At 63.3% G+C, this 55233-nt stretch carries 53 protein-coding genes, 1 tRNA gene and 1 pseudogene (1 of these 55 only partly in view); 24 read left to right on the forward strand and 31 right to left on the reverse strand.

All coding sequences use genetic code 11. From position 1 onward, the window contains the following. Nucleotides 1-288: 288 nt before the first annotated feature. Nucleotides 289-1452 (reverse strand): efflux RND transporter periplasmic adaptor subunit, encoded by a 1164-nt coding sequence (locus tag E4Q23_RS01095; protein WP_169064924.1) that lies wholly within the window; start codon nucleotides 1450-1452, stop codon nucleotides 289-291. A 524-nt stretch (nucleotides 1453-1976) separates the two neighbouring features. On the opposite strand from E4Q23_RS01095, the gene E4Q23_RS01100 reads away from it, so the two are divergent. Then, complete coding sequence (locus E4Q23_RS01100; RefSeq protein WP_169064925.1) at nucleotides 1977-4049, forward strand: UvrD-helicase domain-containing protein; 2073 nt, start codon at nucleotides 1977-1979, stop codon at nucleotides 4047-4049. Nucleotides 4050-4240: 191 nt separating this feature from the next. After that, nucleotides 4241-4645 carry a hypothetical protein gene (locus E4Q23_RS01105; RefSeq protein ID WP_169064926.1) on the forward strand — a complete coding sequence of 135 codons (405 nt, stop codon included), beginning with the start codon at nucleotides 4241-4243 and terminating at the stop codon, nucleotides 4643-4645. A gap of 94 nt (nucleotides 4646-4739) precedes the next feature. Here the strand turns inward: E4Q23_RS01105 and E4Q23_RS01110 are convergent, their stop codons facing one another. After that, complete coding sequence (locus tag E4Q23_RS01110) at nucleotides 4740-5195, reverse strand: c-type cytochrome (RefSeq protein WP_169064927.1); 456 nt, start codon at nucleotides 5193-5195, stop codon at nucleotides 4740-4742. Between the two features lie 115 nt (nucleotides 5196-5310). Here E4Q23_RS01110 and E4Q23_RS01115 point away from each other — a divergent pair. Both E4Q23_RS01115 and E4Q23_RS01120 read left to right on the forward strand, forming a co-directional pair. Further along, nucleotides 5311-5387, forward strand: a tRNA-Arg gene (locus tag E4Q23_RS01115). Between the two features lie 169 nt (nucleotides 5388-5556). Then, nucleotides 5557-6672: pseudogene (locus E4Q23_RS01120) on the forward strand (Fic family protein). A gap of 58 nt (nucleotides 6673-6730) precedes the next feature. On the opposite strand, the gene E4Q23_RS01125 reads toward E4Q23_RS01120, so the two are convergent. The 3 genes from E4Q23_RS01125 to E4Q23_RS01135 are packed head-to-tail and all read right to left on the reverse strand — an operon-like array spanning nucleotide 6731 to nucleotide 9248. Further along, nucleotides 6731-7303, reverse strand: a complete 573-nt coding sequence (locus tag E4Q23_RS01125; RefSeq protein WP_169064928.1) for a hypothetical protein — start codon at nucleotides 7301-7303, stop codon at nucleotides 6731-6733. A 1-nt stretch (nucleotide 7304) separates the two neighbouring features. Continuing rightward, nucleotides 7305-8483 carry a M48 family metalloprotease gene (locus tag E4Q23_RS01130; RefSeq protein WP_169064929.1) on the reverse strand — a complete coding sequence of 393 codons (1179 nt, stop codon included), beginning with the start codon at nucleotides 8481-8483 and terminating at the stop codon, nucleotides 7305-7307. 6 nt (nucleotides 8484-8489) lie between these two features. Continuing rightward, nucleotides 8490-9248: a hypothetical protein gene (locus E4Q23_RS01135; RefSeq protein ID WP_169064930.1), complete on the reverse strand. Its 759-nt coding sequence runs from the start codon at nucleotides 9246-9248 to the stop codon at nucleotides 8490-8492. 142 nt (nucleotides 9249-9390) lie between these two features. Between E4Q23_RS01135 and E4Q23_RS23420 the strand changes: the two genes are divergently transcribed. Then, complete coding sequence (locus tag E4Q23_RS23420) at nucleotides 9391-9582, forward strand: hypothetical protein (RefSeq protein WP_248595171.1); 192 nt, start codon at nucleotides 9391-9393, stop codon at nucleotides 9580-9582. A gap of 12 nt (nucleotides 9583-9594) precedes the next feature. Beyond that, on the forward strand, nucleotides 9595-10236 hold the full coding sequence (locus tag E4Q23_RS01140) for a penicillin-insensitive murein endopeptidase (RefSeq protein ID WP_336511582.1): 642 nt from the start codon (nucleotides 9595-9597) through the stop codon (nucleotides 10234-10236). 350 nt (nucleotides 10237-10586) lie between these two features. On the opposite strand, the gene E4Q23_RS01145 is transcribed toward E4Q23_RS01140, so the two are convergent. Then, entirely contained in the window at nucleotides 10587-10943 is a 357-nt protein-coding gene (locus E4Q23_RS01145; protein WP_169064931.1) for a ParB-like protein, read from the reverse strand. Beyond that, nucleotides 10895-11317, reverse strand: coding sequence for a ParB/Srx family N-terminal domain-containing protein (locus tag E4Q23_RS01150; RefSeq protein ID WP_169064932.1), 423 nt, complete (start codon nucleotides 11315-11317; stop codon nucleotides 10895-10897). The genes E4Q23_RS01145 and E4Q23_RS01150 overlap by 49 nt, the downstream gene beginning before the upstream one ends. Before the next feature lie 271 nt (nucleotides 11318-11588). Between E4Q23_RS01150 and E4Q23_RS01155 the strand changes: the two genes are divergently transcribed. Continuing rightward, the gene (locus E4Q23_RS01155; protein ID WP_169064975.1) at nucleotides 11589-12272 is read left to right on the forward strand and encodes a 3'-5' exonuclease domain-containing protein 2; all 684 of its coding nucleotides are present in this window, start codon (nucleotides 11589-11591) and stop codon (nucleotides 12270-12272) included. 19 nt (nucleotides 12273-12291) lie between these two features. Here E4Q23_RS01155 and E4Q23_RS01160 read toward each other — a convergent pair whose 3' ends face one another. The 5 genes from E4Q23_RS01160 to E4Q23_RS01180 form a co-directional block, all read right to left on the reverse strand. Next, nucleotides 12292-12882: a 1-acyl-sn-glycerol-3-phosphate acyltransferase gene (locus E4Q23_RS01160; RefSeq protein ID WP_169064933.1), complete on the reverse strand. Its 591-nt coding sequence runs from the start codon at nucleotides 12880-12882 to the stop codon at nucleotides 12292-12294. Nucleotides 12883-13053: 171 nt separating this feature from the next. Further along, complete coding sequence (locus E4Q23_RS01165) at nucleotides 13054-13374, reverse strand: DMT family transporter (protein WP_169064934.1); 321 nt, start codon at nucleotides 13372-13374, stop codon at nucleotides 13054-13056. A gap of 11 nt (nucleotides 13375-13385) precedes the next feature. After that, the gene (locus tag E4Q23_RS01170) at nucleotides 13386-13709 is read right to left on the reverse strand and encodes a DMT family transporter (protein ID WP_169064935.1); all 324 of its coding nucleotides are present in this window, start codon (nucleotides 13707-13709) and stop codon (nucleotides 13386-13388) included. Nucleotides 13710-13722: 13 nt separating this feature from the next. Continuing rightward, complete coding sequence (locus E4Q23_RS01175) at nucleotides 13723-15240, reverse strand: DUF3482 domain-containing protein (RefSeq protein WP_169064936.1); 1518 nt, start codon at nucleotides 15238-15240, stop codon at nucleotides 13723-13725. Continuing rightward, nucleotides 15237-16697 carry a DUF2868 domain-containing protein gene (locus E4Q23_RS01180; protein WP_169064937.1) on the reverse strand — a complete coding sequence of 487 codons (1461 nt, stop codon included), beginning with the start codon at nucleotides 16695-16697 and terminating at the stop codon, nucleotides 15237-15239. The genes E4Q23_RS01175 and E4Q23_RS01180 overlap by 4 nt, the downstream gene beginning before the upstream one ends. A 256-nt stretch (nucleotides 16698-16953) precedes the next feature. Here E4Q23_RS01180 and E4Q23_RS01185 point away from each other — a divergent pair, with 256 nt between their 5' ends. After that, nucleotides 16954-17349: a hypothetical protein gene (locus tag E4Q23_RS01185; protein WP_169064938.1), complete on the forward strand. Its 396-nt coding sequence runs from the start codon at nucleotides 16954-16956 to the stop codon at nucleotides 17347-17349. Between the two features lie 123 nt (nucleotides 17350-17472). Here E4Q23_RS01185 and E4Q23_RS01190 read toward each other — a convergent pair whose 3' ends face one another. The 8 genes from E4Q23_RS01190 to E4Q23_RS01225 all read right to left on the reverse strand — a co-directional run bounded on the left by E4Q23_RS01190 (nucleotide 17473) and on the right by E4Q23_RS01225 (nucleotide 24104). After that, entirely contained in the window at nucleotides 17473-18408 is a 936-nt protein-coding gene (locus tag E4Q23_RS01190; protein ID WP_169064939.1) for a carbohydrate kinase family protein, read from the reverse strand. Nucleotides 18409-18481: 73 nt separating this feature from the next. Next, nucleotides 18482-19660: a DUF3426 domain-containing protein gene (locus tag E4Q23_RS01195; protein WP_169064976.1), complete on the reverse strand. Its 1179-nt coding sequence runs from the start codon at nucleotides 19658-19660 to the stop codon at nucleotides 18482-18484. Between the two features lie 3 nt (nucleotides 19661-19663). Continuing rightward, a complete protein-coding gene (prmA, locus tag E4Q23_RS01200; protein WP_169064940.1) occupies nucleotides 19664-20554 on the reverse strand; it encodes a 50S ribosomal protein L11 methyltransferase in 891 nt (296 codons plus the stop codon). A 16-nt stretch (nucleotides 20555-20570) separates the two neighbouring features. Continuing rightward, on the reverse strand, nucleotides 20571-21935 hold the full coding sequence (gene accC, locus E4Q23_RS01205) for an acetyl-CoA carboxylase biotin carboxylase subunit (RefSeq protein ID WP_169064941.1): 1365 nt from the start codon (nucleotides 21933-21935) through the stop codon (nucleotides 20571-20573). A gap of 15 nt (nucleotides 21936-21950) precedes the next feature. After that, nucleotides 21951-22406 (reverse strand): acetyl-CoA carboxylase biotin carboxyl carrier protein, encoded by a 456-nt coding sequence (accB, locus tag E4Q23_RS01210; protein WP_169064942.1) that lies wholly within the window; start codon nucleotides 22404-22406, stop codon nucleotides 21951-21953. 73 nt (nucleotides 22407-22479) lie between these two features. After that, nucleotides 22480-22971, reverse strand: a complete 492-nt coding sequence (gene aroQ / locus E4Q23_RS01215) for a type II 3-dehydroquinate dehydratase (RefSeq protein WP_169064943.1) — start codon at nucleotides 22969-22971, stop codon at nucleotides 22480-22482. Between the two features lie 48 nt (nucleotides 22972-23019). Then, complete coding sequence (locus E4Q23_RS01220) at nucleotides 23020-23571, reverse strand: TlpA family protein disulfide reductase (protein ID WP_169064944.1); 552 nt, start codon at nucleotides 23569-23571, stop codon at nucleotides 23020-23022. Continuing rightward, a complete protein-coding gene (locus E4Q23_RS01225) occupies nucleotides 23568-24104 on the reverse strand; it encodes a hypothetical protein (RefSeq protein WP_248595172.1) in 537 nt (178 codons plus the stop codon). The genes E4Q23_RS01220 and E4Q23_RS01225 overlap by 4 nt, the downstream gene beginning before the upstream one ends. 249 nt (nucleotides 24105-24353) lie before the next feature. On the opposite strand from E4Q23_RS01225, the gene mpl reads away from it, so the two are divergent. Then, a complete protein-coding gene (gene mpl / locus E4Q23_RS01230; RefSeq protein ID WP_169064945.1) occupies nucleotides 24354-25712 on the forward strand; it encodes a UDP-N-acetylmuramate:L-alanyl-gamma-D-glutamyl-meso-diaminopimelate ligase in 1359 nt (452 codons plus the stop codon). 4 nt (nucleotides 25713-25716) lie between these two features. Here mpl and cyoE read toward each other — a convergent pair whose 3' ends face one another. The 3 genes from cyoE to E4Q23_RS01245 all read right to left on the reverse strand — a co-directional run bounded on the left by cyoE (nucleotide 25717) and on the right by E4Q23_RS01245 (nucleotide 27743). Next, nucleotides 25717-26613 carry a heme o synthase gene (gene cyoE, locus E4Q23_RS01235; RefSeq protein WP_169064946.1) on the reverse strand — a complete coding sequence of 299 codons (897 nt, stop codon included), beginning with the start codon at nucleotides 26611-26613 and terminating at the stop codon, nucleotides 25717-25719. Between the two features lie 272 nt (nucleotides 26614-26885). Continuing rightward, nucleotides 26886-27236 (reverse strand): cytochrome c oxidase subunit II transmembrane domain-containing protein, encoded by a 351-nt coding sequence (locus E4Q23_RS01240; protein WP_248595174.1) that lies wholly within the window; start codon nucleotides 27234-27236, stop codon nucleotides 26886-26888. Nucleotides 27237-27254: 18 nt separating this feature from the next. Next, nucleotides 27255-27743 (reverse strand): DUF2244 domain-containing protein, encoded by a 489-nt coding sequence (locus E4Q23_RS01245; protein WP_169064948.1) that lies wholly within the window; start codon nucleotides 27741-27743, stop codon nucleotides 27255-27257. Nucleotides 27744-28187: 444 nt separating this feature from the next. On the opposite strand from E4Q23_RS01245, the gene coxB reads away from it, so the two are divergent. From coxB to E4Q23_RS01270, 6 genes are read left to right on the forward strand one after another with little or no spacing between them, the layout of a single operon-like run. Further along, nucleotides 28188-29357 (forward strand): cytochrome c oxidase subunit II, encoded by a 1170-nt coding sequence (gene coxB / locus E4Q23_RS01250; protein ID WP_169064949.1) that lies wholly within the window; start codon nucleotides 28188-28190, stop codon nucleotides 29355-29357. A 31-nt stretch (nucleotides 29358-29388) separates the two neighbouring features. After that, entirely contained in the window at nucleotides 29389-30999 is a 1611-nt protein-coding gene (ctaD, locus tag E4Q23_RS01255) for a cytochrome c oxidase subunit I (protein ID WP_169064950.1), read from the forward strand. Beyond that, complete coding sequence (locus E4Q23_RS23230) at nucleotides 30996-31112, forward strand: cytochrome oxidase small assembly protein (RefSeq protein WP_211203579.1); 117 nt, start codon at nucleotides 30996-30998, stop codon at nucleotides 31110-31112. The genes ctaD and E4Q23_RS23230 overlap by 4 nt, the downstream gene beginning before the upstream one ends. Next, the gene (locus tag E4Q23_RS01260; protein WP_291998358.1) at nucleotides 31109-31678 is read left to right on the forward strand and encodes a cytochrome c oxidase assembly protein; all 570 of its coding nucleotides are present in this window, start codon (nucleotides 31109-31111) and stop codon (nucleotides 31676-31678) included. Before E4Q23_RS23230 ends, E4Q23_RS01260 begins: the two co-directional genes overlap by 4 nt. Before the next feature lie 3 nt (nucleotides 31679-31681). After that, nucleotides 31682-31894, forward strand: a complete 213-nt coding sequence (locus E4Q23_RS01265) for a DUF2970 domain-containing protein (protein WP_169064951.1) — start codon at nucleotides 31682-31684, stop codon at nucleotides 31892-31894. 59 nt (nucleotides 31895-31953) lie between these two features. Further along, entirely contained in the window at nucleotides 31954-32808 is an 855-nt protein-coding gene (locus tag E4Q23_RS01270; protein WP_169064952.1) for a cytochrome c oxidase subunit 3, read from the forward strand. A 76-nt stretch (nucleotides 32809-32884) separates the two neighbouring features. On the opposite strand, the gene E4Q23_RS01275 is transcribed toward E4Q23_RS01270, so the two are convergent. Then, on the reverse strand, nucleotides 32885-33076 hold the full coding sequence (locus E4Q23_RS01275; RefSeq protein WP_169064953.1) for a twin transmembrane helix small protein: 192 nt from the start codon (nucleotides 33074-33076) through the stop codon (nucleotides 32885-32887). 77 nt (nucleotides 33077-33153) lie between these two features. Between E4Q23_RS01275 and E4Q23_RS01280 the strand changes: the two genes are divergently transcribed. Continuing rightward, a complete protein-coding gene (locus tag E4Q23_RS01280; RefSeq protein WP_169064954.1) occupies nucleotides 33154-33852 on the forward strand; it encodes an SURF1 family protein in 699 nt (232 codons plus the stop codon). After that, the gene (locus E4Q23_RS01285; protein ID WP_169064955.1) at nucleotides 33849-34478 is read left to right on the forward strand and encodes a hypothetical protein; all 630 of its coding nucleotides are present in this window, start codon (nucleotides 33849-33851) and stop codon (nucleotides 34476-34478) included. Before E4Q23_RS01280 ends, E4Q23_RS01285 begins: the two co-directional genes overlap by 4 nt. Here E4Q23_RS01285 and E4Q23_RS01290 read toward each other — a convergent pair. Both E4Q23_RS01290 and E4Q23_RS01295 read right to left on the reverse strand, forming a co-directional pair. Next, nucleotides 34468-35751 (reverse strand): DUF1615 family protein, encoded by a 1284-nt coding sequence (locus tag E4Q23_RS01290; protein ID WP_336511580.1) that lies wholly within the window; start codon nucleotides 35749-35751, stop codon nucleotides 34468-34470. The two genes, E4Q23_RS01285 and E4Q23_RS01290, sit on opposite strands and share 11 nt — an antisense overlap. 1 nt (nucleotide 35752) lies before the next feature. Next, nucleotides 35753-37537: a gamma-glutamyltransferase family protein gene (locus E4Q23_RS01295; RefSeq protein ID WP_169064956.1), complete on the reverse strand. Its 1785-nt coding sequence runs from the start codon at nucleotides 37535-37537 to the stop codon at nucleotides 35753-35755. 136 nt (nucleotides 37538-37673) lie between these two features. Here E4Q23_RS01295 and E4Q23_RS01300 point away from each other — a divergent pair, with 136 nt between their 5' ends. The 3 genes from E4Q23_RS01300 to E4Q23_RS01310 are packed head-to-tail and all read left to right on the forward strand — an operon-like array spanning nucleotide 37674 to nucleotide 42185. Further along, entirely contained in the window at nucleotides 37674-38705 is a 1032-nt protein-coding gene (locus E4Q23_RS01300; protein ID WP_169064957.1) for an efflux RND transporter periplasmic adaptor subunit, read from the forward strand. 4 nt (nucleotides 38706-38709) lie between these two features. Then, nucleotides 38710-41943: an efflux RND transporter permease subunit gene (locus tag E4Q23_RS01305; protein ID WP_169064958.1), complete on the forward strand. Its 3234-nt coding sequence runs from the start codon at nucleotides 38710-38712 to the stop codon at nucleotides 41941-41943. After that, nucleotides 41940-42185: a YgaP family membrane protein gene (locus tag E4Q23_RS01310; protein ID WP_169064959.1), complete on the forward strand. Its 246-nt coding sequence runs from the start codon at nucleotides 41940-41942 to the stop codon at nucleotides 42183-42185. Before E4Q23_RS01305 ends, E4Q23_RS01310 begins: the two co-directional genes overlap by 4 nt. A 725-nt stretch (nucleotides 42186-42910) precedes the next feature. Here E4Q23_RS01310 and E4Q23_RS01315 read toward each other — a convergent pair. The 3 genes from E4Q23_RS01315 to E4Q23_RS01325 form a co-directional block, all read right to left on the reverse strand. Beyond that, entirely contained in the window at nucleotides 42911-43513 is a 603-nt protein-coding gene (locus E4Q23_RS01315) for an AAA family ATPase (protein ID WP_169064960.1), read from the reverse strand. A gap of 343 nt (nucleotides 43514-43856) precedes the next feature. Then, complete coding sequence (locus E4Q23_RS01320) at nucleotides 43857-44840, reverse strand: MDR family oxidoreductase (RefSeq protein ID WP_169064961.1); 984 nt, start codon at nucleotides 44838-44840, stop codon at nucleotides 43857-43859. 142 nt (nucleotides 44841-44982) lie between these two features. Further along, complete coding sequence (locus tag E4Q23_RS01325; RefSeq protein WP_169064962.1) at nucleotides 44983-45639, reverse strand: TetR/AcrR family transcriptional regulator; 657 nt, start codon at nucleotides 45637-45639, stop codon at nucleotides 44983-44985. Between the two features lie 236 nt (nucleotides 45640-45875). Between E4Q23_RS01325 and E4Q23_RS24730 the strand changes: the two genes are divergently transcribed. Next, nucleotides 45876-47258 carry an HDOD domain-containing protein gene (locus E4Q23_RS24730; protein ID WP_169064963.1) on the forward strand — a complete coding sequence of 461 codons (1383 nt, stop codon included), beginning with the start codon at nucleotides 45876-45878 and terminating at the stop codon, nucleotides 47256-47258. 49 nt (nucleotides 47259-47307) lie between these two features. On the opposite strand, the gene E4Q23_RS01335 is transcribed toward E4Q23_RS24730, so the two are convergent. After that, nucleotides 47308-47673 (reverse strand): translation initiation factor Sui1, encoded by a 366-nt coding sequence (locus tag E4Q23_RS01335; RefSeq protein WP_169064978.1) that lies wholly within the window; start codon nucleotides 47671-47673, stop codon nucleotides 47308-47310. Nucleotides 47674-47699: 26 nt separating this feature from the next. Further along, complete coding sequence (glnE, locus tag E4Q23_RS01340; protein WP_169064964.1) at nucleotides 47700-50471, reverse strand: bifunctional [glutamate--ammonia ligase]-adenylyl-L-tyrosine phosphorylase/[glutamate--ammonia-ligase] adenylyltransferase; 2772 nt, start codon at nucleotides 50469-50471, stop codon at nucleotides 47700-47702. 14 nt (nucleotides 50472-50485) lie between these two features. Between glnE and E4Q23_RS01345 the strand changes: the two genes are divergently transcribed. The 3 genes in view from E4Q23_RS01345 to E4Q23_RS01355 are tightly spaced (at most 37 nt apart) and all read left to right on the forward strand, a layout consistent with a single transcriptional unit that may run on beyond the window. Next, on the forward strand, nucleotides 50486-50797 hold the full coding sequence (locus tag E4Q23_RS01345) for a hypothetical protein (protein ID WP_169064965.1): 312 nt from the start codon (nucleotides 50486-50488) through the stop codon (nucleotides 50795-50797). Further along, nucleotides 50797-54786 carry a YhdP family protein gene (locus E4Q23_RS01350; RefSeq protein ID WP_169064966.1) on the forward strand — a complete coding sequence of 1330 codons (3990 nt, stop codon included), beginning with the start codon at nucleotides 50797-50799 and terminating at the stop codon, nucleotides 54784-54786. Before E4Q23_RS01345 ends, E4Q23_RS01350 begins: the two co-directional genes overlap by 1 nt. A 37-nt stretch (nucleotides 54787-54823) precedes the next feature. After that, nucleotides 54824-55233 carry the beginning of a carbon-nitrogen hydrolase family protein gene (locus tag E4Q23_RS01355; RefSeq protein WP_169064967.1) on the forward strand. Its footprint extends 436 nt past the window's final position, so 410 of the gene's 846 nt are visible here — the first part of the coding sequence; its start codon is at nucleotides 54824-54826; its stop codon lies beyond the right edge, outside the window.

Below are 55233 nucleotides of genomic sequence, written 5' to 3' on the forward strand. Positions count from 1 at the left end.
CCCTTCTCCTTGCGGGAGAAGGGGCAGGGGAAGAGGGAAACGGTCATGACTTTCATGATTTGGGGTGTCTCCACGTGTCATGACCGTTAATGTGAAAGTCGCGCAAGCGACTCACGAAACTCCCTTCTCCCCTCGCGGGAGAAGGGCCGGGGGTAAGACGGGGAATTCTGGGCGCATGCGCCCAGCCCGTCGAACGATTCCGGCGTGCAAGCCGGAATGCGCACTGCAAGTGAGAGGGGAAACGGTCATGACCTTCACGATCCGGGGTATTTCGACAGGTCATGACCGTCAGCGGCCGCTTGCCGTCGCCTGGGCATCAAGCGCGTAATGTGCACCGGCCTTGACGCCGGCGCGTTCGAGCGAGGTCACGACACGATCGCCCGGCGCCAGTCCTGCGAGCACTTCGGCAAACTCCCAGTTGGCGAGGCCGGTCTGCACCTGCCGCTCTTCGAGCTTGCCCTCGGCACCGGCGACCAGCACGCGCCCGCCTTCGAGCAGCGCCGAGGTCGGCACCCGAACGACGTCCGCACGCACATCGAGGATCACTTCGATGTCCGCGCTGTAGCCGACGAGCAGCTTGCCGGGTGCCGTCGGGTCGTCGAAAGTGGCTTCGATATCAACGGTGCGTGCCTGCTTCTCGACCGCCGAAACGTAAGGCGCCACGCGCCTGACCTTGCCCGGGAAGGACTGCCTGGGCAGCGCGTCGAGGCTGATGCGCACCGTCTGCCCGGCCGCAACGCGCGGCGCATCGACTTCGTCCATCGGTGCCTTGACGTACAGGCAGGAGTCGTCGATGAGATCGATCGCCGGCGGTGTCGGCACGCCGGGCGGCGACGGTGTCGAGTACTCGCCGACCTCGCCGACGATCTTGGCGATGGTGCCGGCAAATGGCGCGTAGAGCACCGTCCGGCCTTCCTCGACGCGGGTCAGGTAGACGCGCGCTTCGGCCTGCAGGACGTCGGCTTTGGCGGCAGCGCAGCCAGCGCCCCTGGCCAGTGACTCGCTGCGTGCGCTGTCTTCCTTGGCCTGCGAAACAAAGCCCTTGGCGCGCAGGCTTGCCTGCCGCTCGGCCTCGCGTTCGGCGTTGGCGGCGACGGTGCAGGCTTCATTGACACGCTGGCGCGCAGTGGCCACCTGCGCTCTGTACCATGCTTTCTGCGCCTGCTGGTCGTCATTCCACAACTTCATCAGCAGCTGGCCCTTCTCGACCCGGTCACCTTCCTTGACCGCCAGCACTTCGATGCGACCGCCAGTGATCGTCGACAGCCTGGTCCGCTGGCAGGCTTCGATAGTCCCCGCGCGGGTGTTGGCGATCGTCGATTCGACCAGCCCACGCTCGATTTCCCTGAACACCACCGCCACGGGTTCCGGTCGCGTCGCCCACCACACCCCTCCGGCGATCAGTAGGACGACAAGCACAGCCAACAACAGACGGCGGATCAGTGGAGACATGGCGACATGGCGGTGGGGCTCAGGGTTGGCAAGGAGCAATAAAAAGTGTCGGCTACCTACTCCCCTCCCCCTCGCGGGGGAGGGGCCGGGGGAGAGGGGGAATCTGCGCTACGTCGCGCCCATCGAGGTATTCAGGATGGCTGCGGCTTGGTTCTTGTTCTGCGGCGGGGATTTCAAGTGCCGCCCCTCTCCCCAACCCCTCTCCCACAAGGGGCGAGGGGCTATCCGGGGGGGCCACGGCGTTGGCCTCGAAAAAGTGAGCCGCTTGGCAGGGGTGAGGCCAGATCAGGGACGGCAAACACTTCGACGGGAGCTTTCTTCACTGGCACAGGGGATGGCGAGGCGGCTTGATGGCAACGCCTGCCATGTTCCGACGAAACCGCGTCAGTGGCAAGGACAGAAAGCGTTGCCACCTCTGCCTGGCCCCGGGCGTTTGCAGCTCAATCCCGGCGAAATCCCGGCTGTCGCGCAGATAGCCGCGCCAATGACAGCAGCCGGGGCGAGCACAGCGGCCCCCAGCCAGCATGCTAGAATCGCGCCCCGCTTTCGCCTCTTCCGCTCCTTCCGTCTGCTTCTTTCGTCCATTCCCGCCCCGCTCTTGGTTACTCGCCCGATGCTCTCGCTCAACCCCCCCGCAACGCGAAGCGATCCGCTACCTCGACGGCCCGCTGCTGGTTCTCGCCGGTGCCGGTTCGGGCAAGACGCGCGTGATCACCGAGAAGATTGCCTATCTGATCGAGTCCTGCGGCTTCAGCCCGAGCAACATCGCCGCCATCACCTTCACCAACAAGGCGGCGAAGGAAATGCAGGAGCGGGTGAGCAAGCTGCTCGCCGACAAGCCGTCGAAGGGCCTGACCATCTCGACTTTCCACGCGCTCGGCGTGCGCATCCTGCGCGAGGAAGCGCGCACCCTGGGCTACAAGCCGAACTTCTCGATCCTCGATGCCACCGACTGTTTCGGCATTGTTTCCGAGCTGGCAGCCAGCGTCGACAAGGCGGTCATCCGCAAGCTGCAGACGCTGATCTCGAACTGGAAAAGTACGCTGCTTTCGCCCGACCAGGCCCGCAAGGACGCGCAGAACGACACCGAACTGCTCGCCGCGAATGCCTTCGCCAGCTATTCGGCCACTCTGCAGGCCTACCAGGCGGTCGATTTTGATGATCTGATCGCGCTGCCGGTGGCACTCTTCGAGAAACATCCGGAAGTGCGCGAGAAGTGGCAGAACCGCCTGCGCTATCTGCTCATTGACGAGTATCAGGACACCAACACCAGCCAGTACCAGCTGCTCAAGCTGCTCGCCGGGCCGCGCGCCGCGTTTACTGCGGTCGGCGACGACGATCAGGCGATCTATGGCTGGCGCGGCGCCGACATCGAGAATCTGCGCGGGCTGCCGCGCGACTATCCAAAGCTCAAGCTGATCAAGCTCGAACAGAACTATCGCTCGACGGTGCGCATCCTCAAGGCGGCCAATGCGTTGATCGCGCACAACGAAAAACTCTTCGACAAGAAGCTGTGGTCCGACCTCGGCCATGGCGATCCGATCACCGTCAGCGTCTGCCAGGACAACGAAAAAGAAGCCGAAGCGGTGGTCATGAAGCTGCAGGCGCATCGCTTCGAACATCGTGGCGCGTTCAAGGATTACGCCATCCTCTACCGCGGCAACTTCCAGGCGCGGGCGCTCGAACAGTTCCTGCGCAACCAGCGCATTCCCTACCTGCTTTCCGGCGGTCAGTCCTTCTTCGACAAGAGCGAGATCAAGGATCTGGTTGCCTACCTGCGGCTGCTGGCCAACGAGGACGATGATCCGGCGTTCATCCGCGCGGTGAGCACGCCGCGGCGTGGTGTCGGCACCAGCACACTGCAGGTGCTCGGTGGCTACGCCGGCGAACGCCACCTGTCCTTGTTCGCGGCAGCTTTCGAAGAAGGCTTCGCGCAGCGCGTGCAGCCACGCCAGCTTGCGCCGTTGCTCGGATTCTGCGAATTCATCAATCGCCTGCAGGCGCGCGCTGGCAGCGATCCGGCGGCGCAGTTGCTGAGCGAGTTGCTCAACGCCATCGCTTACGAAGACTGGCTCACCGAGCACGACGAGAAGCGTGCGGCGCAAACAAAGTGGGGCAACGTGCAGGAGTTCTGCGCCTGGTTGGGCAAGAAGGGCCAGGAAGAAGGGAAGACCTTGATCGACCTCACCCAGACCATCGCCCTGATCAACCTGCTCGACAAGAATGAAGGAGACGTCGATGCCGTCCAGCTATCGACCCTGCACGCGGCCAAGGGCCTGGAGTTCAAGCACGTCTTTCTGATCGGTATCGAAGAGGGCATTCTGCCGCACCGCGAAGCGCAGGCCGACGGCCGCATCGAGGAGGAGCGCCGCTTGATGTACGTAGGAATCACGCGCGCGCAGCGCTCGCTGCACCTGAGCTACTGCGAGCGACGCAAGCAGGGCCGCGAAAGCATCCCTTGCGAGCCTTCGCGTTTCGTCGCCGAGATGGGCGATGACCTGCGCGTTTCCGGTGGCAAGAGCGCGGCGCCGCCGGACAAGGCCGCCAGCTCCGATCGCCTGGCGGCGATGAAAGCGATGCTCGGCAAGGCCAAGTAAGCTCTGCTGAGTTCTGAAAAGGCCCGCTGCACCGAGCGGTGGTTACGCCGTGTTACGCGACGTTACGCATGACCTGACATCGCCTTGGCAAGCGCTCGCGTTACTGTTGGCAAGGCCGAGACAACAGAAACAGCAAAGCGGCCGAGCGAGCAAGAACCAATCAACCTCAGAACCAAGCTCAGGAGATCCACATGTTCAAGAACATCATCGCCGTTGCCATCGCCGCTGCTTTCAGCACCGCCGCCTTCGCACAAACACCTTCTGCCGCTGACGCCACCAAGGCCGTCGAGGCGGCGAAGCCAGCCGCAGCAGCGGCCGTAACACCAGCTGTCGCGACGCCGGCCGTGGCGGCCCCTGCGCTGACCCCGGCCGTTGCCGCCACCGCAGCTGCAACCGCTCCTGCCGTTGGCAGCGCCGTCGCCAAGCCCGAGATGAAGGCTGCAAGCAAGACGCCCGTCGCCATGCCGAAAGCCAGCACCCCGACCGCAGCAGCCAAGGACATGGCGAGCGGTAAAGTGGAAGCCGCCGGTGGCAGCGCCGTTCCCGCTACCGTACCTGCCGCCGCCGCGGCCGCCGTTCCGGCCGTGACCAAGTAAGCTTCGGACACATCCCGAGTTTGCGGAGCAGCTTTCCGCAGCAAAAAAAGGAGACCGCGAGGTCTCCTTTTTTTGTACCACCGAATCGAAGGTTTTACTGCGCCAGGCCGACGAGGTGCTCGACCGCAGCCTTGATCTCCTCCTCGGTCAGGTCGGCGCCACCGCCTTTTGGCGGCATCGCGCCCTTGCCGTTGGTGACACTGACGATCAGGGCATCGCTACCAGTAGCGATACGCGGCCCCCAGGCGGCCTTGTCGCCCGCTTTCGGTGCGCCGGCGACGCCAGTTCCGTGGCAAGCCATGCAGACCGACTTGTACACCGTTGCGCCGTCACGCGGCTGGCCGTCGGCCGCGGCTGCCGGCGCTTTCGCCAGCTCCAGCTTGGCCACCGGCAGAATGCGGACATAGACCTCATCGGCGTAAGTGTCGCTGCGCGTTTCGCTGCTGCCCTTGCCGATCATTGAAAGCGGCCAGATGACCACGATCAGAAGAACGGCAATGACGATGGTGATCACCAGGATCGTTCGTGAAGAGAATTTTGTTTGCGCCATGCCGGATCCTTGTTTGTCTGCGGGTTAGATGACGAATTGTAACGCCGTTTGCCGCCGCCCAGAAGTGCCGCGCTGGACTGCCCGGGGCAAACCGGTTAAGCTTCGCACCCTGCACGCGCCCGTAGCTCAGCTGGATAGAGTACTGCCCTCCGAAGGCAGGGGTCGGACGTTCGAATCGTCTCGGGCGTGCCAAGAGCAAACACGAGTGGGCACCTATAGGTGCCCATTTTGGCGTCTACGCCCGGCTTCGGCGCACTCTTGCGTTGCTGGCAATCAGCGTCGGGAAGACACGGACGATGCGACCTCGGGGACGTCGAGCTCTGCCGTAAGCGTCGCATGATTTGCGCTGTTTGCTTGGCGTTTGTGCGGAGATTATCGATACATCTGGCAAACCGACGGCTGGCCCAGCTGGCGCTACGATCTGTCGACCCTTGCTGGCGCGCTGGCCGAGGTCAGCCGGGCGCCGGGAGTGCTGATGGAGCGTCTTGCCGACGTCGGCATGTCGCTGCAGAGCGAGGCCAGCCTGACCGCCCTCACCGAGGACGTGCTGCGCATCAGCGAAATCGAAGGGGAAAAGCTCGACGCTGAATCGGTTCGCTCGTCGACTGCCCGGCGCCTCGGCGTGGATATCGGGGCCTTGGCAGCGCTTGACCAACATGTCGAGGGTGTCGTCGGAATGGTGCTCGACGCGACGTCGAATTGTTACGCCGAGATCTCTTGCGACCGCTTGTATTCATGGCAGGCAGCGCTTTTTCCAACCGGCTACTTGGGCATGGCCCGGATTCGCGTTGGCAGCCGGCGCGATGATGCCGACGGACCGATGCAGGTGGTGTCAGGTCCTGTCGGCCGACAGCGCGTGCATTTTCAGGCGCCACCTGGCGAGCGTCTTGAGGAGGAGATGCGCCAGCTGTTCGAGTGGGCCAATGGCGACCCTGCGGACCTGCCGCTGGTCCGTGCAGGATTGGCCCATCTGTGGTTTGTCACTCTCCATCCATTTGATGACGGCAACGGTCGCGTCGCGCGCGCCCTTGGGGATCTGTTCCTGGCGAGGGCCGACGGCAGCACGCAACGTTTCTGTGGCCTCTCGGCGCAGATCCTGCGGCAACGCAAAGCCTATTACGAGATCCTCGAAAGGACCAAGAAAGGGGGCATGGATTTGACCGAGTGGCTGGCCTGGTTCCTGACAGCCCTGAACGACGCAGTGGCCTAGGCGCAACTCTCGCTCGATACCGTGTTGGCCAGGGCACGCTTTTGGCAGCGCCTTGCCGGCATGCCCTTGAATGCGCGCCAGACCAAATTGCTCAATCGCTTGCTCGATGGATTCGCAGGCAACCTGACGACCACGAAGTGGGTAGCGATCGCCAAATGCTCGGCCGATACGGCACTGCGCGAATTCAGCGATTTGGTGTTGCTTCGCGTGCTGCGAAAGTGCGACGCGGGCGGCCGCAGCACGAGCTACGAGTTGGTCGAACGCTGAAATGGCCGGGGGAGCTTGCCTGCCAGGACCACGGGGCCTCCCGTGGTCCGTCACCCGCTCACCTGCCGATACGCACCGATCTTGCCACCGCCTCGGCGCGAGCAAGGTGTTTGCCGTAGTAATGAGTACGCGCGGCCTCGAAGACGAGCATGTACAGCTTACCGCCGCGCACCGCAGCATAAGCGACGCCACGCATATCGAGTTCGTCGCCCTTGCGCACGCGGGCGAACTCGAAGCGGAAACCCTCGCTGCTGGCGAACTGCGCCGGGGCCAGCTTCCCGCGCTGAAATGTGCTGCCGTCGTAGCTGGCAAAGACCTCGTACATCTCGACGATCTCGTGCGCCGGCATGGCCGCGCGGAACTTCGGAATCTGGCGATCGGAGCGCTCTCGCAGGGGGGCAAGCGGCTCGCCGTCGGCGATACCTACGTAGAACACCAGCCGATCAAGCGGCAAACCGTCGGAGGTCCAGACCTCGGTGTTCTTCGGCGTCCCTATTGCCAGACGATTCCAGGCACTGTCGGGAGTTGCCGTCATCGCTTCGCCAAGTTTTACTTCACCGGGCTCGATCTTCGCCATCGCGGCACACCCCGACAGGAACAACACCAGTAGCAGCAGTAGTGAACGTGACACCTCAACTCCCTTCCCGGAGATAGCCCCGAATCATCTCGACATCGTCGCCGTCAGGACGTAACGACAGGTAGCGCTGAAACGATTCGCGCGCGGCTTTCTCATCGCCCGCCTGGCGCTGCAACATGGCCCGCGATCGATACAGTTCGGGGGGGAATCCCGCGCGCGCCTCCGCTTCCCCGTAGGCGGCCAGAGCACGTTCGCTATCGCCCGCCGCAGCCCGCAGCCGATAAGTCTCGGCAAGGAAAAAGCGTAGCTCGCCGTTGTCCGACTGCGCCAACAACCTCTGCAGCAGCGCGATTGTCTCGCCCGATTTGCGTCGTCTCAATTCGTCCTCGAGCCATTCGCGGCGATGACCACGCAGCTGCTGGGCCAGCGCTTCGCTACCGGTATCGGCGTTGCTCCCGCCCATCGTCGCCGCGTTTTGAGCCATGGCCAGACTGCGTTCCTCAGGGTCGGGGTGGCTGGCAAAGAGGATGCTGCGCGTGCCTGCATCGCCCGCCCAGTCCTCCTCGGCCTTTAGTTCAGCGAACAGTTGCCCCCACACCGTCGACGCTTCGAGCGGCGGGTAGCCGGCGGCGAGCATCAACTCCTGCCCGATACGATCCGCTTCGCGCTCGTGTTCGCGCGAGTAAGCGAAACTGCCGCCGAGCAGCGCCAGTTGCGCGAGAGAACCGGCGGCACCGACGCCGGCCGCACCGAAGGCCATGCCGAGAAACTGCCCAAAGGCACTGCGGGCCTTGGCATCGCGCAGCTGCTCGACGCCGTGGCGCGCCAGGTAGTGGCCAAGCTCGTGACCCAGGACCGCGGCCAGCTGCGCCTCATTGGCCATGCGCAGCAACAAACCGGTCCACACCTGCATCATTCCGTTCGGTGCCATCGATGCGTTGAAAAACGGCGATCGGACCAGATAGACGCGGGTGTCCGGGCAATGGTCCCCCGCCAGCCGGCAGGCAACGCCTGAAACGTAGTGATTGAGCGGCCCGTCGCGCAGCAGGAAGCGACTGCGTTTGAGTCGTGCCTCCTCGCGATCGAGAAAGGCCCACAGGCCGCCCTCGTCGCTGGCGGGGTCTGGCCGTTGCAGTCGTGGCGGATTCTGCCAGCCCTCGGCGGCCACCAGCGACCCAGCGACACCGATCAGGCCACAATAGGCACCACAACGAAGGAAGCCTCGGCGCTGCATGGCCTTTTACTCGGGGAACTTTGCCAGCAGTGCATCCGCCGACTCACGCGCCTTGTCGAGCTCGCGCAGGTCACCGCGGGCGCGCAGCAGGCGGTTGAACCAGACGATCCTGCCGGTGGACAATTCGACCAGCGAGGCATAACCGACTTGCATACCTCCCTGCAGGCCGACACCGAGCAGCGCGCCGAGGACCATCATTGCCGCACGCTCACTACTCGCATAGCTGTCACGGACGTAGGAAAACAGTGCGTAGTCGGCTCCGGTCTGGTTGCGGATGGCGATCGCCTCGTCGCCGAGAGACCAATCGAGCCTGCCCTCTTTGGTCGGCAGATCAAAGCCACTGATGGCCAGCCCGACCGCGCCGTGCAAACGATTGAGGCGCTGGATGACCTCGTCGGCATCGTCGGGTAGCGGCTTGAAGTTGACCTCAAGAGCACTCTGGCGGGTCAAAAAGGCTTCCCAGAGATTGGCGTGTGCCTTGGCCGTCCATTCGGCCTGTGGCTCGACAACGCCGCCGGCACTGATCGAGTACAGCTCGATGTCCAGCGGCATCAATGTCACTAGCGCCCCTTGCGGTAAACGCGAAAATCCTTCGGCGAGCCTGGCCTGAGCCGCGGCAGCGATCGGCAAGCAAAGGAAGAAAGCCATCAGCCAGAAACGGCAGACAAGACCTGTACGCGAACGCTTCACGAGTTTCCCCAACGCCTCTTCCCGGTAGCCGGTGCCCGGCTCAGCATGCAAGACCACGTCACAGCGAAATACCATACCGGTGTCGATAGTATTCTGTCAATACGTCGCGGTCAGCCGCCTCAACGGTCGTCCATCCGCGCTGCGCTGTTGCGACTAGCGAGCCGATGTCGCGGTGCTAGACTTAAGCCGTTCTCTCCCCTCACTCGGGCTTTCCACCATGAACCGATGCCGCTTGATGGCCACCTTCGCCCCCCCCCTGTTGCTCGCCACCTGGCTCACTGCAGGCGTCACCGGCCCTGCCCTGGCCAGCCCCTGGGCGCAGGTCATAATCCCCAGCGATGAAACCACGAAAGTCATCGGAGGCGTTTCCAACGGCTGTATTGCTGGTGCCCAAGCGCGCGCCGCCTAAGGCGAGCGCTACATCAACATCCGCCGCGGCCGCAACCCCTTCTACGGGCATGCCGCGCTCGTGCACTTCGTCTCGGACCTCGGCCAGAGCCATGCCAGCCGCGGCGAGGGGCTGGTGATGGTCGGCGATCTGAGCCAGCCCAGGGGCGGGCTAATGTCCAACTCGCGCCGCATCCATCAGAACGGCCTGGATGCGGACATCTGGTTCCAATTTGCCGTGTCCGCCGCCGCCATCCGCGACACCGAAAACCAGCCCGACCCGCCAAGCATGCTCGCCGCGAACGGTGAGGAGCTTGGCCCTCTCTGGGGCGACGACCAGAAAGCCCTGCTCAAGGCCGCAGCCGACGACCCCAGGGTGGACCGCATTTTCGTCAACCCGGCCATCAAGCGCGGCCTGTGTTCGAGCGAACCGGACCCGGCCTGGCTGCGCAAGCTCCGCCCCTGGTTCGGCCACGACGCCCCCTTTCACGTCCGCTTGCGCTGCCCGCACGACAGCACCGCGTGCGAGCAGCAGGCATCGATCCCGGCTGGCGATGGCTGCGCGGAGCTCGACTGGTGGTTCAGCGTCGAGGCCCGCACGCCGGCCAAACGCTCAGCTCCCCGCGCGGAGCCCGTCATGCCAGCGGCCTGCCGACCACTGCTCTTGATCAACTGAGCGCTGTGCAGAGGCCGGCGCTCACTTTCTTACAATTGCATGCGTAGGGTGAGCTCTTGGCTCTTGCCCTAGCAGCTGCAGCGGAAAAAACCAGGAACACGCCTCTGCTACCGCTCGGTTATTGGCCCACAGGGAGCTTTTCCGGTGTCCGAAAGGGCCGGACCACTACAGACCGACAGCGAGTTCCGCCGGCGTCTGAAACCGCCTGACCAGTACACGCCAAAAGCGCGTAAGAATGGGCACCTCAAAGGGTGCCCATCCAGCCGCCGCTGATGATTCTCGCTACCGCCGCGTCACGCTGCTTCGATCGAACTCGACAAGCAGCCGATCCCGGCTGCTTGCTTGCTGCCTTACCCCGAGCGACCGACGAAACCCGGCAGCCCGGCCGCCTCGGGAGAGCTTGCCAGGTAGCGTGCCCAGCCGAGCTTCTCGGCGTAGTCGTCGGGGTCGGCTTTGCGGATGTCTTCCAGGGTCATCTCCATGCAGTTCTTCTTGCACGTCAGCTGTTCGTCGAAGATCACGCGGGTGCGGAAAAAGCTGCCCCATTTGAACTCGGCGAAAATGGCGTTGTTCGGGTCCTTGACGTAGCCATCGGCTTCGCGCACCAGCCAGGAGAGGCTGCGGTAGAGGTCGTTGTCGAGGTCTTTGACGTGCTGTTTCAGGTGTTGGGATTGTTTGGGCCGGCTCCCATGGCGTCGAAGGGGCAAACCCAGTTATTGGCAGCCATCGTCTTCCAGAAGTGTTTTCCTTCGATGGAACTCCAGTTGCGGGTGACCATGGCCGGGATGTCCATGTCGCCTTTGGCGCGCCAGAGCGAGATGCTCAGATGGTGGTGGTCGATCAGGTAGTACTGAGCGTCGTTGCCGATGATCACCGGGACGGCGCGCGGCAGGAGATGGTCTTCCAGCGCGCTGTCGCTCTTTTCCTTGATGTTCGCTACCTTGGCGTTCCCTTCGTCCATGCCGACGGCGTTCTGCGTGGGCTTGAGATCACTGAGCTTGAGACGCCCCAGCGTACCTTGCGGGCTCTGTGCGGTGATTCTTGGGAGAAATCCGCATACCCCGTCATTCTTCTTGGCCATTGATCACTCCTGCTGTGGTGGACGTCGTTGGTCGTTTGGGTAGGCTGCGTGCTGCCCGTTTCGGACTGCTCCCGGCGCGTGTGGAGACGGAGATGGCTGCGGATCCTTTCGCCGGGGTTGGATCTCTCGGGATGTTATGCCGATAGAGACCGGAGATTCACCCCTCCACCAAGCAGCGCTTTCGACGATAATCCGTGCCTTGATGCTTGCGCTTTTCGCGCAGGCGTAAGCAGGTAACGAGCTAGTTCTCTCCAGCGAAGTGATGCAGCAAATGACAGATGCGACGGGTCCGCAGCGGCCGACCAGAGAAGAAATTGCGCAGCTCCCGCCTTTTGCCGGCCTGACCCTTGATCGTATTCATCTGCTCAAGACGCCAGCGCAGTTCGAGGCCGCGCGAGGCGCGATCCTGGGTGCCGGTTTTATTGGCTTCGATACCGAGAGCAAGCCGACCTTCGCCAAGGGTGAACCGGCCAGCGGGCCGCACGTCGTCCAGTTCGCGCTGCGCGAGCAGGCTTTCATCGTTCGCGTTGACGGCGAAGCGGCGTGTGAATTCATCAAGAGCATCGTCGAATCAGAGGCGGTCGTGAAGATCGGCTTCGGGCTCAAGTCGGATCGGGTGGTGCTGCTGAGCAAGCTTGGTGCCCGCATTCGAGCCATGGTCGATCTGGCCGACGCCTTGCGCAGGAAGGGAATTCGCCAGACGCTTGGCGCGAAAGCGGCGGTGGCCATGGTCCTCGGACAGCGCCTGCAGAAATCGCGTTCGGTCACGACGTCCAACTGGGCGCGTCAGACTCTGTTGCCAAACCAGTTGCTTTACGCGGCGAATGACGCCTACGCGGCTTTGGCGGTGTTTTACGCTCTCGACCTGCACCTTGCGCCGGTTCCCGCGGCTGAAACTCTAGAGCCCGCCGAGGCCGCCACGCCTGTCGAGTCAGTTCCGCCGCCTGCGGCTTGACGCACGGTGCGCCGTGGCATCAGTCGGCGTGGTACTGGCTGGCGTTCTTGCCTTTGAACGGTGCATAGAAAGCCTTGATGGCGGCGATGTCGGCCTCGACGTCGCCGGTCGGCACGAAGATTTCTCCGAGGCCACTGACCTTCCTCTCGTAGTCCATGTAGGCCAGGACGATCGGTACCTGTGCAGTGACGGCGATGTGGTAGAAGCCGGTCTTCCATTCCCGCGTCTTGCTGCGCGTTCCCTCGGGCGGGACTATCAGTTGCACCGGGCCATCGGCAGCGCCGATCGCCGCCGCCGAGGCAGCGACCAGATTGTTGGTCGTCTCGCGCGCCACGGGGATGCCGCCGAGCCAGCTCATCAGACCGCGAAATGGTGGTCGAAAAATCTGCGCCTTGCCCATCCAGTAGATATTGAGCCGCAGGGCGAAGGCGACCATCAGCGTGTAGGGCAGGTCCCAGTTGCTGGTATGCGGTGCGGCGATCAGCACGCTCTTGCTGGCGGAAGCCGGCAAACTGCCCTCGATTTTCCAGCCCGTGATCTTCAGGAAGCTCACCGAGAAGGCGCGCAGCAGGGTGTTGACGATCGGGGTGGTGAAGATTGTGCGGTGCATGGGTCTGCCTGTTGGTTACGGCGCAAAGCAGCTTGTCGGAGGGCAGACCAGCGCGTTGAAAACACCTGCTGCATTATCGCCTGTCGGGGCGCTGCATGCGTGCAATAAATCCGTTCGCCGTGATCGCGAAAGCGGGCGTCCGCCTGATTGCGTGCGCGCGCCTGCGCCGCGCTAGGCGACCAGCTTCAGACCAAGAATGCCGGCGACGATCAGTCCGATGCAGAAGAAACGAGCCAGCGTTGCAGCGTCCTTGAACACCACGATGCCGAGCGCGAAGGTGCCGACAGCGCCGATGCCGGTCCACACGGCGTAGGCGGTGCCCATCGGGATGCTCAGCTGCGCGTAGAGCAGCAGTGCGCCGCTAGTGGCCATGCAGACGCCAGCGAAGGCGATCCATCCCCGGTGCGTGCCGCGCTCGCTCTGCCCGAGTTTGAGCCCCAGCGGCCAGCCGCACTCGAAAATGCCGGCGGCGAGCAGTGCGATCCAGTCCATGGTCTGTGCGCCTATTTCGAAGCGAGCTTGAGGCCGACGATGCCGGCGACAATCAGGCCAACGCAGAAAAAGCGCTCGACTGTTGCCGCCTCGCCCAAAAGGAGGATGCCGAGGAAAAAAGTGCCGGCGGCGCCGATGCCGGTCCATACGGCGTAGGCGGTGCCCATCGGAATCCGCCGTTGCGCGATGAGCAGCAAGGCGCCACTGGCGGCCATGCTCACCGCCGCGAAGGCCAGCCAGCCCCACAGGGCGCCGCTCTCCGACCAGCCGAGCTTCAGCCCGACCGGCCAGCCCCATTCAAAAACGCCGGCGAACAGCAGGGCGATCCACTCCATGGCTTTTCCTCCGTCAGCCCGGCTGGCCGGGGTAAAGCTCGGCGAGCAGCTGGCGGGTGAGCTCGGTGAGCAGCGGCCTGGCCGCCGTGGCGACGGTGCTCGTGTCCGGGCCGCCTGGAGCGACGCCACCGCTGGCGGCACCATTTACGCGCCTGCCCTCGCGGCCCGACCAGGTGGCGACCAGGGCTGCCTTGGCAGTGGTGACGGCCCGGCTCACCAGTGGCGGCCAGAACGCCGGGTACTCGGTCTCTCGCCACTGGCCGCGTCCGCGGCCGTAATGGGCGACGGCCAGGTAGCGCAATAGCGAGCTGACGACCAGTTCGCAGAGGAAGCTGTCGTCCCAGCGCAGGGTCGTGCCGCGTCGGCCGCGCGCCATATTCACGCCGCGTGCTATCCCGGCGCCGCCGAGAGCGCCGACGACGGCGCCGGTAATCACGCCCGCGCCGAGTGTCAGCCCGGCGTGCGCGATGTCGACCCCGAGACCGGTCAGCGCACCGGACACCGCGCCGCTCATCAGCGCCGCCTTGCGTTCGTTCACCGGCGCTTCGACACTCACCGTCAGCGCGATGCGCCGCAGCAGTTCGTCGCTGGCGTGGCCTTCGAGTTCGTGAATGGCGATCAAGCGGTCGAGGCCGGCCTGCAGATCGGCGTCGATCCGCGCACCAAGCGCCTGCACGGCGTGTGCTTTGTCGTCCTTGGCGGCGGCGTCGCCGGCATGGGCATCGCGGCCGACACCCAGTGCTCGCTTGAGGTCGCGCAGCGTTCCCGTGAGGCGCGTTTCCGGCAGTGTCTCGAGATCCAGAGCGGCGCGCGCCAGTGTTTCGGCCAACACCGCCATCGCGGCTTCGAACTGCCGCTCGCGGCGCAGCTGCCAGGCACCGACCAGGCGTGTGTAGGCCTCCCGACGTTGGGCCGGCAGGATCTTGCCGACTTCCTGCAGCAGGGTGATCTCCTGCACCCAGCAGCGCGCAAAAGCGTCCAGCGGCAGCACCGAGCGGACGACTTGATAGTTGGCCAGCAGCTTGCGCCAGCGCTCGTGTTCGACCGCTTCCTCGGCGGCTGGCCGCGAGCGACCGGTCTGGTTGAGGAGGACGATGACCGGTTTGCCGATCCACTCGAGAACCGCCAGCTCGGGTTCCAGGTAACCGGCGTCGGTCGGCTCTTCCGAGGCATTGACCAGATAGAGGACGACGTCGGCCTGGTCGCGGACATTGCTCACCGCCTGCTGCGTGAACCACATCGAGCGATCACGAAAACGATCCCATACTTGCCCGACGAACCAGCCGATGGGGTTGCCTTGCTGGCGCAGTCGCTTCGCGAGGCGGGCGCTGTCGCCAAATCCGGGCGTATCCCAGAGCGTTAGTTCGTCGCCCGCGGGCGTGCTGATCAGCGAGTAGGCGTTGACGTCGACGGTGACGTGCGCCGCGTCGCGTACTTCGCCTACGTCGTAGCCGAGCAGCGTCCGTGCCAGGGTCGTCTTGCCGGCATTGGTATGCGATATCAGCGATAGAGAAATACGATCTTCGCTCATGCAGAGCCCTCCAGACGGCGTTCGATGTCGTCCTGCGCGGCGCTCAGGTCGGGCTGCGCGAGATCAAGAAAAACCGGGATGAGGCCGAGCTCGGCGAGATCAGTGAGCTCGGCTCGCCAGGCCGCACGGCGCTGTTCGAGGCGTCGTGGATCTGGGTCGAAGCGGGCGTGCCACGGCGCCTCATCAACGAGCACCAGGACTGGCCCGGCACCCGCCAGGGTGCGCACGGCGCGAATGAAGGCGCCCTGGGTTTCGCGCTCCGGGGTGGCGACCAGGCTGAACAGCGCGACGCGCGGACCGCGACTGTCGGTTTGGCTGGCGGCGGCGAGCGCTTCTTCTTCGCCATAGCTCACCGGCGTCGCCCAGTCGAGTTGTGCATTGTCCCCGAAGACTCGCCCGAGTAGGCGTCGCAGTCCGGTCATCGTGGCTGCAGCCGGATGATAGCTGTAGGGGATGACGCTCAGGTGAACCGGTCCGGCGTGGTAGCCGTGCAGCAGGCGCTGATAATAGGGGTTGGTAAAGTCGCCGAGCAGGCGGGCGCTGCGCCGCCGTTCGAGCAGTGCGCTGGCAGTGCCGAGCACGAGGCGCGGCACAATGACGACGATGAATAGCGTTGCAGCCAGCAGATGCAGCCACGGTGCGGCATTTTCGGTGGCCGGCAAGACGCCGAAGCGGATGGCGGCCAGTCCGTCGACGTCGGGGAGGACGCTGCCGGTGAACCACAGCCCCGGCGCCAGCAGCACGCTGAGCAGGCGGTGCACCGCTTCGGCGTCAAGAAAAGTGCTTTCCCAGCCGGCGCGATACTCGAAAGCGAGTCCACGCAGGTACAGTCCGCTGATGATGCCGGTGGCAAGCAGCGCAGCCGAGAAGTGCAACAGGCGCGCAACCCGTGCTGCGTACAGCGCTGCGGCGATCTGGCTCCAGTCGCTGAGCAGTTTCGGCAGCACCGCCGCCGGCATGGCCACGCCGCGTTGCCGTAGCCGGCGACCGCTGCCAAGCAAGCCGCCGACCACGAGGCGGCGCAGGGGGCCCGGCTCACTGCTTGCTTTGTTGCCGCGGCGCAAGCTGCTGACGAGAATCAACAGGTAGACCGCCAGATTCCAGGTCAGCAAGCCGAGCACCGGTGGCGCCAGCAGGTTGATGCTCTGGCCGGATCCGATGCGATCGATGAGCAGCCCAGCGGCAAACGACAGGATCATCAGCAGGGCGCCAATCCAGCTACGCCACAGCAGGCCGTCGACGATGCGAACGAAGCCGGGATCACGGGGCCGCAAACGATCGACCGCAAACCGGGCGCGGCAGGCGACGAAAACGGTAGGCGTGGCGCCTTCACCGACGGCTTCTGCAGCGGCCCGGGTGGACCACGAACGGTCTTCGTCAGTCCAGCTTTCCCGGTCCCCGTCGACGGTTTCGATAGCGCGAACCGCAGTGGTCAGCAGGGCGTCTCGTTCATTCATCGTCGGGCGAGATCAGCAAGAAAATACGCGAGGGAATGCGCGCCGCAATGAGCGGGAAATGGTGGGGGGCTATGCATACCGGGCAGAGTGTCTCTGGCCCCGGCAGCCCTGTCAACCGCTGCACACGGTCGTTTGTTGTGGCGCTCTGGTGCAAGCCATGGCGCGAGCTGCCTGCGGATTTTGTCGTTTGCCAGAAACCTGTCATGCTGTTTTCTGTCCCTTTCCATCTTCAATGATTCGAGGTTTCCGCGTGCCAGTGCAGCGCTCCGTCATTCTCAGCATCGCCATCCTGCCGATAGTCCTCGCCGGCTGCGTCTTCCCCTTCTTCCAGCAGCCGTCGTCGATCGTTCCCGTCGCGCAACCGGGTATCACCAGCGAGAACGGGCAGCTGCAGATTCCGCTTGGCAGCGGGGTGTACCTCTGTGAGCTCGGCCGCAGCGTCCTGGTGCGGCGCGATACACAAGACCCTCGCGTCATCGAGCTTGACTGGCAGGGCAAGCAGCGAACCTTGCGGCGCTACGATTCGAGCTCGGGCCTGCCGCGCTACGAGGACCGGCAGAATGGCCTGCTGTGGATCGATCTGCCCTGGAAGAGCGTCCTGATGGATGCCGGGACCGGCCGCCCTCTGGCCAACGAGTGCAAGCTGAATTAGCAGGGAAATTGCAGGCTTGCTGAGGCGCTTGCTCAGGCCGCTCCGGGCAGCGGTGCAGGAATTGCTGCCGGAATGCGTACTGGCGTCGGCCTCGAAACCAGAAGCCCCCTTACGGCCAAGCGCTTACCAGGGGCGGCTGCCAAAAGCGCTGGAAAAATGATCGGCGATGTCCTTGCGCGTCGGGCGATGGTTCTGCCCGCCGCGATGAGCGATCTTGATGGCGCCCATGACGGCGGCAAGCCGACCCGTTTTCTGCCAGTCCCAGCCGGCGACAATTCCGTACAGCAGCCCTGAGCGGTAGGCATCACCGCAGCCGGTGGGGTCGACGACGGTAGCGGCCTGAACACAGGGAATCTCATGGCAGACGCCCTTGCTGTAAATCCGCGAGCCTTCGCCACCAAGGGTGACGATAAGCGCTTCGACCTCGTCGGCGAGTCGTTCGATCGAGCGATTGCTGCGGTCGCAGAGCAGCTTCGCTTCGTAATCGTTGAAGCAGGCATAGGTGGCCAGGCGCATGAAGTTCATCAGCTCGTCACCGGAGAACATCGGCAGTCCCTGGCCGGGATCGAAAACGAAGGGGATACCGGCCGCTGCGAGGTCTTGCGCGTGCTGCAGCATGCCGTCGCGGCCGTCGGGAGCGACAATCGCGAGGGTCGCGGCAGCTACGTCGGCGACCTGATTGAGGTGCGAGTAGCTCATTGCGCCGGGGTGGAAGGCGGTGATCTGGTTGTCGTCGAGGTCGGTGGTGATGAATGCCTGGGCGGTGAAGCTGCCGGCAATCCGGCGCACGTGTGCCCGTGACAGGCCAAGATCGTCCAGGCGCAGCAGATACGAGTCGGCGTCGTCGCCGACGGTGGCCATGATCAGTGGTTCCCCACTCAGCAGCTTGAGGTTGTAGGCAATATTGCCAGCGCAGCCACCGAACTCGCGGCGCATTTCGGGAACCAGGAAAGCAACGTTCAGGATGTGAATCTGCTCGGGCAGGATGTGATTCTTGAAACGATCATGGAAAACCATGATGTTATCGAAGGCGATTGAGCCGCAAATGAGTGTCGACATGGATCTTCCGGGAAGCTGAGTCGAGATTAAGAAAAAAAGACGCCTGCCGCGAGAATCGTGAATCAACAAATGCTCACGGATAAAAGAGGTAAAGCCGGTAGCCCGCCGCATTGACCTCATTGGCCTCCAGCCACAGTCGAACTTCGACGTCGGCGTTGGCGGCGAACGATTTCTCGGCGAACTGCAACGGCGTGAGGTACTCGTCGGCCGTGAAAACGCGCCGTACGATGGCCTTGTCGGCGTTGTCGGTGAGCGTCAGTTCGATCGCCGGGTAGGCTTGGGCGTAGCCGGCCCGGTTGCGCAGCGTCGCCTGTAGCGTCAGCAGCTTGTTTCGTCCCGGGTCGCTCTGCAGGTCAGAGGCTTCGATGCTCACCAGCTCGACGTTTCGCGGTAGTGGAATATCAGTGCCCAGAGCGGCGCTCAGAGCGGCCAGTACCGGCCGAGTGCTGGGGGCGGTGAGGGCGATGACGCCGCGGAAATGAAAAATCGCCTGGCCGACCAGGGCCAGGGTCAGGACGATGATGGCAATCACGAAGGGCGCGGCCAGCGCCTTGCCGGCGACCGGGGGGACGGGCTGACTTAGCGCACCTTCCAGCCAGCGATCGTAAGCCGGCGCTTCCTTGTTCTGACTCGCGCGGAGGCCGTGCTCGGCGGCGCCGATTGGCGGGACTTCGGTGACTTCCGCGACCGTCGCCGCCCGCTCGGCGGTGATCGGTGGCGCATCGGCTGCCGGGCTGCTGGGCACCATCGCCGCAACAGGGTCGGGAATGGTGTGCTGCGCCGGGTGCTGAGCAGGGTGCGTTTGCTCGGCGCTGCGCTCGAGGGCTTGTGCAGCGAAGAAAGGCTCGGTGCGGCCCGGGGGCTCGTAGCTTGTCGGCGCGGAGGCGTAAGCGGCACCCGTTTCTGCGCCTTCTTCGCTCTCGTCAGCGTCCATCCCTTCGCGCAGCAGCATGGCGACGGCTGGGGTCGGCGGCGCCCCTTCCTCGCTGTTCGGCGGCCGCGGTGTCCGGGTGGAGAGAAAGTCCTGCGTTCGCCACGGGGTTTCCCTTTGGAGCAGTGTTTCTGATGCGAACGGAGTATCCGCCGGCGTCGGGAGCGGTGCACGGATGATTGCTTCGGCGTCGTCGAGCAGGCTGTCCAGAGCGTTGAAAACCCGTCGGCATTGCCCGCAACGGACTTTCCCGGCACGCGCTTTGAGTTGCTCAGAGGTGACGCGAAAAATCGTCTGGCAGTCCGGGCAGCAGGTTTTCATCGGCTAGTCCTTTATGCCGGCCAGGCACACCCAGCCATCGCGGGTGTCGGCGACGCGCAGCACCAGGTAGGGCGCATAAGCGGCGACCAGCTGCTCGGTCTGCTCGGCGAGGATTCCGGACAGAGCCAGGCGACCGCCGCGACGCACATGCCCGCAAATCGCGGGTGCCAGCACTTGCAGCGGATTGGCCAGGATATTGGCGACGACGATGTCGAATTGCCCCTGCAGTTCGTGTTCCGAGTCCTGGAAGCGCACCGCGACGCCATTGCGCTCGGCGTTACTGACCGATGCCAGCACGGCCTGTGGGTCAATGTCCACCCCCAGCACGTCGTTGGCGCCGAGGCGGGCCGCGGCGATGGCCAGGATGCCGGAACCGCAGCCGTAGTCGAGGACCGAGCTTGCCGGCATAACGCAGCGTTCGAGCCACTCCAGGCACAGACGCGTGGTCGGGTGCGAACCGGTGCCGAAGGCCATTCCGGGATCGAGCACCAGAACAATGGCTTCCGGATCGGGTGCGTCGTGCCATGAGGGAACGATCCACAGACGCCCCGAGATGCGAATCGGTTCGAATTGCGCCTGCGTGACCTGCACCCAGTCCTGCTCGGCGACTTCTTCCTGGGAAAAAAACGCTGCCTCGTCGAGGCCGGCCCGCTCGGCGCAGATGCTGACCAGTCGCGCGCCATCGGTGTCCGGCTTGAGCAGGGCGATGACGCGCGAGCGCTTCCAGCCAGGGCGGGTGATCGATCCGGGCTCGCCGAATTGCGGCGTTTCGTCGGCGGTGCCGGCGTCGGCATCCTCGATGCTGACGGCCAGCGCCCCTTCTTCAAGGAGCGCGTCGGCCAGCGCCTCCGCGTGCAGGCAGTCGGTTTGGATACTGAGGGATAGCCAGGCCATCGATGATCGGCGCCGTTCAGCCGCCCTTCTTGAGCTCGTTCTTGGCGGCCAGCCGCTGTTCGAGATAGTGGATGCTGGTTCCTCCCTCCATGAAACGGGCGTCGTGCATCAGTTCCTGATGCAGGGCGATGTTGGTCTTGATGCCTTCGATGCTCATTTCCGAAAGTGCCGTGCGCATGCGGCGAATCGCCTGGTCGCGAGTGTCGCCGTAGGAAATCACCTTGGCGACCATCGAATCGTAGTGCGATGGCACCGTGTAGCCCTGATAAATATGCGAGTCCACGCGGATACCGGGCCCGCCGGGCGGGTGATAGACGCTGATTTTTCCGGGTGAAGGAACGAAGGTGAACGGGTCTTCGGCGTTGATTCGGCATTCGATGGCGTGGCCGCGGAAAGCCAGATCACGCTGCTTGAAGCGCAGTCGCTCGCCGTCGGCAATACGGATCTGCTCGGCGACCAGATCGATGCCACTGATCAACTCGGTGACCGGATGTTCGACCTGAATTCGGGTGTTCATCTCGATGAAATAAAATTCGCCATTTTCGAAGAGGAATTCGAAGGTTCCGGCGCCCCGATAGTTGATGCGCCGACAGGCTTCGGCACAACGCTCGCCGATGCGGGTGATGTGGCGGGCGGCTATGCCGGGAGCAGGCGCTTCCTCAATGATCTTCTGATGACGACGCTGCATGGAGCAATCACGTTCGCCGAGGAAGACTGCGTTACGGAAACTGTCGGCAAGCACCTGGATTTCGATGTGGCGTGGATTCTCCAGGTATTTTTCAAGATAAACATTCGGATTGCCGAAGAAATTCTGAGCCTCGGTGCGGGTCATGGTGACGGCGTTGGCCAGCGCCGCTTCGGTGTGCACGACGCGCATGCCACGGCCACCCCCACCACCGGCCGCCTTGACGATTACCGGGTAGCCGACTTCCTTGGCCAGGCGCAGGATTTCTCTCGGATCTTCCGGCAAGACACCTAGCGAACCAGGAACACAGGGAACCTCGGCTGCACGCATGGCCTCCTTGGCGGAGACCTTGTCGCCCATCAGGCGGATGGTTTCCGGGCGCGGGCCAATGAAAACAAAGCCTGAAGATTCCACGCGCTCGGCAAAATCCGCGTTTTCCGAAAGAAAACCGTAGCCGGGGTGAATGGCTTCTGAATCAGTGACTTCGGCCGCCGAAATGATCGACGGAATGTTCAGGTAGCTGAGCGCCGAAGGTGGCGGACCGATGCACACCGATTCATCGGCGAGTCTGACGTACTTGGCGTCGCGATCGGCCTCCGAGTGCACAACGACGGTCTTGATGCCGAGTTCGCGGCAGGCGCGCTGGATACGGAGTGCGATTTCGCCGCGATTGGCGATAAGGACTTTTCCGAACATGACGGAAGACCCCCCTTAGCCGATAACGAATAGCGGCTCGCCGTATTCGACGGGCTCGCCATTCTCGACCAGAATGGCCTTCACCGTACCTGCGCGATCGGTTTCAATCTCGTTGAGCAATTTCATTGCTTCAATGATGCACAGCGTCTCGCCGGCTTTGACGACGCTGCCCACCTGGACAAAGGCGTCAGCCCCCGGACTGGCTGCGCGGTAGAAAGTGCCGACCATCGGTGCCTTGACGACATCGCCTTCGGGAAGCGTCGGTTCGTCAGTCGGGGTGATGGTGACCGTTGCCGGTGCGGCGGCCATCATCTGCGCCGGGGTGGCCATCGATAGCGCGTAGGCCTGATGAGCCATGGCGCCGCCGTTTTTTACGATGCGGACCTTTTCCTCGGCGTCGTTGATCTCGAGTTCGGTGATACTCGACTCCTCGACGAGATCGATCAGCTTCTTTAACTTGCGTAGATCCATTAATGCTCTCCGGATGAAGATACTCTTTCGCGGCCAGGGGCCACGATCGCCTGACAAAGTGTTGCTTGAAGGCTCACTCAGCAGAAACCTTGCTCAGCAGGTATTCGAGCGCCAGCAGGTAACCCTCGCTGCCAAGGCCGGTGATGACGCCAATCGCCAGATCGGAAAAGTACGAGTGGTGGCGAAAAGCTTCGCGTGCGTGAACGTTGGAGAGGTGGACTTCGATAAAAGGGATGCCGGTACCGGCAATGGCATCGCGCAGGGCGACGCTGGTGTGTGTGTAGGCCGCTGGATTGACAATCATGTAACCGACGCCTTGCTGGCCGGCGGCGTGCACACGCTCGATCAGCGCTCCCTCGTGGTTGCTCTGAAAGGACTCCAGGTTGACGCCCGCACTCTCGGCGCGCTTGGCCAGGGCCAGATTGATCTCGGCGAGAGTGGTCGAACCGTAATGCTTGGGTTCGCGGCTGCCGAGAAGGTTGAGATTCGGCCCGTGCAGGACGAGCAGACGCGGCGAATCCGACTGCTTGTCATTTTCCGCTGTAGCGTGCTTTTGCCTCTTCATGGCCGCAAGTTTGCCGCAAATCGGCACATTTTGTCCAGCAACTCGTCGTCAGCCGGCGGTCAACTTGCGGAGAAAATCGTCCAGCTCGTTCTCCGACAAGGTCCCCAATCGGAGCAGCCGCCCGGCACCGTCTAGATCGAGAACGACGGTGTAGGGAAGGCTGAGCGTCGAATTACCGAACCGGTTGGCCAGTTCAACGCCCTTGGCGCCACCAATCAACAACGGGTAGGCGACTGGATAACGTTCCGAAAAGGCCTGCACGCTGGCGGCGGAATCCAGCGCGATACCGACAAATTGCACTCCTTTAGGTGCGTGCACCTGCTGCAGGCGCGAAAAAGCCGGCATTTCCTCGCGGCATGGGGGGCACCAGGTGGCCCAGAAATTGACCACCAGGGTCTTGCCGCGCCATTGCGAAAGCGCTTGCGGTACACCTTTCTCGTCGGCAAGCGTGCTGGCAAAAAAGTGCGCGACGGCGTCGCTCGGGAGCGTTGCAAAAACGTGCTGGATGGTCTCGGAACGTTGCGCAACGGTGTAGACGGCAGCGAGTAAGGCGACGACAGCGGCAAAAAGCCCGAACAGAAATCCCCCGCCCTTGCTCATGCTGAAGACATTCCCTTGTGCGCCAGAAGTTTGTGCACCTTTGCCAGACGTGCGCGCTCGCGGATGCGGCCGTCGCGCGTCTTGAAACTCACCCGCTCGTCATCGCGTGGATAGACCACCAGGTTGGCGACCACGCCGTCAATGAGCAGGGTCAGCACCGCCTCGGCACGATCGGTGCGCGGCGCGTTGTGGCGGTAGCTGATGCGCTCGTTGAGCAGAAAAATCTCGACATCCTTGGCGCTATCGGTGAACAGCTGAATGTCGATCTCGGCATAGCGGCCGGCGGTGCCGTCGAGCACCGAACCGCTGAGGTAGGGGTTGAAACGCTGCACGGTGGTCATCAGCCGCGCCGCGATGCCCAGCAACTGCATTCGTCTGGTCTCTTGTTCGTCTTCCTGAAAGAGATGTTGGTAGGTTCGCAGTTCGGCCTCTACTTCAGCGTCGTCGGGCATCGCTGCGTTGTCCGGCAAGCCGAGGCTGCGCGCCGCCTTGCGTTTGGCGAGGGCCGCGGAGGCGATACCATCTTCGGCCATCAGGCGCGCGGCGATTTTGGCGATATGGCTGCGCTGCTGGGGGGGGGCGCTGGCGTTCCTGTCGGCTGCTCATCAAAGCGTTCCGGTGGGGCTTGGCGGTTGCGAAGGGCTAGCGGGGTAGTGGTGGGTAGTAGCGGCGTTGTCGGGGCAGGCAAGACAAGTGAAGGCAGGAGAAGGCAGGAGAAGGCGGGGCGTCGCCAGAGGTACAATCGCGCCTTCCTCGGCACAATTCTAACTTGGATCGGCTAAATGCATATTCATATCCTCGGCATTTGCGGCACCTTCATGGGTGGTCTTGCCCAGCTGGCGCGCGCTGCAGGCCACCGGGTAACTGGCTGCGACAGCAGCGTCTACCCACCGATGAGCACGCAGCTCGAAGCGGCACAGATTGAGCTTGTCGAAGGCTATGCTGCGGCACAAATCGCTTTCGAGCCCGACTGCTATCTGGTTGGCAATGCGATCTCCCGCGGCAATGCGCTGCTTGAGGAGATCCTCAACCGCGGTCTGCCTTATCTCTCGGGGCCGCAATGGTTGGCCGAGCATGTCCTGAAAGGACGCTGGGTGCTGGCCGTCGCCGGGACGCACGGCAAGACCACGACGGCTGCCATGCTGGCGTGGATTCTCGAGCATGCCGGCCTGAGCCCCGGCTTCCTGATCGGCGGCGTGCCGAGGAACTTCAGCGTTTCGGCGCGGCTGTCCGGGGACGACAGCAACTCGCCATTCTTTGTGATTGAAGCCGACGAATACGATAGCGCCTTCTGCGACAAGCGATCCAAATTCATCCACTACTCGCCGCGAACGGCGATCCTGAACAATCTCGAGTTCGATCATGCCGACATCTTCTCCGATCTGGCGGCCATCGAGACGCAGTTCCACCATCTGGTGCGCACCTTGCCGAGCAATGGCCTGCTGCTGTCGAATGCCGCCGAGGGTAGTCTGGAGCGTGTCCTGGCGCGCGGCTGCTGGACGCCGGTCGAACGTTTCAACGACCCGCAAGGCTGGCATGCCGATGGCGATGACGCAACCGGCTCACTGCAGCTGTGGCAGGGCGAGCAAGCACTTGGCAGCGTGCAATGGGGGCTGAGCGGCGCGCACAATCGGCTCAACGCGCTCGCCGCCCTGCTGGCCGCCAGGCACGTCGGGGTGCCGTTCGCGCAGGGCCTGGCGGCGCTGGCGACGTTCGAAAACGTCAAGCGGCGTATGGAGCTGCGCGGTAGGGTTCGCGGCGTCGAGGTCTACGACGATTTTGCGCACCATCCGACGGCGATCGCGACAACGCTCGGCGGTTTGCGGCGCAAGGTGGGGGGCGCGCGCATTCTGGCCGTTCTCGAACCGCGCTCGAACACCATGAAGCTGGGCGTGATGAAGGCCTTGCTGCCAGCCAGCCTGACTGACGCCGACCGAGTTTTCTGTTATGCGGCGAATCTCGGTTGGGATGCCGCCGAAGTGCTCGCCCCGCTAGGCGAGAAAGCCATCGTCGAAGACGATCTGGCGCAGCTGGTGGCGCAGATTGCTGGCGCCGCACGCGCCGGAGACCAAGTGCTGGTGATGAGCAACGGCGGTTTTGGCGGCATTCACGACAAGCTGCTGGCGGCGCTTGACGCCTGATCGATCAGCGCAGGAAGTGATCGGCGAGCAGCGCGGTGAACAGCAGGGTCAGATAAATGATTGAATAGCGAAAGGTCAGCCTTGCCAGCTTGTCGCTGTAGTCTCGCCAGAGAGTGACGCTGTAGACGAGGAAAACGCCGTCGAGAATCAGTGCTGCCGCCAGATACCAGGGGCCACTCATGCCGAGCGTATAGGGGAGGATGGTCGCGCCGGTGAGCATCACCACGTACAGCAGGCTGTGCAGGCAGGTCAGGCGGATGCCGTGGGTGACCGGCAGCATCGGCAGGCCGGACTTGGCGTAGTCTGCGCAGCGGTAACAGGCCAGCGCCCAGAAATGTGGTGGCGTCCAGATGAAAATGATCAGAAACAGCACCAGCGCTTCGGCGCCGACCTGGCCGGTGATTGCCGCCCAGCCGAGCAGCGGCGGCATGGCGCCGGAGGCGCCGCCGATGACGATGTTCATCGGTGTTGCCGGTTTCAGCACCACCGTGTAGATCACCGCATAGCCGAAAAAGGTGGCCAATGTCAGCCACATGGTGAGCGGATTTACGAAGGCGTGCAGGATCCACAAACCCAGGCCGCCGACCAGGGTGGCCAGGGTCAGCGTCTCCCTTGCCGATACTTCGCCACGCGCTGTCGGGCGGGCGCGCGTTCGCGCCATGCGGGCATCGATTTCCTGCTCGATCAGGCAGTTGATTGCGGCGGCTGCACCGGCGACCAGAGCGATGCCGACCGAGGCGGCAACAAACAGCCCGAACGGTGGGAAGGACGGCGCGGCCAGAAACATGCCGATCATCGCCGTGAACACGATCAGGCTGTTGACGCGCGGCTTGCACAACTCGAAGAAAGCCGCCAGGCGTTGCCCGGGCGAACGCCGGGAGCTGGTGCTGATCACTGCCATATCGCTTTCCTGTCGCTTTCCTGTTTCATCGTCCCACGGTCATGAGATGACCGCTTTCCTCTTTTCCGGACCTTCTCCCGCAGGGGCGAGAAGGGGGGTTCGTGAGTCGCGTACGCGATTTTGACATTCAAGCCATCGTCCAGCGTGCGTGTCGCTCGCGACCATGCGCGGGCCACGGCACTGGCGAATCATGCCATCACCGAGGGAATCAGTCACCTGCCTGCCGGGTAGGGTCTTTCATTGACAACGATCTGGCGCGATGGCCGGCCCGTTCAGCCAGCAAAGTGGAGACTGAACAGAACGTAGTCGACGAATAGCAGAATGGCGAACGGAACCATCGCCCACAGCCACTGCACCGTTCCGGTTGGCCCCGCAAACCTGTTCACCTGATCGCCACTGCCTTTGCGGTGCTTGGCCATCGAGTAGATGGTGATCGCAAAGATCACCACGAAGAGCACGGTAAGGAAAACCATGAAATAACCGTGCATCGGCAGCGGTTCACGGCCGGCCGCCGTAGCGAACGCAGTACTGGCGGTCGAATCAGCGCGCGCCAGTGCGGGAACTGCTGCCGTAAGCAGGCCCGACCAGAAAACCTTCGCCCGCAGGCAGAAACGGTGCAGCATCTTCAAAAAACGCTCTCCTCAGAGAGTTCTCTCCGGCCGCAGCGCGCCCAGGTTCTTCTTCAGCTCGTTGCCGAGCGCCCTCTTTTGTTCTTCCGACAGCCAGCGGCCGACTTCGACTTCCTTGCCATGTGAGCGGATCAGCAGGCGCTGCTGCTGTCCCGGAGGCTGATCAAACTGCAACTGCGCCCAGTATGGATGGAAAGCGTGGCGCTGCAGCAGTGTGCCGCGGCGTGTCTCTATCGTCAGGAGCTCCGCTTCGAGGGTGATTCTCTCGAAATCCTCGGTGGTCGCGTCGATCTGTCGCAGGGCCCACCACAGCAGAGCCAGCTCAAGTCCGGTAAACGGCAGGATCGGCCAGGCGCCGAAATACGAGAAAGTGATAGCGATGGCAGCCAACCAGGTAGCAGTGGCCAGAAACACCCACTTGCGTTCGCTAACCGACAGCGAGTAGTCGCGGCGGGCCTCCCAAGTTTGCGCTGTCGCTGTCCGTGCCGCAACCACGCTCATCGATTCCTCCCGAATGCTCAGGGCCCAGGAGCGTCCCAGCGGGGCTTGACGCAGGTCAAGGTATCAAGCGCGAAATTCTACCACGGGGCCCGGCGCACTTGGCAAGGCGAACGTCCAACTGGATGATTCTACGCGCCTTCATAGTGTGTTGCGCGGCCTTGCCGTGGGTTTGGCCGCGCCTTTCGCCAGGCGCAGCCGGTGGACGCACTGTTTCGCCCGGCGGTCGGTCATGGGTCGCAGAGAGGCGGCTGTCGCGCGGGAGGTCGCCATTTTTTCGGTTGAACATTGATCCATATCAAGTGGAGTGTGTTAACCTCCGCGCTTGGTAAGACACTGGAACGGAGCCCGCTCGGGTTCATTTTGGTACGTTTTCGAGAAGGTCAGGGGCTGGCGCCTAGGTTCTGCCACACGGCGGGCGCGGGAGTTGGCGGGGAAAGGGAGAAAATGGCACGAAACTCAAACAGCAATCGCGACAGCAATCGTCTGCGACGTGGAACCACCGGGCTGTTCATTGCCGGATTACTCGGCTTGTTCAGCAGCGCTGCGAACGCCGCATGGGAACTCAATCTGCAGGAGCCGGTCACCGCTGTTGCTCGCCGCGTCTACGAACTGCACACCCTCCTGTTGTGGGTGATCGTGGTCATTTTCGTCGGCGTTTTCGCGGTCGTCGCTTATTCACTCGTTTATCACCGCAAGTCCAAGGGCCACAAGGCGGCCACTTTTCACGACAACACGACCGTCGAACTGGCGTGGACCATCGTGCCGGCGCTGATCCTGGTGGCGATTGCCTTCCCGGCGACCTCGGCCCTGGTCGACATGCGCGACACTTCGGAGCCCGATCTGACGGTCAAGGTGACGGGCTATCAGTGGAAGTGGGGTTACGAATACCTCACTGGCGATGCGGCCGGGGTCAAGTACATGAGTGTGCTGTCCACCCCGCGTGAGCAAATCGAGAACAAGGCTCCCAAGGGAGAGCACTATCTGCTCGAGGTCGATCGCCCGCTGGTGGTGCCGGTCGGCAAGAAAATACGCATTCTCACCACCGCCAACGACGTGATTCACAACTGGTCGGTGCCGGCCTTCGCCGTCAAGACCGACGCCGTGCCGGGCTTCCTGCGCGACACCTGGTTCCGGGCCGAGAAAGAAGGCACCTATCGCGGCCAGTGCTCCGAGCTTTGCGGCAAGGACCACGGATTCATGCCGGTGGTTGTCGAGGTTGTCTCCGAGGAAAAATACGCGGCCTGGGTTGGCGAGCAGAAGCAGCAGCTGGCTGCCGTCGCCGAAGATCCGAACAAGGTCTGGACGCTTGATGAACAGCTTGCCCTTGGTGAGAAGGTCTACACCACCAACTGTGCGGCCTGCCACCAGGCAAACGGCGAGGGATTGCCACCGGCGTTCCCCGCGCTGGATGGCTCTGCGGTTGCCAAGGGGCCACAGGCAGCGCACATCGAGATGGTTCTCAAAGGCAAGGCCGGCACCGCCATGGCCGCCTTCGCAGAACAGTTGAGCGACACCGATATCGCCGCCGTTGTTGCCTACGAGCGCAACGCATGGAGCAACAAGCTCGGTGAACTCATCCAGCCCGCCGAAGTCAAGGCGCTTCGCGGCAAGTAATCGCGCCACAGGCCATCAGGAGAATCTGATTATGCAAGCCACGTCACACACCGGTTACGCCGGCCACCATGACCACGATAGCCACGGGCACCCGACGGGCTGGAAGCGCTGGGTGACCACCACCAATCACAAGGACATCGGTTCGATGTACCTGTGGTTCAGCTTCGTGATGTTCCTCGTCGGCGGCGCGATGTCGCTGATCATTCGCGCCGAGCTCTTTACGCCGGGACTGCAATACGTCTCGCCGGAGTTCTACAACCAGATGCTCACGCTGCATGCGCTGATCATGGTCTTTGGCGCGATCATGCCGGCCTTCGTCGGTTTCGCCAACTGGATGATCCCGATGATGATCGGGGCCTCGGACATGGCCTTCGCGCGGATGAACAACTGGAGTTTCTGGTTGTTGCCGCCGGCCGCGATCCTCTTGACGGCCTCGATCTTCGTTCCCGGCGGCGCCGCCGGTACCGGCTGGACCTTGTACCCGCCGCTGTCGATCCAGATGGGCATGGGCATGGATATGGCCATTTTTGCGGTGCACATCCTCGGCATGTCGTCGATCATGGGTTCGATCAACATCGTCACCACCATCCTCAACATGCGCACGCCCGGCATGACGCTGATGAAAATGCCGCTGTTCTGCTGGACCTGGCTGGTCACGGCCTTCCTGCTGATTGCCTCGATGCCCATCCTGGCCGGTGCGGTGACCATGCTGTTGACCGACCGCCACTTCGGCACCAGCTTCTTCAGCGCTGCCGGTGGCGGTGATCCGGTTCTCTTCCAGCACATCTTCTGGTTCTTCGGCCACCCCGAGGTGTACATCATCGCCTTGCCGGCCTTTGGCGTCGTCTCGCATGTGATCCCGGCCTTCTCGCGCAAGCCGCTGTTTGGCTATGTCTCGATGGTCTATGCGATTGCCGCGATCGGCTTGATCTCCTTCTTCGTCTGGGCGCACCACATGTACGTGACCGGCATTCCGCTGACCGGCCAGCTGTACTTCATGTACGCGACGATGCTGATCGCGGTGCCGACCGGGGTGAAGGTGTTCAACTGGGTCACCACCATGTGGCGTGGCTCGCTGACTTTCGAAACACCGATGCTGTTTGCGCTGGGTTTCCTGGTGTTGTTCACCATCGGCGGGCTGACTGGCCTGGTGCTGGCGATGACCGCGGTGGACATCCAGTTGCAGGACACCTATTACGTTGTCGCTCACTTCCACTACGTGATGGTTGCTGGTGCTCTCTTCTCCGCTTACGCCGGCCTGTATTACTGGCTGCCGAAGTGGACCGGGCACATGTACAACGAAACGCTCGGCAAGTGGCATTTCTGGCTGTCGATGGTCTTCTTCAACATCGCTTTCTTCCCGCAGCACTTCCTCGGCCTGGCCGGCATGCCGCGACGGATTCCGGACTATGCGCAGCAGTTCGCTGATTTCAACGTCATTTCCGGCATCGGCGCCTTCGGCTTCGGCTTCAGCCAGCTGCTGGTCCTGGTCATCGTCATTCAGACCGTCAGGGGCGGCGCTCGCGCGTCGAGTCGACCCTGGGATGGAGCGCACGGGCTGGAGTGGACGGTGCCTTCGCCAGCGCCCTACCATACCTTTGAAGACCCGCCGCATTTTGATCAGGCCGAGGCGCACGGATGACGCGTGATCCGTCACGAAATCACAGCAACCGGCGCATCGCGATCGGTCTGGGTCTGTTCGCGGCCGCTGTTTTTCTGAGCTTCATCATCCGGCAGTGGCTGGGCAACACGTGAATCCTGTGCTGCACCCGCCGGCGGCGGTGACTACCCGGTCGCCGTCGCGGAGCGGAAAAAACCGGCGCCTGGTCTTGATCCTGCTGACGATAGTGGTCGGCAGCCTGCTTTTCGTATCGGTGCAGCCGGGCCTGTACAAGGCTTTTTGCGAGTGGACAGGGCTTTATGATATTGATCGTGCGCAGGAAATCTCTGCGTCAGCGATCCCGGGTCGTCCGGTGACCCTGCAGTTCGATGCCAACAGTCATGACGGGGCTCTGCTTTTCCGTCCCCAGACGCCGATTCTGCCGGCCAAGACCGGCGATATCGTGCATGTCGTGTATCGCGTCGAGAACACGCGCGACTACACGGTGATTGGCCAGGCGGTGCCCAGTTACGGTCCGCAGTACGCGGGTAACTATGTCAAGAAGCTGGATTGCTTTTGCTTCAAGCAGCAGACTTTTGCGCCGCGCGAAGTGCGCGAAATGCCGGTCGTCTTCTTCCTGGATACCCGGCTGCCCGAAGAGGTGAACACGGTTACGCTTTCGTATACTTTTTTCGAGGTGCCGGTAGAAAGCCGGAAGTGAGCGATGCCGCGATCCGCTACGCAGGCGGCGAAAAGCCGACGTTTCAGCACCATTCGCACGGTTGCCTGGGCTCTGCTCGGCATCCGCGGGCACCGGCCGCACGAGCACGATGCAGAACCCTTGTCACCGTTGCAGATTTTGATCACCGCGCTGGTTTTCATGCTGGTTTTTGTGCTGGTGCTGGTGAGTGTCGCAATTTACATCAGTCGTCAGTAGACGGACGCATCAACGCAGTAACCGGGCAATAACGATAATATGATCTGGAGGAAGTCAAGATGAGTCATCCCGCATCCGCAAGCCGCTATTTTGTTCCCCAGCCGTCACACTGGCCGCTGGTTGGCTCGATAGCCCTGCTCCTGCTGGCTACCGGCGCCGTGCTGATGATGAACTCGGTGGCCAACGGCGGCTTCGTTCTTACGGGCGGCTTTGTCGTCCTGGCGATCATGCTTTTTGGCTGGTTTGGCCGCGTCATCGGCGAGTCAGAGGGGCAACGCTACAACCTTCAGGTCGATCGTTCGTTTCGTTGGGCAATGGGCTGGTTCATTTTCTCCGAAGTGATGTTCTTCGTCGCCTTCTTCGGTGCCCTGTTCTATATTCGCGTGCTGGCCATTCCCGACCTGGCGAGTCCCGAGCAGGCCGCCCTGTGGGAAGGCTTCCAGGATGCATGGCCAAGTGCCGGACCCGGGGCGAGCGATCCTTTTTCGCAGATGCACGCCTGGGGCATCCCGGCGGTCAATACCCTGCTGCTGCTGACTTCCGGCGCGACGCTGACCTGGGCGCACTGGGGGCTGATTGCCGAGAAGCGCACACAACTGATCATCGGGCTGCTGCTGACCATCGTGCTTGGCGTGATCTTTCTTTCCTTCCAGGTGTATGAGTACGGTGTCGCCTACGCCGACCTGAACCTCAAGATGACGACCGGCGTGTATGGCTCGACCTTCTACATGCTCACCGGCTTCCACGGCTTCCACGTCACCCTCGGGGTGACGATGTTGACGGTGATTCTGTTTCGCGTCCTGAAGGGGCATTTCACTGCCGAGCGTCACTTCGCCTTTGAAGGCGTTGCCTGGTACTGGCACTTTGTCGATGTCGTCTGGCTCGGTCTATTCATCGTCATCTACTGGTTGTAAGAAGCTCCCGGTACGGGAACGGCGGCGCACCGAGGGTGCGTCGCGCTTCTTCCACCCAGCGCACATCAGGCGCCCGTTAAGCGCTAACCCAGCCAAACCGCTGCGAGGCGATGAGCAGCGCAAAGAGTGCAAAGGACAGACCAACGCGCAGGGAAAGTGCCTTGACCGCACGGGTCTTGCCCTGGCCCTGGTCGCGATAGATGAACACCAGGGCACTGCCAAGACTGGCGACGATGGTGATCAGCAGCAGTGCAACGATGATGTGCATCGAGTTTCCTCCAGAAAGCTCGTAGTCTACCGGACTCGCGACCTCATAGGACCCCGCCCGGGGCCAAGCGTTCTCTCATGTCGATCTCCCCGTTCAAGCGTCGCGCCCTGCGCCTGCTGCTGGTCAGCCTGCTGGTAATTGCCTGCCTGGTCATGGCGCGCTTCCAACTCTGGCGCGCGGAAACCCGCGGCGAGCGCTTCGAACGCGAGCAGGCGGCGATGATCGCGACGCCCGTCGCCTTGTCGGCGCAGCAGCGCCAGCGCGACGAGTTGATCGATAGGGCGGCCACGGCGCGTGGTCACTGGCTGGCGGACAGGACGCTGTTTCTGGACAACAAGATCTATCGGAGCCGACCGGGCTATTATGTCCTCACCCCCTTGCGCCTGTCGGGCAGCGACGCCGTCGTGGTCGTCAATCGCGGCTGGATGGTGGCGCCACGGCTACGTTCTGATATTCCGTCCGTGCCGACGCCGGCTGGCGAGATCGAAGTGGCTGGTGTCACTCGCGGCTTTGAAACGAGGATCTTCGCGTTGCAGGAAAGCGAACCCGAAGGACCTCTCTGGCAACACCTGCGTGAAGCGGACTATCGTCAGCGCAGTGGTCTGGAGCCGCTGCCGGTCATCCTCCTGCAAACCAGCGGAGAAGGCGATGGTCTGGTCCGCGACTGGGGCAGTGCGGACAACCCCCGCACAAAACACTACGGCTACGCAGCGATGTGGCTGGTTTTCGCTCTCATGGCTGTAGCCTACGGCCTATTTGCATGGCAGAAGAAATGAGTACACCCCGACAGACGGTCGAGCCCGTCGACGAGCCTTCCCTTCCCACGACAGCGGCTGTGCGTGCTGCGCAGCGCAAGGGCCGCCTGACCCTGCTGGCGATCGTTGCGGTGTGCGTGCTGCCGCTTCTCGCCGCCTTGTATTTTCGCTTCGTTTCGCCGCCAGAGACCGCAGCGATGGTCGGTCAACCGCTGGCTGAGCCGCTGGCGCTGCCTTTCGAAATGCTGCAGGGCTGGGACGGCGCAGTCCTGGAACACCCCGAAGTCAGCGGCAAGTGGCTGGCGATTTTTGCGGCCCCTGGCAGTTGCGATGAGCGCTGCCAACACACGCTCTATCTGACCCGGCAGGCGCGCACGGCGCAGGGGCGCAATATGGCACGCCTGGAACGTCTGTGGCTGATTACCGATGGCACGACGCCGGCGGCAGAGCTGCTGGCGGCTCACCCGGACCTGCTGTTGGTCAAGGCCAGCAAGGCCAGCGATACGCAACTGCTGGCGCTTCTCGGGGGCGCCGAAGGCCGCAAGATAAACCTCGTGGATCGCCGCGGTTTTCTCGTCTTCCGCTATCCGGATGATGCTGACCCCAAGGGTTTCATTCGCGAACTCGGAAAGCTGATCAAGTTCTGAGTGCTGCTTCCGGGCTGTCGTGTTGAGCGCCTTTGCTCAAGCTTCCCTCCGTTCCAGGCAGCTGCGGTAGCGGCTGTCGACGCGTCTGGCGAACCACTCGGTGGTCAGCGGGCGGGTGATCTTGGGGCTTTTCAGTCTGATGCTCGGGAGCGCTTCCCTGGGCCATTTTTTTTTTGCCCGCCGCATCGGCAAGCGTGAACAGCCGGCTGTAGAGCGGCGACTGTTCAAAGGCGACGCTCTTCTCGAGCCGGAGATCGTTCTCGATCTCGGCCGCAGTCAACTGCAAGCGCGCTCGCAAAGCCAGGAGCGCACGCAGCGTGTCGCTGGCTTCGGCGGCGGGTTTGCCGTTCTTGTAGCGCAACAGGTCGCCGTCGAGCGCCAGCCGCTGGCCGCCAAGGCCTGCCACGGCAGCCTGGAAAGCGGCGTTACGGCTACTGTAGCGGCCGGCGTTGAAGTCGGCGAAGCGGTAGAGCATCTGGCTGTAACTGCTTGGGTAGTCGAGCAGAATGGCAATTCCGAAATAGACGCCACCGCGACGGCTGAAGACCTCGTCCCGCACACTGCCCTGGCGCGGATAGGGGTAGCGGCGCTGGCCGACCTGCTCTTCGGCAAACTCGACACTAACCTGCATCGGACCGCCGGTGCGCACCGGGTTGTAGCCCGCAAACAAGGCCTTGCCGCCGGGAAGTTCCGAAATCATGTCGTCGTAAAGCGTGTTCATCTGCTTCTCGGTGCGCAGGGCGTCGATGCGGACCTTGTAGCTGTTGCCATCCGGGGATGTTTTGCTTACCGCCAGGTCGAGAACTAGCTGCGGGATGGCGTACTTCTTGCGGCGCCGCTCGAGCTCCGTCCAGACGATGCGCGACAGGCCGGGAACCGACGGATCTGCCTGAAAACTCGATTCCTGAGCAATGACCGACACCACTGCGCAGAGATTTTCGCCTGTCGGTGGAAGTCGCAGCGCAGCGAAAGCGGCAAAGATATCCGCCGCCCAGCCGGCGCGATCGGCGATCTGGTTGGGTAGCAGGCGGCTGACCAGCGCACGGCCTTCGAGTTCGTCGGGGTAAGGGGTAGGCTGCGGCCGCGCCAAGGGCGGCGCTGGCGGCACTTGGCGTGGGCTGCTCGCTGGCGCGGCTGATGGTGATTGCGCTTCGCGTGGCACTGGCGCCGGCCGAGATTCGTAGCCGCTGTCAGTGGCGCAGCCGGCGAGGGTGGCCGCGATCAGCCACAGGCACCCTGGCGCGTGCCAGGTGGTCGGAGCGCAGATGCTCACCCTACTCGCCCATCACGCGGCCCTCGCGACGCGGGTCAGCGCCGCCGATGTAAGCGCCCTGGCGTTTCTGGATTGCCTGTACGCCGCTGCTCAAACCGATCTCCTTGACCGTGTGGCCCCTCGCTTGCAGGGCGCCTACATAGTCCGGCGAAAAGCGCTGTTCCTCGAGCAGGGTCGGGCCGTTCAGCGAGCCGAAATTGGGCAGGTTGATCGCTTCTTGTGGCGTCAGTCCCCAATTGAGCGTTCCATAAAGCAGCTTGGCAGTGTAGTGGATGATCATCGCCCCGCCCGGCGAGCCGCCGCTCATCAGCAGTTCACCGCTGTCGTTGTCGAATACCAGGGTCGGGCTCATCGACGAGCGCGGACGCTTGCCTGGCTCGACGCGGTTGGCGATCGGCGTGCCGTTGCTGTCGGTCGGCAGAAAGGAAAAATCGGTGAGCTGGTTGTTGAGCAAGAAACCGCGCACCATCTGGCGCGCGCCAAAGGCGTCCTCGATACTGCTGGTCATGGCCACGGCCTTACCGTCGGCGTCCACGACGCTGATATGCGACGTGCCGTACTCGACCTGCTCGGGCATCGGCGCAAAACTGGCTCGCAGTGGTGTCGGCGAACCCGCCGTGGCGACTTTCATGCTCTGCGCACCGATCAGGCGTGCTCTCGCGGCCAGGTAGTCCGGCCTGATCAGCGAATCCCAACTGCCGGCCGGTGCGGCCACGAAGTCCGGATCGGCGATGTACCTGGCACGATCGGCGAAGGCCAGACGCGAGGCTTCCGTGTAGTAGTGCATCCAGAGGGGATCTTCGAAGCGCAGAAAGGGCGCGCGCGTGCGGTTGAGAATCCCCAGGATCTGGGCGATGGTGATCTCACCGGAACTTGGTGGCGGGAAGCCGCAGATGCGGTAACGGCGCGGCGGCAAGGCCGCCCGCGGCTCGTAGGTCGCGCATAGCGGTGCCCGCCGCTTCGCCTGGTAGCCCGCCATGTCGGCCATGCTCAGCTGACCAGGATTATCCGGATGGTCACGCACCCGCGTGACCACCGCCTGCGCGACCTCGCCTTCGTAGAAGGCTTGCGAGCCTTCGCTGGCAATGCGCCGCAAGACCGCTGCCAGTTCAGTGTTGCGCAGGATTGTCCCTACTGCGTGCGGTTCGCCGTCGCGCTCGTAGAAGTAGGGGCCGGCCTTGGGGTCCTTACGCAGATCGCGTTCAGTCTTGAGCAGCGTGTACAGGCGCAGGCCAAGCGGAAAACCCTCCTCGGCGAGGGCGATCGCTGGCGCGAAAAGACGCGCCCAGGGAAGGCGGCCGTAGTCGGCGTGGGCCATTTCGAGCATCCGCACAGTGCCGGGAACGCCGACCGCGCGGCCGCCGACCACCGCTTCGCGAAAAGCCATTGGCGTGCCGTCGGCTTTCATGAACAGCGTCTGGCTGACGCTTGCCGGTGCCGTCTCGCGGCCATCAAAAGCAACGACCTCACGACCATCGTAGTGCAACAGGAAAGCGCCGCCACCGATGCCGCTCGACTGCGGTTCGACCAGCGTCAGCACCATCTGCGCGGCGATCGCGGCATCGACTGCCGAGCCGCCCGCTTGCAGGATTTCCAGGCCGGCCTTGCTGGCCAGCGGATGCGCCGTGGCAACGGCGAAGCGTTGGCCATTCCAGCCCGGCTGGTGGGTCGCCTCTGAGGCGCCTTCCGGCTGATTCAGCCCGGCGTGGGAGATGCCGCTGGAGGGTGCGTGCGAGCAGCCGACGGCGAGCAAAGCCGCGAGGAGAGCAAAGGGGACGAGTTTCATGGTGGCAGGCCGGTGGACAGACCAGCGCTTTGTCTCATTGAAGACGGGCCAGCGTCAAGGGGGAAGGCAAGTCGATGCGCTTGCGCAAGCGCTGCGCCCCTTGTCCCGCAATCTATATCAGTATATGCTTATGCACATGATGAGAGCTCCTGGAACCCGACCCTCCTGGTGGCATGCGCTGCTGGCCAGTGTGATTGCCGTCGCCTCCCTTGCCGTGCACGCGCAAGCCTTGCCGACTCTTGTTGTCGAGCCGCATTTGGTCGAGCTGACGCTGCCCGCCGAGGCCCTGGTCGAGGCGGTCAATCAGGCAACCCTGGCGGCGCAGGTGTCGGGGCGGGTCGTCGAAGTGCGGATCGATGCCGGGCAGGCGGTGCGCAAGGGCGATCTGCTGATGAAGATCGACGCCCGTGAGGCCAAGGAAGCTGCGGCCGCCGCCGCGGCCGTGTTCGGCAATGCGCGCGCGCACTACCAGCGCACCCTGGGCCTGCGTCAGCAGGGCTTCGTCAGCCAGGCAGCGGTGGACAAGGCGAAAGCCGATTTTGACGCCGCACAGGCGGCAGCTGCGCAAGCTGCGGTGAGCGTGGAGCATGCGACGGTGTACGCGCCGATCTCCGGGATCGTCGCCGCGCGCTTGACCGAACTCGGTGAGATGGCGGCGCCCGGCCGGCCGCTGTTGACCATCCACGATCCGAATGGCCTGCGGGTCACCGCCAGCATCCCGCAATATCAGCTGCCGCAAATGCGCGCGGTCAGACAAGCGCGCGTCGAATTTCCCGAACTTGGCAAGTGGGTGGACGCCAGCAGTGTCACCGTGCTGCCGACCGCCGACGCCGCGACGCACGTCTCACCGGTACGGGTTGGCCTACCCGCTGGCGTCAGCGAGCTTGCCGATGTCGTTCCCGGCATGCACGCACGGGTGCACTTCGTCATTGGCCGGGCAAGCAAGCTCACCGTGCCGCAGGCCGCTGTCGTCAGGCGTGGCGCGGTGACTGCCGTTTATGTCCAGAATCAGGACGCTGTGCTGTCCTTGCGCCAGCTGCGCCTTGGCGAAAGCGTTGGCGTTGGTGAGATCGAAGTGCTCTCCGGTTTGCACGCTGGCGAGCACGTCGTTCTCGACCCGGTAAAAGCGGCCATCGCCCTGAAGTCGGCGAAGCTGCGGGGAGAGTAGGGTAATGGGTGTTTCCGGCCGCATCGCCCGTTTCTTTGCCAGCTCGCAGATGACGCCCTTGCTGGCGCTGGTCGCGCTGTTGATGGGCGTTTTTGCCACCCTGGTCACGCCGCGCGAGGAAGAGCCGCAGATCGACGTCACCATGGCCGACGTGTTCATCGCCTTTCCCGGTGCGTCGGTGCAGGACGTCGAGAATCTGGTGGCCACGCCCGCCGAACAGGTCTTGTCGCGAATGTCGGGCATCGAGCATGTGTACTCGGTGTCGCAACCGGGAATGGCGGTGATCACCGTGCAGTTCGAAGTCGGCGTCAAGTACAACGATGCCGTCGTGCGTCTTTATGACACCGTACATTCCAACCGCGACTGGCTGTCGCCTGATCTCGGCGTGCTCGAACCAGTGGTCAAACCGCGCGGCATCGATGATGTGCCTATCGTTTCGCTGACCTTCTGGAGCACAGACCCCGAGCGCTCGGCTTTCGATCTGCAACAGGTGGCGCGCGCAGCCGAAGTGGACTTCAAGCGAATCAAGGGAACGCGTGACGTGTCCACGCTCGGCGGTCCAGATCAGGTGCTGCGCGTGTCGATGGACAGTGAGCGCATGAACGCTTTTTCGGTGACCCCGCAGGATATTGCCGCCACCCTGCGCGCTGGTAACGCCCGCCAGTCGTCGGGAAGTCTGGTCGCCGAAAACCGCCAAGTCCTCGTCGAAACCGGCAGCTATCTCGAATCCGCCGCCGACGTCAGGCAACTGGTCGTTGCCGTGCGCGGCACTGGCAGTGAGCGCAAGCCGGTCTTCATTGGCGATGTCGCTGGCGTCGACGAAGGGCCCGATCAGCCGCGCCAGTACGTCTGGTTCGGCAATCGAGACGGCGAGTTTCCGGCAGTTACCGTGCAGGTTTCGAAGAAACCGGGGGTCAATGCCGCCGACGTCGCCAGCGCCGTCATCGCTCGTGCCGAGTCGCTCAAAGGCACGCTGATCCCGGCCGGCGTCGAAGTCACGACGACACGTAATTACGGCCAGACGGCGACCGACAAGGCACAGAAGTTGATCGGCAAGCTGGTCTTCGCTACCGCTTTCGTGGTCCTGCTGGTCTTCTTTGCGCTTGGCAAGCGTGAAGCGCTGATTGTCGGCGTGGCGGTCAGCCTGACTCTTGCCGCGACGCTGTTTGCCTCCTGGGCGTGGGGATTCACCCTCAATCGTGTTTCCCTGTTTGCCCTGATTTTCTCGATTGGCATCCTGGTCGACGACGCCATCGTCGTCGTCGAGAACATTCACCGCTGGCAGGCCTTGCAGCCTGGCAAGCCACTGCTCGAAATCATTCCGCTGGCGGTCGATGAAGTCGGTGGTCCGACGATTCTGGCCACTTTTACGGTCATCGCCGCGCTGTTGCCGATGGCTTTCGTGACCGGCCTGATGGGGCCGTACATGAGCCCGATTCCGATCAACTCGTCCCTCGGCATGTTCATCTCGCTGGCCGTTGCTTTTGTCGTCACCCCGTGGCTGGCCGCCCGGCTGCTGGCAAAGCCTCCGCAGGCTGCGCACTCGGCGGCTGGCGCTGCGCCGCACGCGGCGAGCGAGTCGCCAAGACCAAGCCGCCTCGAGCGCCTGTTTCGGCGCCTGCTGACACCGTTTCTCGATGCCCGGAAAGGTCGCGTGGCGCGCCGCTGGCTGTTGCTGGTCATCATGCTGCTGATCGCGGGCTCGCTGTTCCTGGCAGCGGTGCAGCTGGTGGTCCTGAAGATGTTGCCTTTCGACAACAAGAGCGAATTCCAGGTCGTGCTCGACATGCCGGTCGGTACACCGCTCGAGGAAACCGCGCGCGTACTGCACGAGCTCGGCGCCGAAGTCGCAAAAGTGCCGGAAGTGAGCAATTACCAGGCCTACGCTGGCACCGCCAGCCCGATCAACTTCAATGGGCTGGTCCGCCAGTATTACCTTCGTGCTGCTCCGGAACTGGGCGACCTGCAGGTCAATCTGGTCGACCACCAGCAGCGCGCCCGCAAGAGCCACGAGATCGCCATCTCGGTTCGTGACGCGATCGAAGCGATTGGCAAGCGCGCCGGTGGCCACGCCAAGGTCGTCGAAGTGCCGCCGGGGCCGCCGGTTCTCTCACCAATCGTCGCCGAGGTCTATGGGCCCGACTACCGCGGTCAGAGAGCGGTGGCCAAGGAGGTGCGCAAGGTGCTCGAAGGGACGCCGGACCTGGTGGCTATCGACGATTCGGTCAACGCCGGCGGCCAGCGCAGCGTCCTGCACGTTCTCCAGAACAAGGCGGCGCTGCTCGGTGTTGCGCAAAGCGACATTGTCGACGTCATAGGCATGGGCCTGGCTGGTGATGACGTCACGCCGGTGCACAACACCGGCTCGAAATACGAAATCCCGGTACGTCTGACCTTGCCAGCCGAGCAGCAGAGCACGCTAGACGCGCTGCTCAGGCTGCGCGTCCGCTCGCGCGATGGGCAGCTGGTGCCGGTTTCCGAACTTGTCGAGGTGCGCGAGATGGGGCGCGAGCAGGCGATCTACCACAAGAACCTGCTGCCGGTGGTGTATGTCGTCGCCGACATGGGCGGCAAGCTCGATTCGCCGCTCTACGGCATGTTCGCGGCGCGCAGCGAGATCGCCGGGCGCGCGCTGGAGGGGGTCGAACACGCGGCCGGCACGCTGGACGAGTGGTTCATCAAGCAGCCAAGTGCGCCGGACGCCTCGTACAGCATCAAATGGGACGGCGAGTGGCAGGTGACCTACGAGACGTTTCGCGACATGGGCATCGCCTACGGCGTCGGCCTGATCCTCATCTACCTGCTCGTCGTCGCGCACTTCAAGAGCTATCTCGTGCCGCTGATCATCATGGCGCCAATCCCGCTGACCATCATCGGCGTCATGCCGGGGCACGCCTTGCTCGGCAGCCAGTACACGGCGACCTCGATGATCGGCATGATTGCCCTGGCCGGGATCATCGTCCGCAACTCGATCCTGCTGGTCGACTTCATTCGTCAGCAAGTCGCTGCGGGAATGGAGCTGCGCGAAGCGATCGTCCAGTCCGCTTCGGTGCGCGCCAAACCGATCGCGCTGACCGGACTGGCGGCGATGCTCGGGGCGATGTTCATCCTCGACGACCCGATTTTCAACGGGCTGGCCATCAGCCTGATTTTCGGCATTTTCGTCTCCACCCTGCTGACTTTGGTGGTGATCCCGGTGTTGTACTACGCAGCCTTCAGAAAGGAGAATCAGACATGACCACCGATCGCGCCGTGCGTATCATGGCCGGCAGCTTCATCCTCATCTCGCTCGCCCTGGGCGTCGAAGCCAGCCCACTTTTCGTTTCGAAGCACTTCCTGTGGCTGACCACTTTCGTCGGCGCCAACCTCCTGCAGAGCGGCTTCACGCGCTTCTGTCCGGCCGAGAGCCTCATGGTCAAGCTCGGCCTGAAGCGGCTCGACGAAGCGTCCTGCAATCGCCCGGATTTGGGTCGCGGTTGAGGCGCGGAGCCAATGCAGCGGATACGACTTCTGCACGCTGCCCTCGCCAGCCGAGTTACTGGCTTGGGCGTGCCCCCGGGCAGCTGACAGGGTGCACCCGCCGCGAAACGCAACCTTCCTCACATCTGGCTTTGATTCGAGCGATTCGCAGGAATGGACGCTTGCACATCAATCTCGGTGGCGCCAGGCTTGATTGGCTCTGCGCGGCCGCGCCAACCGTCGAACTCCGAAGCAGGCCGATAGTTGCTCTCGCAATCGTGCAAACGCTGGATCAGTGCAATTCTGAAGGCTGATTCGACTGGTAATTCTTTCGTAAAGTGCTGAGGACCTGGCCAGCTTTTGCGCTCGGCAAATCAGTCGTATCGCTTCTTTCGGCTGGCGCGGCTTGCCGTCGACGCCGAACTCGAAACCTCTGGCACGAAGCCAGTCGCGAATAGGGGCAGCGTGCGACCAGTGCAGGCTTTCGCGAAGTACGTTGTCCGCACCCCACAGCCAGACGTCGACTTCAGGAAAAATCACGAGGGACTTGGCGCGCTCGCCCCACACTTCCTGCAAATGGCCATCCAGAGTGGCCTCGAGCGTCAGTGGCGATTCGTGCTCCCGCCCACAGCCATGAAAGTCCAGCAGCATCAGGGCGTGGCGGAAGCGAGGCGCTTCTCGCGCCAACTCAGCACCGGTGCTCCGAACACCGCCGTCACGGCCCATATGCGGACGGAATGTTAACGTTAGCGGCCGAAAGGAAAGTTGTCCTCGTCGGCGGGAATGTGAGCCAGGGCCAGTTTGCTTCGTCCGCGGCGAAAGGATGGCGCGTACGACTTCTTCGCCCCTTCCGTGTAGTAGTTGTCGTTACCGCCCGGTGTCTTCTTCATCACCACCTTGAAACCTGGGCGCCCTTTGCCGACAAAGATGGACGGCGCGTGATCAGGGACCAAGGGGAACAGGTCGCGCTGCTGGGCGGGTGTCTCCGAGTCTGTCGTGCGCAGCCACAAGGTCTCGTGATTCAGCCCGAGCTCCTCCGTAGGCGCGTCAAAGCCAATTTCCAGTTCGTAGCGGACCAAGGTGTAGCGTTGCTTGTCGTCGGCCATCCGCGCACGGACAGCGGCAGGAATCGGCGCCTCAACTGCCAGCTGAAACGCCGCTCGCGAGCCCGCGTCTTCGCCTGGCCCTTGCCAGATCAACTTGTCGAAACTGGCGCTGCGCGAGAGCATGGTTTCACGCACGGTGCCACGCGGGTGCACATGCACGAGATCGCTGAGCAGTCCGATCACATCCAGAAACGTCGTTTTGCCGCTGGCGTTTGGTCCCACCAAGGCCTGAATCGGTCCCAAGGTCCGGTCCACGGCTTTTAGGCTGCGGAAATGTCGGGTCTGAATACGGGAAAACATCGAACGGAGGGTAACCGATGCAATGGCAAGGATCCGAGTATAGGTGATGTTTTCTCGATATCGCTGCAGGAATCCTCAAGAATCGCTGATGGGCGATATCCTGCGTGCCGGAATGCCGGCCATCACGAGAGGTGCCACAGGCTATCTGCCTTCCCGATCCCGGCAAGGCGACGAGCCTACAAACAGGGCCAGGCGCGACTTGGTGACATCTGCGAGCGACCGCCGGAAGTCGCGCTCGGGCGCTATGACTCCTGGTCAATGCGCCCGGCCAAGCCCCGGCTGCGCTTTACCTGCTCACGTCGACCACCACTCGTCCGCGCACCTTGCCTTCGAGCAGCTCGGCGCCGACCGCGACTGCTTCCGAAAGCGGGATCTCGCGCGTAATGGCGTCCAGCTTGGCGATTTCGAGATCACGGCCGAGGCGTTCCCAGGCTTCCTGACGAATGGCGAGCGGTGCCATCACGCTGTCGATGCCATAGAGCGTCACGCCGCGCAGGATGAAGGGCGCCACCGTCGCCGGGAAATCCATGCCGCCGGCGAGGCCGCAGGCCGCCACCGCGCCGCGGTATTTCGTCGTCGCACAGGCGTTCGCCAGGGTGTGGCTGCCGACGGTGTCGATCACCCCGGCCCAGCGTTCCTTGCCGATCGGCTTGCCCGGCGCCGACAGCTCGCTGCGGTCGATGATCGTGCTGGCGCCCAGGGACTTGAGGTGCTCGGCTTCGCCGGGGCGGCCGGTCGAGGCGGCCACCTGATAGCCAAGTTTGGCGAGCAAGGCGATGGCTACGCTGCCGACACCACCGTTGGCGCCGGTGACCAGAACCTCGCCGTCAGCAGGCTTGATGCCGTGCTTCTCGAGAGCGAGGACGCAGAGCATCGCCGTGTACCCGGCGGTGCCGATGGCCATCGCCTGCCGGGCGGAGAAACTCGCCGGTAGCGGCACCAGCCACTCTCCCTTGACACGCGCTTTTTCGGCCAGGCCGCCGCAATGCGTTTCGCCGACACCCCAACCATTGAGGACGACGCGGTCGCCGACTTTCCAGGCCGCATTCGACGTTTCTGTCACCGTGCCGGCAAAGTCGATTCCCGGCACCATCGGAAAGCGGCGCACGACCGGCGACTTGCCGGTCAGTGCCAGGCCGTCCTTGTAATTGAGCGTCGACCATTCGACCTGGACCGTGGTGTCGGCTTCTGGCAGCACGGCATCGTCGATGTCCTGCAGTTGAGCTTGGTAAACGCCGTCGTCTTTGGTGATCAGGATTCCCTTGAACATGGTGATTCTCCTTGGTGGTGAAAAAATAGACCAGTAAAGTATGAACGTGCAAAACAGTCATGAAAGGTCATGACCGCTCTCTCGTTCCCGACCCTTCTCGCGCCGTGGGAGAAGGAAGTTTCGTGAGTCGCGGACGTGACTCTCACGGAAAGGGAGCTCGGGTGCGCGGCAATGCCGACAGAAAGAGCTTGAAGAAGGCGCGCATCGGCGCCGTCGAGCGGGACAGCCTGGCGCGCAGTATCGCCCCCTCCCAGCCAACCCAGAAAGCGTGCGCCAGTGCCGGGCAGTCGGCGTCGGTCGCCAGTTCGTCGCTGCTTGCCGCGGCTGACAGACAGTCGGCCAGCGCTCGCTCCCAGTCGGAAAAAATCGCTTCCAGGCGCAGGCGCAAGCGCTCGTCGAGCACGCTGACTTCCTGTCCCAGATTGCCGACCAGGCAGCCGCGCGTGAAGGCATGTCTTTCGACGCCGCGGCAGGCGTCGTCGACAAAGGCTGCCAGCCTTGCCAGCGGCGTCAGTAGCGGATTGTGAAAATGCAGCTTGAGCTTACGCGCAAAGTACTCGGCATAGGTATCGAGGGTCACCGTGACAAAAGCATCCTTGCTTTCGAAGTAGTGATAGAAGGAGCCCTTCGGGACATTGATCGATTTCAGGACATCATCGAGTGCTGTCGCACTGACGCCCTGGGTGGTCAGGATCTCGAGGCCGCGACGAATCAGCAAGGCCCGGGTGTCCGCGTAATCGAGGCCATTGCGCGCCGGGCGACCGCGTGGACGGCGAGGGAGGGTACGAGTCGTTTCCATTGCTGGATATATTAGACCGAGTGTTTATAAATGTCAAAAAAAACTCGTGGTGAGCCGCTACTGGCGGCGTGTCGATTGGCGTCACCATGGTATTTTCGGCTCGCGGCTCGGGAGCAGAGCCCGAAAAGCTCAACGTGCTAGAATCGCCGAGCGCCCGCAGTTCCATGTCTTTGGCTTACGCGGGTCAAGCGCGTGGAATAAGAAAACCGGCAATCGATGCCGAGAAGGGAGTGCCCGTGTTCAAGACTATCCTGCGCTGGCTGGGTCTGGTCCCGCCAGCGGCCGCGCCTCTACCGCAAGAAGCCGCCGCGCAGCTCGACGCGCTGGCGCCTCTCCAGTCTGCGCCACGGGCGGGCGCCGCGACCAACACGGCGCGCGCCGCGTCCTTTGTTTGCCGCGAGGAGCTTCTCGATCGCGGCGAACAGATTGCTGGCTACGAGTTTGCCCTCGGGCGCAATCTGCAATCGCCGATGCTGGAGAAGAGCGCGAAGCTGCGTCAGGTCCATGACGAAGCGCTGCTGCACAATCTTTCGCCGCTGGCTGTTTCATCACTGCTCGGCGATCGTTTTGCCTTCATCCGCCTGTCTTCGGCGTCGCTGAGCAGCGTTCTGCTGCCCGCTTTCGCGAATCGCAATGTGATCATCATGATCACCCCGGCGACGGCGGTGGCGGGCGACCTTGCCGACGTGCGCGTGGCGCTGCGGCGCTTGCAGGACCTCGGCGTCAAGCATGGCTGGTCGCTCGATCGGCCTCTCCCCGGGATGGCCGAGTTTCTCGAACAGGCGGCTCTCGTCGAGATCGACACCACCGCTTTCGACGGCATCCAGTTGAAGAAAATGTGCGTCGACCTGCACGCCAGCAAAGGGAAACCCAGAGTCATTGCCAGCAAGATCCAGAGCGCGGACGACTTCAGCCTATGCTATCAAAGTGGCTTCGATTACTTTATGGGGCCTTTTGTTTGCAGTCGTGAGAACTGGCATCCGCCGAAGAGCGAAGTCAACCGGCTGCTGGTCTTTGAAGTCCTGAACATGATTCGCGGCCGAGCCGATTTTGGCGTCATCGCCGACCGCCTGCGCAACGACCCGGTTTTGACCTACAAGCTCTTGCGCTACATCAATTCGCCCGGTATCGGAATGCTCAGGCGTATCGAAAAAATACCGCAAGCGCTGCTGATTCTGGGCCGGGACCAGTTCTCGCGATGGCTTTCCCTGCTGCTCTTCGATCTCAATCAGCCCGGATATATGGGGCGGGTCCTGAACGAGAATGCGCTGACCCGCGCGCGCTTAATGGAAAGGCTGGCCGGACAGGGCGGCTTGCCGCAGGAGGCCGACAAGCTGTTCATGATCGGGCTGTTTTCGCTGCTCGACGTGATGATGAAACAGCCACTCGTGGAGATTCTGAAGAAGGTTTCCTTGCCGGACGACGTCGTCTCTGCACTCCAGGGCGAGCCGGGCCCGATGTGCGATGCCCTGGCCCTGGCCATTGCCGTCGAATCGAAGGCGCCCGAAGAGATCGCCGCCGCTGCCCTCTTGTGTGGACTTGAAGCACAGCAAGTCACGGCCGTGATGCTGGAAGCGCTGGACTGGGCGCAGAGCGTCGTCCACGCGGGCAAGAACTGATCGCCTGCAGCGCTCGGCGCGGCGCCTGCCGCCTTCCCGCCAGCGCGAATCAGCCGCCGGCGCGCTTGGCGGTGAAGCCCTCCTTTTCGAGGCACTCGAGCAGGCGCTGGCAGTGATCCCCCTGCACTTCTATGACGTCGTCTTTGACCGTGCCGCCCGATCCGCAGGCGGCCTTCAGGCGTTTCGCCAGCGCGGCAAGGTCGCCGGCGGCGAGCGGCAGCCCGCGCACCAGCGTCACCGTCTTGCCGCCCCGCCCCTTGCTTTCGCGGCTGACGCGCACGCTGCTGTCAGTCCGGGGAAGTGACGCGGCACGATTGGCAGCACAGCAGCATTGCGGCAGCGGTCTTCGGCAGCCTGGGCACATGCGTCCCGTGTCGGTGGAATAGACCAGCCCCCCGGCCGATGGCTTACGCATGGCCAGGCCCGCCATGCCGTTCTTCCTCATGCGGCATCGAACACCTCCTCCCACAGCGCCTTGACTGCCGCAATCTGGCGACTGAGCGAGGCGCGCTCGACGCGCGCCCGGCGATCGGCGTTCAGCCGCAATACGTGCTGCAAGCGGCGAAACTCGCGATAGGCGTCGCGCGCCGGGTCGGCCAGCTCGGCCGGGATCAGGCCGAGTTCGGCAGCCATCCCGAGCAGGGCGATGTTGCCGAGGTTGCCGCACAGTTCGGCGTGCGCATGCGCGTGTCCGAGGATCAGGTACTGGACGATGAACTCGACGTCGATCAGGCCACCGCGATCGTGCTTGATATCAAAGTTTTCTTCGCTGCGTGAGCCGTGTTCGTCGAACATCCGCTGGCGCATCGACAGCACTTCTTCCTTGAGCTTGGCGGGCTCGCGGGCTTGCCGCAGGATCTCGATGCGCAGCGCTTCGAACTGTTCGCCGACCACCGGGTCGCCGGCGCAAAAGCGGGCCCGGGTCAGCGCCTGATGCTCCCAGGCCCAGGCATTCTTCAGCTGATAATCGCGAAAAGCGCTGATCGGCGACACCAGCATGCCGGAATCACCGTTCGGGCGCAGGCGCAGATCGACTTCGAAAAGCATGCCCGCCGAGGTCCGGCTCGACATCCAGGTGCTCAGCCGTTGCCCCAGGCGTGCGTACACTTCCCCCGCACCCTCGGCAGGGTCGTCGTGCAGATAGATGAGGTCCAGATCCGAGGCAAAACCGAGTTCCTTGCCACCGAGCTTGCCGTAGGCGATGACCGCAAAACGGGGTGGCTGCTCGGGATGCGGATGGCGATTGCGCAACAGCCGCCAGCACAGGTCCAGGGTCGTCTGGACCATGATGTCGGCAAGCTGGCTGAGGCGGTCGGCGAGATGTTCGACGCTGTGCAGGCCGGCAAAGTCCTGCGCCAGAAAATGCAGGACCTGCGCGTGGTGCACTTCGCGCAGGATGTCCATCTCGCGCTCGGTATCGTCGCGGTGCTGCGCCAGCCGCGATTGCAGTTCGTCGCGAAACTCCTGCCAATCGGTCTTCACGTCGAAGATTCGCGAGTCCAGCAACTCGTCAAGCAGGATCGGGTGCCGGTTCAGATAGTCAGCTGCCCAAGATGAGCTGCCGATCAGTTCGGCAAGGTGACTGAGTGCTTGCGGATACTGCAGCAGCAGCGCCAGATAGGCGCCACGTTTGCTAATGGTTTCGAGAAAATCGAGGCCGCGCAGCCAGGTGGCGTCAGGATTTTTGGTGGCGGCAGCGGCGTCGATGAGGCGCGGCCCCAGGGCGTCGAGGCGCTCGCGGTTACTCGCCGGCAGTTGCACATAGCGACTGCCTTGGCGGAAGCTGTGCAGGCGTTCGAGGATCGCCTTCGGCTGGCGGAAGCCGAGGCTGGACAGCCGTTCCAGCGCATCATCCTTGGCGACGACTTCTTCCCAGACGCCGAGCAGCGGGTGGGTGCCTTCTTCCGGCTCGGAAAAGACTTCTTCGAAGCAGCGCGAAACGATCGCCCGATGCCCTTCGAGAACGGCCAGAAACGCGCTCCAGTCGGCAAAAGCCATCGCTGCGGCGATCTGCTGGCGTTCCTCGTCAGCACTTGGCAGACGGTGCGTCTGGGCGTCGTTCACGTATTGCAAGCGGTGCTCGAGGCGGCGCAGGAAGTCGTAGGCAGTGGCCAGTTCGTGCTCGTTTTCTGGCGGTAGAAGCCGCCGCTCGGCGAGCTGCGCCAGTACCTGCAGTGTCGGTCGCACTTGCAGGAGCGGGTCGCGGCCGCCACGGATCAACTGGAAAACCTGGGCGATGAACTCGATCTCGCGGATGCCACCCGGGCCCAGCTTGATGTGCTCGGCCATGTCCTTGCGCGCCACCTCGCGGCGAATCTGCGCGTGCAGATCGCGCATGGCATTGATCGCGCCAAAGTCGAGATACTTGCGAAAAACGAAAGGGCGACTGATGTTCTGTAGCGCGCTTACCCATTCCGGCTGCAGATTCTCGCCCTGGTTCAAGACCCTGGCCTTGATCCAGGCGTAGCGTTCCCACTCCCTGCCTTGTGTGATCAGGTAGTGTTCGAGTGAGTCCAGCGAGCAGACTAGCGGTCCGGAGTCGCCGTTGGGCCGCAAGCGCATGTCCACCCGAAATACCAGGCCATCCGCAGTGAGTTCGCCGAGTGTGGCGATCAGGCGCTTGCCGAGGCGCTGGAAGAAGTCGTAGTTGTCGATCCGGCGGCCGTCGCCGCCGGTTTGCCCATCCTCCGGGTAGATGAAGATGTAATCGACGTCGGAAGAAACATTGAGCTCGCGGCCGCCGAGCTTGCCCATGCCGACTACCAGTAGTCGTTGCGGCTGCCCGTGGCTGTCGAGCGGCTCGCCGAACTGCTCGCGCAGTTGCCGGTGATGGAAATCCAGGGCGCGATTGGTGCTCACTTCGGCGAGCACGGTCATGCTTTCAACGACTTCGGCGAGGGTCGCCAGACCGCCAATATCGCGCACCACCAGCGCTGCCATTACCCGCTGGCGCAGGCTACGCAGGGCGCGCCGCAGATCGTCATCGCTGGCGACGGCACTCTCAGGTCTCGCAGCAGGTGTCGCGTCGCTGTCGAGGAAATCGTTCATCTGTTCGACGCTGAGCGCCTGCATGGCGTGCGCGTCCAGCCAGGCCGTGATTTCGGGTCGGGCGGCGAGCAGATTGCGCAGGTAATGGCTGTGCCCTTGTGCTGCCTGTAGCGCTGTTGCCAGTGGCGTCGGACGCGTGTTGGAGCGTTCTACAGTAGGTTCCATGATCTTCTCGGTAGATGGATGTCATACGGGTCGCCATGCTGGGCGCTGGTGAGCAAGGGCAAAGCCGTTACAATGCCGGCTTCAAGCTGAAAACAGCAGTCACCGACCGCGAATCTGGCTGCCCATTTCTCGTCCTGGACATCGCAATCGCATGCATAGCAGCGCCGCCGCCCCGCGCCTTGCCGGTCAAATGCCCGGACGACCATTCGCGCGTGCTTCCTCGCCATTTGTCTCGTGGTTTCCCCGTGCCCTTGCCTAGCTCTCCCGACATTCTAGTGACGCCGAGCGGTTATTGGCAAAACTCTCTGCGCGACGATTACGGCTGATGCGCCAGGAGGAGTTGCGCCCGGCGCTCTACCATCGCTTCCATTTTCTCGTGCCGCTGCTCGCGCATCCGGCGACGGGCCGCGTATGGCGGCTTGTGGTGCGCGCCTTCTGGCTGCTCTACTTCGGTTTCGTGCTGCTGATTCTGGCGCTGCGCTACCTGGTATTGCCGAACATCGAGACCTACCGACCAGCCATCGAGCAGCAGCTCAGCCGGACGGTCGGGCTGTCGGTCAGCATCGGGCGGATCGCCGCCAGCTGGGATGGCATCCATCCCGATCTGCTGCTCTCGGATGTGCGCATCGCCGACAGCAACGGTCAGCCGGCACTGGCCTTGCCACGTGTGCACAGCGTCCTCTCGTGGTCTTCGCTACCGCGCATGGCGCTGCGTTTGCGCCTGCTGGAGATCGACGAGCCGACTCTGCATCTGCGTCGCGATAGCGACGGCCGCTTCACCGTTGCCGGTATCGCCATGGCCGCCGAGGGAGGTGACAACGCCGCCGGCGACTGGATTCTGGCGCAGAAACGAATTCGCGTCAGCGGCGCGACCGTGGTCTGGGAGGACGCCATGCGCCAGGCGCCGCCGCTGATTCTCGAAGCGGTCAATTTCGGCCTCGACAACGACGGTCGCCAGCACCGCTTCGGCTTCACTGCCGCGCCGCCGCCTGCTCTGGCCGCCGCGATCGACCTGCGCGGGGACTTTCACGGCCGGTATCTCGGCCAGCTGGAGTCCTGGAACGGGCAGGTATTCGTCCAGATCGACTACGCCGACCTCGCCGTCTGGCGCACCTGGATCGACTATCCGATCGCGCTTCCGCATGGCCGCGGGGCAATACGCGCCTGGGTAGGTGTTGCGCAAGGTGAATTACAGGAGCTGACCGCAGATCTGTCGCTCGATGACCTTAGTTTGCGTTTGGCGAAAGACTTGCCAGAGCTCGACCTGCAACATCTGTCAGGTCGTATCGGTGTGCGTTTCTCGGCCGCCGGGATCCGCGTCAATGGGCAGCGCGTCGAACTGCTGAGCCAAGCACGCGAAGGCCAGGGTGCTCCCGAAGCGGCGTTCGTTCACGTCGAGCCGACCGATTTCCGCCTTGACTGGCAGTACGCGGCAGACGGCGCTGCGCAGCGCGGCCAGCTTACCGCCAGCGCACTCGAACTCGCTGCTCTCGCCAGTCTGGCCGGCTACCTGCCGCTGGATGCCGGATCGCGGCAGCTGCTCGGCGACTTCGCCCCGCGTGGCCGGATCAGCCAACTGCGTGCTGCCTGGGTCGGCGACGCCGAAGCGCTGCAAAGCTACTCGCTGAAAGCCGGTTTTGACGAACTGGCGGTGCAGGCCAAGGACTCCCTGCCTGGGGTGTCGGGGTTGTCCGGAGTTCTTGATGCCAGCGACAAGGGCGGCAGCGTCACTCTGCGTGCGCAGAAAGCGAGCGTCAATCTGCCCAGCGTCCTGCCGGACTCGCCCATTCGGCTTGGCAAGCTGGATGCACAGGCCCGCTGGAAGATCCACCAGAGCGTCCTCGATGTCGAGTTGCTGCGCGCTGAATTTTCCGGGCCGGATGCGACTGGTTCGGCAGAGGGCACTTATCGCCATGCGGGTGACGGACCGGGGAGTATCGACCTCAGTGCCGCGCTTAGTCGTGCCGACGCGCGCGCCGTCTGGCGCTACCTGCCGGCGGCGCTGAATAGTGGTGCGCGACACTGGGTTCGCGACGCACTGAAGGCGGGAAGCGCCAGCGAGGCCAAGCTGGTCCTCAAGGGCGATCTAGCCAACTTTCCCTTTCTCGATCGCCAACAGGGTCAGTTCCTGGTCACCCTCAAGGCACAGGACGTAAGGCTCGACTACGGCACTGGCTGGCCAGAAATCTCCGATATCGACGCCGATTTGCGTTTCGAGGGAAACGGCATGCTGATCGAACTGCAGCGCGGCTCGATCCTCGGCGCCAGGCTGTCGCAGACGCGCGCCGAAATTCCCGACTTCGACGCGCCGGTGTCGACCTTGAAAGTGCAAGGGCACGCCGAAGGCGATACGGCGCAGTTCCTCAAGTTCGTCGTCGACAGCCCGGTCGCCGAGCGCATCGACCATTTCAGCGACGCCATGCGCGCCAGCGGCAAAGGGATTCTCGATATCGGGCTGCTGATTCCTCTTGAAGAGGCACGACTCGGCGAGTCGAAGATCGACGGGGACTACGTCTTTCTGGCTAACGAAGTGAGCGTCGATCCGGCCCTGCCGCCCTTGCGCGAGGTCAATGGTCGCCTGCAGTTCACCGCTGATGAGCTGCACGTTCCGGAGATCAAGGCGAAACTGGCGGGAGGTCCGGTGAAGATCACGGGCGGAGCGGAGAACGGCAAGGTGCTGATCAAGGTCGATGGCAGCCTCGGCGTCGCTGGCTTGCGCGAGATGGCCGGCTGGCCGCTGTTGGCACAGCTTTCCGGGCGCGCCGCTTACAGTGCCCAGATCCAGGTCAGGCAGCGCAACGTCGAAGTGGTGCTGGAGTCGGATTTGCTGGACCTTGCATCGACACTGCCGGCTCCTTTCAGCAAGAAGCTCGGCGAGCCGATGCGCCTGCATCTCGACAGTCTCGCCCTGCCGCCGACACTGCTCGGCAAAGCTCGGCCGATCAAGCGTGAGCAGCTACGCGTGGCGCTCGGCCGGGTGTTGAACATGCAGTTGATCAGCCGCCAGGAGGACGGAAAACGTTCCATTGAAAGTGCTGCGATTGCCGTCGGTGAGGCGATTAAAGTGCTACCGGAAAGGGGTATCCACGTCGGCATCACCACCCCGGTGCTCGATATCGACACCTGGCGCAAGGTTTTCGCGGGTCCCGCGCAGGAGGCGGCTCGCAGTGAGGTGCTGGCCAGTATTGACGAGGCGTCCGAGCCCGAGCCCGCGTCCGTCGGCAGTCTGCCGGTCCGGGTCGATCTCAAGGCGGGGGAACTTGTCGTTTCGGGATGGCGCAACAGCCAAGTGATCTTGGCGGTCACCGGCGAGCATCCGCGCTGGGCGGCAAGCCTGTCGTCGCGCGAGGCGACGGGGGCATTGCAATGGGACGGCGCCGGTGCCGGCAAGCTCAGCGCGCGCTTGACGAAATGGCAACTGCCCGGCAGGGACGAGCGTACGCGCGAGCCCGTCCAGGCCGACGATGCCTTGCAGACACTACCAGCGCTCGATATCGTGGTCGACGAATTCCAAGTCGGTGTCCGCAGCTTCGGGCGGCTCGAAGCGCAGGCACATAATGATGGCCGCACTTGGCGGCTCGATAAAGTCGAGCTGCTCAATGCGGTGGCCAAGTTTTCCGGCAGCGGCCAGTGGCAGGTAGCGAACGGCAACCGCACCCAGCTCGATTTCGCCCTGGACAGCAGCGACGTCGGCCAGTTGCTTGATCGCCTTGGCTATCCTGGTAGCGTACGTGCTGGCAGCACGCGCATGACCGGGACGCTGGGCTGGAATGGGCCCCCGGAGGGGCTCGACTATGCGACGCTCAACGGCGACATGCAGCTTGGGGCGTACAAAGGCGAGTTCCTCAAGCTCGACCCGGGCGCTGCCGGCAAGCTGCTTGGCTTGATCAGCCTGCAAGGTTTGCCGCGTCGATTCACGCTTGATTTCGGCGATGTCTTCAGCGAAGGTTTCGCTTTTGATAGCATCAGTGGCAAGGTGGTGGTGAAAGATGGCGTGATGCGGACCGAGCAATTGCTGATTGATGGTCCGGCGGCGCGCGTGCTGATGCGCGGCGAAACCGATCTGATAAACGAAACGCAGCACCTGACGGTCAGTGTTCAGCCCGAGTTGAGCAGCACCGCCGCCCTGGGAGTGGCGGTGATCAATCCGCTGGCCGGCATGGCGACGCTGTTGGCCAACAAGGTATTGCAAAACCCCTTGAACAAGATGTTCAGTTTCGAGTATCTGGTGACCGGCAAGTGGGACGATCCGATCGTCGCGAGAATCACCGGGTCGTCGGAACCAGCGACGCGGGCGCCAGCGACCACGCCGTGAGCAACTTTCGTCTTTCGCGATCTCTTTGGAGCAAGCCATGAACCCCGTCAGCAAGCAAGCGGTAGATGACCGGCAGCAGGCCTCAAGCCTGTGTGTGGCGGCAGTGCAGATGGTCTCTACGCCGCGCGTCGAAGAGAACCTGCAGACGGCGGCGGGGCTGATTGCCGAGGCCGTGGCGCGGGGCGCCGAGCTGGTTTCCCTGCCCGAGTACTTCGCCATCATGGGCATGAGCGACAGCGACAAGGTCAGGCTGCGCGAGCACGATGGCAGCGGACCGATCCAGGATTTTCTCGCCGCCAGTGCCCGCCAGCACGGCATCTGGCTGATCGGCGGCTCCCTGCCATTGTCGGCCGACAGCCCGGACAAGGTGCTCAATTCGAGCGTCGCGTACAATCCGCAAGGCCAGCGCGTCGCGCGCTATGACAAGATTCACCTCTTTGGCTTCCG

Source organism: Candidatus Accumulibacter phosphatis (assembly GCF_012939955.1).
GTDB lineage: Bacteria > Pseudomonadota > Gammaproteobacteria > Burkholderiales > Rhodocyclaceae > Accumulibacter > Accumulibacter delftensis.

Coding starts and splice junctions, on each gene's coding strand:
- E4Q23_RS01095 (WP_169064924.1), bottom strand. CDS start 1,452: ATGTCTCCACTGATCCGCCGTCTGTTGTTGGCTGTGCTTGTCGTCCTA.
- E4Q23_RS01100 (WP_169064925.1), top strand. CDS start 1,977: ATGCTAGAATCGCGCCCCGCTTTCGCCTCTTCCGCTCCTTCCGTCTGC.
- E4Q23_RS01105 (WP_169064926.1), top strand. CDS start 4,241: ATGTTCAAGAACATCATCGCCGTTGCCATCGCCGCTGCTTTCAGCACC.
- E4Q23_RS01110 (WP_169064927.1), bottom strand. CDS start 5,195: ATGGCGCAAACAAAATTCTCTTCACGAACGATCCTGGTGATCACCATC.
- E4Q23_RS01130 (WP_169064929.1), bottom strand. CDS start 8,483: ATGCAGCGCCGAGGCTTCCTTCGTTGTGGTGCCTATTGTGGCCTGATC.
- E4Q23_RS01135 (WP_169064930.1), bottom strand. CDS start 9,248: ATGGTATTTCGCTGTGACGTGGTCTTGCATGCTGAGCCGGGCACCGGC.
- E4Q23_RS23420 (WP_248595171.1), top strand. CDS start 9,391: ATGAACCGATGCCGCTTGATGGCCACCTTCGCCCCCCCCCTGTTGCTC.
- E4Q23_RS01150 (WP_169064932.1), bottom strand. CDS start 11,317: ATGGCCAAGAAGAATGACGGGGTATGCGGATTTCTCCCAAGAATCACC.
- E4Q23_RS01155 (WP_169064975.1), top strand. CDS start 11,589: ATGACAGATGCGACGGGTCCGCAGCGGCCGACCAGAGAAGAAATTGCG.
- E4Q23_RS01160 (WP_169064933.1), bottom strand. CDS start 12,882: ATGCACCGCACAATCTTCACCACCCCGATCGTCAACACCCTGCTGCGC.
- E4Q23_RS01165 (WP_169064934.1), bottom strand. CDS start 13,374: ATGGACTGGATCGCACTGCTCGCCGCCGGCATTTTCGAGTGCGGCTGG.
- E4Q23_RS01170 (WP_169064935.1), bottom strand. CDS start 13,709: ATGGAGTGGATCGCCCTGCTGTTCGCCGGCGTTTTTGAATGGGGCTGG.
- E4Q23_RS01175 (WP_169064936.1), bottom strand. CDS start 15,240: ATGAGCGAAGATCGTATTTCTCTATCGCTGATATCGCATACCAATGCC.
- E4Q23_RS01180 (WP_169064937.1), bottom strand. CDS start 16,697: ATGAATGAACGAGACGCCCTGCTGACCACTGCGGTTCGCGCTATCGAA.
- E4Q23_RS01190 (WP_169064939.1), bottom strand. CDS start 18,408: ATGTCGACACTCATTTGCGGCTCAATCGCCTTCGATAACATCATGGTT.
- E4Q23_RS01195 (WP_169064976.1), bottom strand. CDS start 19,660: ATGAAAACCTGCTGCCCGGACTGCCAGACGATTTTTCGCGTCACCTCT.
- prmA (WP_169064940.1), bottom strand. CDS start 20,554: ATGGCCTGGCTATCCCTCAGTATCCAAACCGACTGCCTGCACGCGGAG.
- accC (WP_169064941.1), bottom strand. CDS start 21,935: ATGTTCGGAAAAGTCCTTATCGCCAATCGCGGCGAAATCGCACTCCGT.
- accB (WP_169064942.1), bottom strand. CDS start 22,406: ATGGATCTACGCAAGTTAAAGAAGCTGATCGATCTCGTCGAGGAGTCG.
- aroQ (WP_169064943.1), bottom strand. CDS start 22,971: ATGAAGAGGCAAAAGCACGCTACAGCGGAAAATGACAAGCAGTCGGAT.
- E4Q23_RS01220 (WP_169064944.1), bottom strand. CDS start 23,571: ATGAGCAAGGGCGGGGGATTTCTGTTCGGGCTTTTTGCCGCTGTCGTC.
- E4Q23_RS01225 (WP_248595172.1), bottom strand. CDS start 24,104: ATGGCCGAAGATGGTATCGCCTCCGCGGCCCTCGCCAAACGCAAGGCG.
- mpl (WP_169064945.1), top strand. CDS start 24,354: ATGCATATTCATATCCTCGGCATTTGCGGCACCTTCATGGGTGGTCTT.
- cyoE (WP_169064946.1), bottom strand. CDS start 26,613: ATGGCAGTGATCAGCACCAGCTCCCGGCGTTCGCCCGGGCAACGCCTG.
- E4Q23_RS01240 (WP_248595174.1), bottom strand. CDS start 27,236: ATGCTGCACCGTTTCTGCCTGCGGGCGAAGGTTTTCTGGTCGGGCCTG.
- E4Q23_RS01245 (WP_169064948.1), bottom strand. CDS start 27,743: ATGAGCGTGGTTGCGGCACGGACAGCGACAGCGCAAACTTGGGAGGCC.
- coxB (WP_169064949.1), top strand. CDS start 28,188: ATGGCACGAAACTCAAACAGCAATCGCGACAGCAATCGTCTGCGACGT.
- ctaD (WP_169064950.1), top strand. CDS start 29,389: ATGCAAGCCACGTCACACACCGGTTACGCCGGCCACCATGACCACGAT.
- E4Q23_RS23230 (WP_211203579.1), top strand. CDS start 30,996: ATGACGCGTGATCCGTCACGAAATCACAGCAACCGGCGCATCGCGATC.
- E4Q23_RS01265 (WP_169064951.1), top strand. CDS start 31,682: ATGCCGCGATCCGCTACGCAGGCGGCGAAAAGCCGACGTTTCAGCACC.
- E4Q23_RS01270 (WP_169064952.1), top strand. CDS start 31,954: ATGAGTCATCCCGCATCCGCAAGCCGCTATTTTGTTCCCCAGCCGTCA.
- E4Q23_RS01275 (WP_169064953.1), bottom strand. CDS start 33,076: ATGCACATCATCGTTGCACTGCTGCTGATCACCATCGTCGCCAGTCTT.
- E4Q23_RS01280 (WP_169064954.1), top strand. CDS start 33,154: ATGTCGATCTCCCCGTTCAAGCGTCGCGCCCTGCGCCTGCTGCTGGTC.
- E4Q23_RS01285 (WP_169064955.1), top strand. CDS start 33,849: ATGAGTACACCCCGACAGACGGTCGAGCCCGTCGACGAGCCTTCCCTT.
- E4Q23_RS01295 (WP_169064956.1), bottom strand. CDS start 37,537: ATGAAACTCGTCCCCTTTGCTCTCCTCGCGGCTTTGCTCGCCGTCGGC.
- E4Q23_RS01300 (WP_169064957.1), top strand. CDS start 37,674: ATGATGAGAGCTCCTGGAACCCGACCCTCCTGGTGGCATGCGCTGCTG.
- E4Q23_RS01305 (WP_169064958.1), top strand. CDS start 38,710: ATGGGTGTTTCCGGCCGCATCGCCCGTTTCTTTGCCAGCTCGCAGATG.
- E4Q23_RS01310 (WP_169064959.1), top strand. CDS start 41,940: ATGACCACCGATCGCGCCGTGCGTATCATGGCCGGCAGCTTCATCCTC.
- E4Q23_RS01320 (WP_169064961.1), bottom strand. CDS start 44,840: ATGTTCAAGGGAATCCTGATCACCAAAGACGACGGCGTTTACCAAGCT.
- E4Q23_RS01325 (WP_169064962.1), bottom strand. CDS start 45,639: ATGGAAACGACTCGTACCCTCCCTCGCCGTCCACGCGGTCGCCCGGCG.
- E4Q23_RS01335 (WP_169064978.1), bottom strand. CDS start 47,673: ATGCGTAAGCCATCGGCCGGGGGGCTGGTCTATTCCACCGACACGGGA.
- glnE (WP_169064964.1), bottom strand. CDS start 50,471: ATGGAACCTACTGTAGAACGCTCCAACACGCGTCCGACGCCACTGGCA.
- E4Q23_RS01345 (WP_169064965.1), top strand. CDS start 50,486: ATGGATGTCATACGGGTCGCCATGCTGGGCGCTGGTGAGCAAGGGCAA.
- E4Q23_RS01350 (WP_169064966.1), top strand. CDS start 50,797: ATGCGCCAGGAGGAGTTGCGCCCGGCGCTCTACCATCGCTTCCATTTT.